We start from the raw sequence: 55692 nt of genomic DNA, 5'->3' as shown, positions 1-55692 counted from the left end.
GTTGCAGACCAGCGCCAGGACGCTCTGCAGGATCGGCGCGCCCATCATCTGGCCGTCGATGCTGACGGAGTCGACGACGTTGGGCCGGTAGTCGGCCTTCTCGTCCTCGCTCAGGTAGTCGTCGATCGGCTCGATGTTGCGCGCGTAGGCCGGCAGCTGGTCCGGGATCAGGTACACGACGTCGGGGGCGCTGTTGCCGGCGATGGCCGTGGTCAGCGCCTGGTCGCGGTCGGCCCAGGGGAAGATCTCGACCGTCACGTCGACGTCCGGATACTCCTGGTTGAACGCCGCGACGGTGTCGTCCCAGAACCCCCGGTGGGTGGCCTCGTCGGCGATGGCGGGGTAGATCCACATCGTCACCTCGCCGGAGACGGCGGCGTTGTCGCCGCCGCCCTCGCCGCCCGTGGTGTCCGTGTCGTCGTCGCCGCCGCCACAGGCGGTGGCCAGCAGGCCGATGCTCAGGGCGAGCACCGCTGCGGTCGGAGCAGTGCGGGTTCGCATCTCCGGTCTCCTTCTCTCTTGCCGATCAGTCGTAGGTGTGGTTCGTCAGAGCACGGCCGCGTCGGTGGCCAGCCGCTCGCGTAGGACCGTCGCGTCGAGATCGCCGACGGCGCCGCCGCCGGACAGTGCCGCGGCGGTGCCGGCCGCCTGGCCCAGCGCCATGCACTGGGCCATCGAGCGCACCGAGGCGTGCGCGTCGTGCGTGGCGGACAGGCACCGGCCGGCGACGGCGACGTTGTCCAGTTCGGCAGGGAGCAGGCAGCGGTACGGGACGCCGTAGGTGCGTCCGGACCGGTGCCCGCCGACGTACTCCCAGATGGTCGACTCGCCGCCGCCGTGGTCCTCGACGGGGGCGCCGCAGCGGGCGACGGCGTCCGGGAAGTCGCGGGCCTCGAGCACGTCGTCGCGGGTGAGCACGTACCGCCCGATCAGCCGGCGGGTCTCGCGCACGCCGATCCGGACCGAGGTGGAGAGCAGGTAGGCGTCCTCGTACCCCGGCACCTCCTCCGTGAGGAAGCGGACGTACTCGGCCACCTGGGCCCGTCCCTCGGCCTCCGCCGCCGAGAGCTGCCACGGGTCGGTCGGGTCCAGCCCGCTCACCCGTGTCAGGTTCGTGTGCACGACGCCGGGCAGCACCGTCCGGTGCACCGAGCCCTCGCGGCGCGGCAGCCGGTAGCGCCCGGACTCGGCCGCCTTGGCCAGCCGTTCGTGCAGGTCCTTCGTGGTGATGACGCCGGTGTCGACGCCGCCGAGCCGGAACGTCGCGGTGAGCGGCTGCAGCTTCTGGTCCGTGGACGGGCGCTCGAGGGCCGCGCCGGCCCGCCACGCGACCTCGGCGTCGCCGCTCGCGTCGACGACGGCGTCCGCGCGGACCGTGCGGGTGCCGGCCTTCGTGGCGACGGTGAGCGCGGTGACCCGCCTGGTCGCCGGGTCGGTCTCGACGCCGACGACGCTCGCGTGCAGCAGGGTGTCGACGGCGGCGGCCCGGGTCAGGCGGTCCCAGGTCAGCTTCAGCGCCTCGGGCTCGTAGGTGACCCCGGTGCCGGCGCCGTAGCTGTTGGGCCGCTCGAACGCCTGGCCGCCGTCGAGAAGGGCCGAGGCGACCTCCCAGCCGATGCCGCCGACGACCCTGCTCTCGGGCGTGTCGTCGCCCCCGGGGGCGTAGAAGCCGTAGAAGGTGTCGAGGACGGCCGTGCCGGTGCCGCCGAGGAAGCCGGCCGGCTCGACCAGCAGCGTCCGGGCGCCCGTGCGGGCCGCGGCGACCGCCGCCGCACAGCCCGCGGACCCGCCGCCGGCCACGACGACGTCGCCCTCCCACAGCAGCGGCGCCGCGGTCATCGCAGGCTCCAGCCGCCGTCGGCGGGCAGGACCGCGCCGGTGACCTGGCTCGAGGCAGGCGAGAGCAGCCACTCGACGGCGGCGGCGACGGTGTCCGGGGCGCTGGCGCCGCCGCGTCCGAGCGGCATGAGCTCGGGCAGCCGGCCGCTGATGACCGGGTCGGTCAGGGCGCGGGCCGCCATGGGGGTGTCGACCAGCCCCGGCGCCACGACGTTGACGCGGACGCCGCCGGGCGCCCCCTCGAAGGCGGCCGCCCGCACCAGCGTCTCGACCGCGCTCTTGCTGGTGAGGTACGCGGCGGTGAGGAAGTCGCGGTCCAGCGTGCGGGCCAGCGCCGAGCCGACCACGACGACCGAGCCGCCGCCGTTGTCGCGCAGCACCGGGAGCGCCGCGCGCAGCAGCCAGAACACCGAGTCGAGGTTGACCCGGTGCACGTCGCGCCAGGCCTCGTCGCTGCAGGTGCTGACCGGACCGTCGCCCAGCCGGCGGCCGGAGCGGCCGATGGCGTGCACGACGCCGTCGAGACGGCCCTCGAACGCCTCGACGGCCCGGTCGATCGCCTTGTCGGCGCCGCCCGGAGCGGTGATGTCGAGGGCTACGGGGCCGGCGCCCGGCCCCGAGGTGACAGCGTCGCGGTCGACGGCGAGGACGTCGTGGCCGGCGGTCGTCAGGGCGGCGACGCACGCCGACCCGATGCCGCCGGACCCGCCGCAGACCAGGATCTTCATGGTGTGCCCCGCAGGACCTCGGCGGCGCGGCGGCCGTGCTCGAGGTAGGCCGCCTCGAACCGGGCGGCGGACTCCTCGGCGCCGATGAGCGCCTTGCTGGTGAGCACGGGCGGCATGGTGCCGTCGGCCGTCAGCAGCTCCGCGACCCGCACCTTGATCTCGTTGACGATCGCGACGGCGGCCAGCGTGCTGCCCGGCCCGACCGGCACGTCGAGTCCGTCGACGCTGCACAGGGCGTCGCCGGGCGGCGTGCAGAGGTCGATGACGACGTCGGCGTGGTCGGCGAGACGCGTGCCCGAGCTGTGCCGGACCGGCGCCGAGCGCGACTCCGCGAGCGCCGTCACCGCGATGACGTTGAGGCCGGACTTGCGGGCCTGCTGGGCGATCTCGATGGGGACGGCGTTGAGGCCGCTCGCGCTGAACACGATCATCGCGTCGGTCCCGCGCAGGGTGAAGTTCGCCAGGATCTGCTCGGCGAGGCCCTCGACCCGCTCGATGAACATCGCCTGCCGCTGCCCGTTGGCGCCCACGACCTGCGTGTGGAACGTCATCGACAGCTCGACGATGGGGTGGAAGCCGGGATACGAGCCGTAGCGCGGGAAGAGCTCCTCCACCGGGATCCGCGAGTGGCCGGTGCCGAAGGTGTGCACCACGCCGCCTCCGCCGATCGACTCCGCGCAGAACCGGCTGGCCTTCTCGATGGCCTCACCCTGCGTCCGCGCGATCGTGTCGAGCACCTCATGCGCTCGCCCGATCCAGCTCACGTCCACCTCCGTACGTCGTCAGCGATCAGCTCGGTTGCCGGGTCAGGCAACGCGAACGAGCGCTCATGTGCCGGCGCGGCGCCGACCCCGACCGCCGGCCGACGGGTCGTGGGGACCTCGGGCCCCCAGTCGCCGGTCGGTGTCGCCTGACCGTCGAGGTCGTTGAGGGCGGCCAGGGCGGCGCCGACGGCTCCCGCGTCGGCCCCCAGCCTGGCCGCGACGACGTCGACCGCGCCGATGAAGTCGCGTCGCTCGGCGAGTGCGTGCTCGATGTGCGGGCGCAGCCGCGGCAGTCCCGCCCCCACGCCGCCGCCGATGACCAGCAGGTCCGCCGGCAGGACGGCGCACAGGCTGGCGATGGTCTCGCCGATGGCCCGGCCGGCCGCCTCGACGGCCGCGTTCGCCTGGAGGTCGTGCAGCGCCAGGAACACGTCCTCGGCGGTGGGCCGGCCGGCGGCGCGGGCGATGGCCGTCGCGCTGGCGTAGGTCTCGAGGCAGCCGCGGTGGCCGCAGCCGCAGGTCGGCCCGGCGCGGTCGTGGACCAGGTGGCCGATCTCGCCCAGCCGGTCGTCCGGGCCGGTCAGCAGCGCGCCGCCGCTGACGACACCGCCGCCGACCCCCGTCCCCAGCGTCAGGAACAGCACGTCGTCGTGGCCGCGGGCCGCGCCGAGCAGCCACTCCGCCAGGCAGAACGCCCGGGCGTCGTTGAGGACGGTGACCGGGCGGCCGGTCGCCGCGCGCAGCGTCGCCGCGAGCGGGAAGCCGAGCCAGTCGCCACGCAGGTTGGGCAGGAACCGGATGACGCCCGTGCTCCGGTCGACGTGGCCCGGGACGCCGACGCCGATGGCCGCGGTGTCGCCCGCGGCGGGGGTCGCGGCGACGGCGGCGAGGTCCGCGGCGACGGTGTGGGGGTCGCCCGCGGTGGGAATGCTGCCGCGCGCCACGACGGTGGCGTCCCGCGTTTCGAGGACGGCCCACTTCACCGTGGTGCCGCCCACATCGATGCCCAGGACCCGCTCGCGCACTCCGGCACCCCCTCCGATCAGCCTGACTGGCTGTCTAGATGGGTAGAGTATCTATACTGCTAGTGAGTTCGTCAACCATCGCGACGTCGGGGGCCAGATGAAGAGCACCACACCGCCCGCGTACGTGATCATCGAGCGTGAGCTGCGCAAGATGATCGCGAAGGCACAGCCCGGCGACCCGTTGCCGTCCGACGCCGAGCTCTGCCGGCGCTTCGGCGTGAGCCGCATGACGGCGCGCCAGGCGGTGCAGCGGCTGGCCTCCGACGGCCTGCTGTACCGCGTGTCGGGCCGCGGCACGTTCGTCGCGCAGACGCCCGTGCACCGGCGCATCAACACGCTGCTGTCGTTCACCGAGGAGATGCGCCGGCGCGGCCTGAAGGCCGGCTCGCGCATGCTGCAGTCCGGGGTGCGTGCCGGCACCGACCAAGAGGTCGTGGCGCTGCAGCTGCCGGTCGGCGGGCTGGTGGTCGCCATCCAGCGGCTCCGCCTCGCCGACGGCGTCCCCATGGCGGTCGAGAACGTGCGGCTGCCCGCCGTCTGCGCCGGCGTGCTCGAGGCGAACCTCGAGGAGACGTCGCTGTTCGTGGCGCTCGAGGCGATCGGGCGCACCCCGACCCAGGCGTACGGCACGCTCACCGCCGCCGCTGCCGACGTCCAGGAGGCGCAGTGGCTGAACGTGCCGACGGGAGCGCCGCTGCTGATCGAGCAGCGCACCATCCACGACCAGGCCGACGTGCCGGTCGAGTTCACCGAGTCCCGCTACGTCGGCGGTCGCTACCTCTTCGACATCGAGCTGCTCCGCCAGCCCGGCTGACCCCGCTTCGGAATGACCACGTTCACCACCCGATTCCCTGCTTCACCAGGCCTGCAGGCCGGGTGATGCGCATGAACGCCTGGTGATGGCTGCGCCTCGTGGCCGGAAAGCGGTTGCCGTGCGCGTCACGAGGCGATTCCCCGCATCGCCAGGCCCGCAGGCCTCGTTCGGCAGGGGATTCCGTGGTGGACGTGGTCATTCAGCAACCATGGACCAGGTGAGGGCGGTCCAGGCGTTCGTGCGCAGGATGGCCGACGTCGCGTCGTCGCCGACCGACGACCGCAGGCGCGGGACGAACGTCTCCCCCAGCACCGCCATGCCCGGCCCGCCTCCGTACGCGCGCAGCTGCGATCGCCGCCCGACGTCGGTGCCGAGCAGCACCTTGTCGCCGTGGCCGGCGGCCACCATGCGCTCGATCAGCTCCAGCAGCACGGAGTCGGGCCGGTACTTGATGCGCCCGACGGTGTCGTACAGCAGGTAGGCGCCGCGCGCGGCCAGCTCGGCGTGCAACCCGGGGTCGGGATTGCGGTCGAGGTGCGCCAGCAGCACCCGGCCGGCCGGCACGCCGTCGGCGGCCAGCAGGTCGAGCAGCTCCGGCGCCATCGTCCCGACCTCGCAGTGGACGGCGACCGGCGCGCCCGTGCGCCGGGCCGCCGACGCCCCCACCGTCAGCCGCAGCCGCTCGGACGCCGACGCCCGCTGGTAGGACGCGCCGAGTTTGATGATCCCCGCACGGTGCGGCGACGGCACGGGCGTCGGTCCCTGCCAGTCACGTTCGTCGATGCCGCTGGTCAGATCCGCCAGCAGCACCTCCTCGAGCACTTCCGCCGGCTCGCGGTACACCCAGTGCCCGGCCGGGTAGTGCGCGTCGCGGTGGTAGCCGGTCGCGGCGACGACGTGCACGCCGGTCCGCCGGCTCACCGACGCCAGCCCGGTGACCGAGCGGCCCAGCCCGACCGGGGTCAGCTCGACGATCGTGTCGATGCCGCCGGCCCGGACGGTCTCGGCCTCCGACGCCATCGCATCGACGGAGCCGAAGTCCTCGCCCGGCAGCGCCGCCGAGTGCAGGAACAGGTGCTCGTGGGCGTCGACGGCGCCCAGCCCGGCGGGATCGACCGGGCCGAGCACCGTCATGACGAGTCCGTTCACGGCACCAGCGTGTGCAGAACGGCGCCCTTGGACAGGTACAACGCGCCGTCGTCGCCCAGGACGACGGCGGACACGCCGTTTGTCACCGGCTCGACGGCCCCGCTCGACACGTCGGCACGCAAGAGCTGCCCGCCGACGACGGCGTACAGGGTGCCGTCGGGCAGCACCACCAGCCGCTGCCCTTCGGACCACACGTGGTCGACGGTGTCCCAGTTCTCGGCGGGCACGGCGATCTCGCGCAGCAGCTCCCCCGTGGCGGCGGAGAGCTCGAACAGCCGGCCCCGCGTCAGGCCCCACAGGGTGCCCGACGGCGACACCGCCAGCTCCGTGACCGCGGGCGTCCCCGGGTACGGCACGACCTCCCAGAGCTTGGTCCGGGTGACGGGGTCGTAGGCGAACACCTTGCCGTCGTCGTCCGGCGGCACGATGCCGAGTCCGGCCCACTTCGACGTGCTCGCGTAGACGACGTCGCCGATCGCCACGGCGGACACGACGCTGCCGGTCCCGGCCACCCCGCGGTCCACCGCGACCGAACCCGTCGCCGGGTCGTAGATGCTGATCGCGCCGGTGAGCTGGCCGTAGTTCGGCACCGTCCCGATGACCACCCGGCCGGCCGCGTACGCCAGCGCGAGCGGCCGGTCCTGGCCCTGACCGGCGAGGTTCGCGACGGGGCCCGGGTTGCTGCCCCAGACGAACGGCTCGGCCGGCCGGTACCGCAGCACCGTTCCCGCGGGATACGTGCCGAGGTAGAGGTCGGCGCCGACGCGGAGCATCTCGTCGGTCTGCCCGACGGTCCCCCGTGGCACCTGCGCCATGTCCCCCGTCGCCGGGTCGTACCACGAGAGCCCGCCGGAGCCGAGCCCGCCGGCCCAGATGCGCCCGTCCGGCCCGACGCCGAGCGACCGGATGTGCACCGGCTCGCCGGTGATCGTCAACTGGTCGACGCGCGACCGCCCGGTGCGCGGGTTGTGCACCCAGAGCCGGCCGATGTAGTCGGTCATCACCAGCGACTCGCCCGGGTAGCCGTCCTCCTGCATGTCGATCCAGGCGAACCCCCGCGAGGTGAACATCGACGGGAACGCGCCGGTCTCGCGGGTCCGGCCGGTCAGCGTGCTGAACGCGCGCAGCCGCCCGTTGGTCCCGACGAAGTAGACCTCCTTGCGCATCGGCGACACCGGCGACACGTCCAGCCCGCCGGCCGGGCCGAGCGGCGAGAGCCACTCCTGCGCGCGCAGGTCGTAGCGCAGCATCGTGCGCGACGAGGTCAGGTGCACGTACGCGACGTCGCTGCGGACGCTGACCTGGTTGACCTCGTGCTCGGCGTCGTACGGTGCCGGCAACGGGATCGGCGTGACGGCGCCCGAGGCGATGTCGACCCGGACCAGCCGAGCCTTCTGCGTCCCCAGCCCGGCGTAGACCGAGTCGCCCCAGACGACGACGCTGCGCAGGTACTGCGAGTCCGGCGACAGGGTGCCGTAGTCGCGGAACGCCCCGGTGTCCGGGTCGTAGCCGAACAGCTGCCCCGTCGGGTAGCCGCCGAAGAACACCGTCCCGTCGGCGTGGATGCCCAGCCCATACAGGTAGCTGACCGCCGTCGACGGCCGGCCCAGGTCGGTCAGCGTGTCGGACGCGTAGTCGTAGGAGTACAGCCGGCCCTGCTGGAACGTGGCGATGTAGAGCGTGCCGTCGGGCGCGACGGCGAGGTCGCGGGACCCGATGGCGCCGGGGAGCCGGACCGACCGGATCGACTCGCGGCTGCGCACGTCGATGACGTGCAGGCTGGTCGTGCCGGAGCCGAGCAGCACCGTGTAGATGACTGGCCGGCCATCGGGCAGCGTGGCGTAGGTGACCTTGTCGATCGCGACGTTGGTGATCGGCGTGCCGACCTCGGTCACCTCGGCGATCGCGGGATCGGCGGCCGGGGCGCTCGCAGCGCCGGCGACCACGAGGGCACCGGCGACGGCGAGCGTCGCGACTCGTGTGGCGAGACGTGGCATGGAAGCGGTTCTCCCGTCGGGGATCAACTGAAGATGAAGTGGCGGCCGTCGAGCGACTCGGTCACCGCGACCTGGCTGACCACGTCGCCGTTGGCGACCGCCTCGGCGGTGGTCTTGAGGATGATCGGCTGCGTGGTGACCTGGATCGTCGTCCCGGTAGCGACCCGGGCCACGGTCGGAGCACCGGCCCCGGCGCTGTCGCATTCCAGCAGCTTGACGGTGTATTTCAGCTCGCCGCCGACGACGGGGACCGCGATGACCACGAGCTGGACCTCCCAGCCGCCGGCCTGGCCGGGCGTCAGCGGCGCGGTCAGCACCAGCGTCGTGCCGACATAGACGCGCAGAGTCTTCGCGTTGGCGTTGTTCGCGGTGGTGCCGGTGAACGTCGAGCGCACCGCGCTGCCGAGCCGGTGCAGGTTGTAGGCCGGAATCGCCTGGATCTGCAGGTTGTCCTCGCCGGTGCCGCCGTTGCCGACGGGGCCCGTGGTGAGCAGCGGGCGCAGCAGCTGGCCCTGGTTCTGGTACACGGCGACGTTGGAGGCGCCGGACCGGACGGAGACGGTGCCGGCGGGCGCACGGTTGTTGGTCGCGATCCCGGTGGCGCCGCCGTTGGTGATGTCGATGAACACGCCGTGGGTGTCGTTGACGACCGTGCCGGGCACCCGGATCAGCGTGTTGTCGTAGACCTCGACGTTGGTGTAGTTGTCGATCCGGCTGCACCGCGTCGCCATCGCCCCCGGCGTGCGGGTCAGCACCTTGTTGCCGCTGACCTCGAGGAAGTCCTTCGCGGTCGAGCTGCCGGCCTGCAGCCAGAAGATCTGCGGGTCGTCGATGGTGTTGCCGACGACGCGGTTGCGGTTGCCCTGCACGACGACGGAGCGCGAGAAGCCCTTGATGACGCTGTCGCGGATCTCGCTGTCGTTGTCCTGCGGGATCGCGAAGAAGCCCATGGTCTGGATCTCGGAGTACGCGTGCGGCGGCTCCGGGTTGTTCCGCTTGGCCAGCCGGCGGCCGCCGACGATGGTGCAGTTCTCGACGATGACCCGGCCGAGCGGGCCGAACGTGTGCGAGACGCCGACGACGTACCCCGTCGCGTCGACGTAGCTGTCCGACAGCCGCAGCGTGCCCTCGACCGAACCGGCCCAGTCGATGCAGTTGAGGTTCTGCTCGCCGATGTCGGTCTCGGCGGACACCGCCTCGAAGTCCGCGGCCGGGTAGCAGTGGACGTCGCGGACGTCCCAGTTGCCGCCCTGGAACTTCATGCAGCGGCGGGTCTGCCCGTTGTAGTAGAGGTGGCAGCTCTCGATGGTGCCGTGCATGGTCGGGACCGGACGCAGGTCGAGCAGGTGGAAGAAGTCGTTGTCCTCGCCCCGGCCTCCGGAGATGGTGACGTTGCGGATCGCGACCCGCTCGCACTCGTACATCATCAGGTGGTTGACCTTGCCGGCCTGGTTCGCGTAGACGTCGTCCTTGCGGCCCCAGAACTCGCTGCCCGCGTAGCCGTCGATGATCACCTCTTCGACGCTCTTGCACAGGATCCCGAGCGTGCCCAGCGACGTGGAGTTGCCGACGAGGTCCTCGAACCCCATGTTCAGCATGGTCGTGTCGTACGCGCGAAACTCGCCGCCGTCGGAGCGCCAGCAGTCCTCGGGGAGATGCTGCCCGTCGGCGGTCAGCCCGTACAGGCGGGTGTCGCAGTTCGTGGCGTGGAACCAGCGACCGGCCGGGCCGACGGCGTGCAGGCTCGCGTCGGGCAGCAGCAGGGTGCCCGGCATGAACCGGACGTTGACGACCTGGTCGGTGAGGATCACCTGGGCGACGGTGTACGTGCCCGGCGCGACGACGACCTGCCGTCCGTCGGCCGCCGCGACGTCGGCCACGAACGCGGCCGCGTTGTCGGCGCCCGAGGCGGCGGGGTCCATCGTGCTCTCGAACTCCCCGGCGGAGAAGAGCCGCCGTGGGCTGGGTCGGGCAGTGCCGATCGGGGTCGCGGCGGCCGCTGGCGCGGTCGCGACGACGCCGGCCGCGGCGCCGGCGGTGGCGGCGGTGACCAGTGCGCGGCGGGTGAAGGTGCTCATCGTGCCTCCCGAAGTCGTCTAGCGGTATAGACAGATAGACACTTGTGGCGGCACCCTAGCGGCATGCCATGAATACGGTCAATGCCGGATTCGCCCGGGGAGCACCCGGGGTGACGGCGTCAGCGTGCGGCGAGGAGCGCCGCGACCGCCCGGACGACGACCGCCCGGCGGCGCTCGCGGCCGACGTCGTCGACGGCGGCGTCGAACTCCGGGGTGTTCGAGCTCCAGAAGCCGGACAGGTGCAGCACCAGACCGAGCAGCTCGACCGGGGTGAAGGCCGACGGCAGCGCGCCCGCGTCCTGCGCGTCGGCGATCACCCTCACCTTCGCCGCGTTGCTCTCGAGCACGATGTCGAGCGGGCGCGCGCCGGCCCGTTCGAGCCGGTACCAGGTGGCCAGCCGCTGCACCCAGGGCCGCTCCTCGTAGGAGTCGAACAGCCGCCCGGCGTACTCCGGCAGGTCGTGCGCGTCCATGGGGACGGCGTCGAGCGTGGCCCGGCACAGGTCGTCGAAGACGGCGTCGAACAGGCCGTCCTTGCTGCCGAAATAGTGGTAGATCTGCGCCTTGTTGCTGGCCGCGGCGGCCGCGATGCGGTCGACCCGGGCCCCGGCGATGCCCACCGCCGCGAACTCGTCGCGCGCGGCGTCGAGCAGCCGGCGGCGGGTCCGCTCGGCGTCTCGGGGCATCGGGGACGTCACGGTGACGGAGCTTACCAACGAGTTAGTTGACAAACCGGGCAGCGCGGTCCACTGTTATCAACTAATCAGTTAGTTAGGAGCTTGCCATGTCCTCGTTCCTCGTCACCGGCGCCTCCCGAGGCCTGGGCCGCGCCGTCGTCGTCGCCGCGCTCGCCGCCGGCCACCAAGTGGTCGCGGGTGTCCGCGACCCGCACGCCCTCGACGACCTGCTCGCCGCCGCTTCCGGGCCCGGCGGCGACCGCCCCCGGCTCGTCGTGGTCCCGCTCGACGTCACCGACCCGGCCGCGGCGGAACGGGCCGTTCACACCGTCGTCGCCGAGTTCGGGCGGCTGGACGTGCTGGTGAACAACGCCGGCTACGCGAACCTCGCCAGCATCGAGGACGCCGACCCGGCGGACTTCCGCGCCCAGGTCGAGACCAACCTGTTCGGCGTCGTCACCATGACCCGGGCGGCGCTCCCGGTGCTGCGCGAGCAGCGCGGCGGGCACGTCGTGCAGGTGTCGTCGGTCGGCGGGCGCATGGCGTCGGCGGGGCTGGGCGCGTACCAGACCGCGAAGTGGGCGGTCGGCGGGTTCTCGTCGGTCCTGGCCGCCGAGGTGGCGCCACTGGGTGTCAAGGTCACCGTCCTCGAGCCCGGCGGCATGCGCACCGACTGGGCCGGCTCGTCGATGCGCGTCGACCCCGTGCGCCCGGAGTACGCCGGCACCGTCGGCGCCAACGCGGAACGGATGGGCGAGAGCGCCCTCACCATGGCGAGCGACCCCGCCAAGGTCGCCGAGTTGCTGCTGCGCATCGTGGCGATGGACGAGCCGCCACTGCGGCTGCTGGTCGGCCCCGACGCCTACCGCTACGGCACCGCCGCCGGCCGCGACCTGCTCGCCTCGGACGAGCGGAACCGCGAGCTCAGCCTGTCGACCGCCGCCGACGACGCGACGCCCGAGCAGCTCGATCCGCTGGGTGCCGGACGGCGGTAGTACCCGGTTATACTCGGGGCATGAAGACCGCGATCTCGCTGCCCGACGAGACGTTCGAGCGGGCCACGCAGCGTGCCGCCGAGCTCGGCATGAGCCGCTCGGAGTTCTTCGCGCGCGCCGCCGAGCAGTACCTGCGCCAGCTCGACGACGCCTCCCTCACGGCCCGCATCGACGAGATCCTCGACCGCACCGGCGACGACGACTCCGCGGCGGCCGCCGCCACCGCCGGCCGCCGCGCCCTCGCCGCCGCCACCTGGGACGAGCCCGACTGGTGATCTCGCGGGGTGACCTCTACTGGGTCGACCTCGGTCCCGCCCGCGGCAGCCGGCCGGCGAAGCGGCGCCCGGTGCTGATCGTCCAGGCCGACCCGTACAACGCCAGCCGCCTCTCCACCGCGCTCGCGGCCGTCGTCACCTCGAACACCGCCCGGGCCGAGCTCCCCGGCAACGTCTTCCTCCCGGCATCGGCGACCGGCCTGCCGCGCGACTCCGTCGTCACCGTCGCCGCCCTGGTCACCGTCGACAAGCGCGACCTGCGCGAGCGCGCGGGCCGGGTCCCCGCCCACGTCATGCTCGCCGTCGACGACGGGCTCCATCGAGTCCTCGGCCTCTGAGCGGGTGTCGCGGCGAACTCCCCGAACGAGTGCGATCCTTCACCGACGCGAGATCGAGGCCGACGGCGTCGGCCGCTCCGCGGCCCGGATCCGGCGATCCTGACCACGCCCGCGCAGGCGACGGGCTTCGCCGGCGAGGAGGTCCTTCCGCGGGTGTGGTCGGGCACCTCCCAGGCCCCGGCCGGACCGCCAGGAGCGAACTAGACTCCCGGCATGACGGCGACGAGGTCCGTCGTGACGACCGCGGCGGCCGTGCTGCTCGCGGCCGGCTGCTCGACGCCGGAGCACGGGCCCGGTCACCCGGCTGCGACCTCGCCCGTGCCGCCGTCCGCCGTGTCGGAGATCCCGGAGCCGGAGTCCGCCGCGACGCTGCTGCCGGGAATCCCCGACTCCGCGGAGCTGTCCGAGCCGGTGGTCGCCCGGGGCCGCGTGGTGCGCGCCGACGGCGCGGTGGTGCCGGATGCGCTCGTCACGCTCACCACCCGTCTGAACCCGGTCGCGGCGGCCCGTTCGGGTCCGGACGGGCAGTACGAGCTGCGGATCGCGGCACACCTGCGCGCGGAGCTGGCGACGAACGAGAACGGGCAGGTGGAGTTCGCGGTGTCCGCCGAGTCCGCCGAGGGCGACGGCCGGCTGCCCGTCTGGACCGCGCCGGCCGAGCCGACCCATCCGTACACCGCCGACATCGAGGTCACCGAATGACCTTGATCATCGGCGATCCACCACGTCATACCGGGGTCGATCGCCGATCATGATGGACGAGCGGCCGGTGTAGGGAACCGCGTCTCCCGTTCGACGAGAGAGCGGGAGAATGACGGCGTTCGCCGTCGACCTGGGAGGAGCCGGCCATGCGGTTCGTGTCGTTCATCCGGTCCGAGGAGCCGAATCCGGCCGGGCTGCCGCCGCCGGAGCTGGTCCAGGCGGTCGCCGACCTCGCGCAGGAGATGAGCGTGTCCGGCACCCTCGTCGACATGGGCGGGCTGCTGCCCAGCTCGGCCGGGGCCGTGGTGTCACTGGTCGACGGACGCATCAGCGCGGTCGACGGGCCGTTCACCGAGGCCAAGGAGCTGATCGGCGGGTTCGCGATCCTCGACGTGCGGTCGCGCGAGGAGGCGGTCGAGCTGGCCCGGCGGATGCTCCGGCTGCACCAGCAGCACTGGCCCGGCTGGGAGGGATCCTGCGAGGTGCGCCAGCTCGCGGACGCCGACCACCCGCACCCCGGCATCCCGCGTCCCCTGGCCTCCGAACCCTGACACGGGTTTGCCCCGCCCGCGGCCGGGTGGTCTCATCGACGTGTGACCGAGGAGACCACCCGCGCCGCCGTCGAGGCCGTCTGGCGGCTGGAGTCGACGCGGCTGATCGCCGGGCTCGTGCGCATCGTGCGCGACGTCGGCCTGGCCGAGGACCTCGCCCAAGACGCGCTGGTCGCCGCCCTCGGCAGCTGGCCGCGGACGGGGATCCCGGACCGGCCCGCGGCCTGGCTCATGACCATCGCCAAGCGCCGCGCCGTCGACCTCTTCCGCCGCAACGAGCGGCGCGACGTCCTCTACACGTCCATCGGGCGCGACCAGGGGTCCGACGTCGTCGAGCCCGACTTCGCGGCCGCCGTCGACCACGTCGAGGACGACGTGCTGCGGCTGATGTTCGTCTGCTGCCATCCGTCGCTGACGGCGGACGCCCGGACGACGCTGACGCTGAAGCTGGTCGGCGGGCTGAGCAGCCGCGAGATCGCCCGCGCCTACCTGACGTCGGAGGCGACGATCACGCAGCGGGTCGGCCGGGCGAAGCGGACGCTCGCCGAGGCGGGCGCGGCGTTGGAGGAGCCGGTCGGCGCCGAGCGCGCGGCCCGGCTCGCGGCGGTCCTCGGCGTGGTGTACCTGCTGTTCAACGAGGGCTACTCGGCCACCGAGGGCAGCGACTGGACCCGGCCCGACCGGTGCGCCGAGGCGGTCCGGCTCGGCCGCATCCTGGTGACGCTGGTGCCGGACGAGCCCGAGGTGCACGGCCTGTCCGCACTGATGGAGCTGCAGTCGTCGCGGCTGCGGGCACGGGTCGGGCCCGACGGCGAGCCGGTGCTGCTGGCCGACCAGGACCGCGGCCGCTGGGACCACGCCCGCATTCGCCGCGGGCTGGCAGCCCTCGAGCGGGCCGGCGCCCTGACACAGAGGCCAGGCCCCTACGCGCTGCAGGCCGCCATCGCCGCCTGCCACGCCCGCGCGGCCCGGCCCGAGGACACCGACTGGGCCGCCGTCGCCGCGCTGTACGAGCGGCTCGGCCGGCTCGGCGGCACCCCCGTCACCGAGCTCAACCGGGCCGTCGCGCTGGGCATGGCCTACGGCCCCGCGACGGGGCTCGCCCTGGTCGACCAGATCGCCGCCGAGCCGGCGCTGCGCGGCTACCACCTGCTGCCCAGCGTCCGAGGCGACCTGCTGGAACGGCTCGGCCGGCACGACGAGGCGCGCACCGAGTTCCAGCGCGCGGCGGAGCTCACCCGCAACGACCGCGAGCGCCGGCTCCTGCTCGCGCGGGCCGCGCGGGCCGGCGCGCCCTGATCAGCTTCCGGCCGGGCGGGCGACGGCGTCGAGCTCGTCGCGCGTGGGCGGGTTGGCCCCGGCGCGCGAGACGGTGACGGCAGCGGCCATGGTGGCGCGGCGGACGACCCGCTCGACGACGTCGGCCGGGACCGCCCGCAGCCGCGAGCGGGCCGCACCACCGAGCAGGTCTTCGTGCCAGAGCCCGTCGAGCAGGCCCGCGGTGAAGGAGTCGCCGGCGCCGACGGTGTCGGCGACGGTGACCGGCGCGGCCGGCACGTGCACCTCTCCCCCACGGCTCACGGCGACGGCGCCCGCTCCGCCCAGCGTGACGACGACGAGCGCCGGCCCCAGCCGCAGCCAGGCGCGGGCGACGTCGAGCGGGTCGCGGCCCGGCGCCAGCCACTGGGTGTCCTGGTCGCTGGCCTTGACGACGTCGCTGCCGGCCACCAGGTGCTCGACCCGCGCGCGCAGGTCGCCGGCGGGGCCCATGAGCGCTGGCCGGATGTTGGGGTCGTAGCTGACGGTGCTGCCGGGGCGCACGGCGCGCACCAGCCGCTCGACCGACGCCGCGCCGGGCGGCACCGTCGTGGCCAGCGAGCCGGTGTGCAGCACCAGCGGGCGCTCGGCGCCCAGCGCCACCGGCCCGAGGCCCCAGGTCAGGTCGAATCGGTAGTCGGCCGACCCGTCGGACCCGAGGCTCGCCACCGCCGTCGACGTCCGCCCCGCACTCCCCTGCGTCCGCACCTCGACGCCCGCGGAGGCCAGGTGCGCCCGGATCGCGTCGCCGTCGGCGTCGGCGCCCAGCTCGGTGACCAGCGCCGTCGGCCGGCCCAGCCGCCCCAGGCCGTAGGCGACGTTGGCCGGGCTGCCGCCCGGATGCCGCGTCTCGCCACCGGAACGGTCGACGATGACGTCGGTGAGCGCCTCGCCGACGACGACGGCGGCGGCCGCGGCCCCGGCGACCCCGCTCACGGGACCGCCGGCGGGATCTCGCCGGAGCCGCGCAGCACCGTCGTCGTCGGCAGCAGGATGCGCTGGGGCCGGCCGCGGTCGCCGTCGAGCCGCTGGAACAGCAGCTCCGCGGCCACCCGGCCCATCTCGGACGGGTTCTGCGCGATGACGCTGACCCGCGGCTTCAGCAGGTCGGCCAGCGGGAAGTCGTCGAAGCCGATGAGCGCAACGGAGTCCTCGAGCCCGAGGTCCTGCAGCGCCGTGATGGCGCCGATGGTGACGAGGTTCTGGCTGGCGAAGATCGCTGTCGGGCCGTTGCCGTCGCCCAGGCCCCGCAGCAGCGCCGTCGTCGCCCGGGCGGCGTCGTCGACGGTGTGCAGGTCGTGGACGACGTGGGCGGGATCGAGCGGCAGCCCGCGCTCCAGCAGCGCCCGCTGGTAGCCGGCGAAGCGTTGCTCCGCCGTGGGGATCAGCGCGAGGTCGCCGAGGTAGGCGATGCGGCGGTGGCCGACGTCGGCGAGCCGGTGCACCGCCTGCCGGGCGCCGGACTCGTTGTCGGACAGCACGCAGTCGGCGAGCAGGCCCTGCGGCTGGCGGTCGACGAACACCAGCGGCGTGCCGGCCTCCATCTCGGCCCGCAGGTAGCCCTGGTCCTCGCCGACCGGCGCGACGATGAGGCCGTCGACCCGGCGTTCGGTGAACGCCCGGACGAGGGCGCGTTCGCGCTGCTGATCCTCGTCGACGCTGCCGGCGAGGATGAGCACCCGCTTCTCGTTGGCGACGTCCTCGACGGCGCGCAGCAGCGCGCTGGAGAACGGGTTGGCGAGGTCCTCGAGGACGGTGCCGATGGCGGCGGTGCGGCCGCTGGACCGGCGCAGCGCGCTGGCCGACAGGTTGGGGCGGTAGTCGAGCCGGCTGATCGCCTGCCGGACCGCGTCGACCTTCTGCGGCGTGACGCCGTTCTCGCCGTTGACCACCCGCGAGACGGTCTTCATGCTGACGCCCGCCATGGCGGCGACGTCGCGCAGCGTCGCCCGCGGCCGGTACGGCATGGTCGCCGGATCGGCGTGTTCGGTCATGGGCCCCTCCCTTCGACACAGTATCCGGCACGGGTGGGACGGACGGGCGAGAAGCACGCCACCGCAGAGCGGCCGCCGTTGACAACATTGTCAAGCTGCGTCCTGGGCCGGAATCATCGCCCCGAAACACCGCAGAAAGCAAGTATTGACACGCACGTCACGAACCTCCAGACTCCCCTGACAAGGTTGTCAGACGTGGCCAACGATCACTGGCAAGGGAGCTGTGACGTATGCGCAGGAGAATGCGGTCCGCTGTGGCGACGCTCGCCGCAGCCGCCGGCATCGCGGGTGTGATGGTGCAGACCGGGTCGGCCGGGACGGTGCAGGACTACCCGGAGTTCCCCTACCCCGTCACCAACTACCAGGAGGACAACCGCGGCCAGTACCACTTCAGTGCGCGCGGCGGCTGGATCAACGACGTCAACGCGCCGCTGTACTACGACGGCGAGTACCACCTGTACTACCAGCACAACCCGCACGGCCTGCAGTGGGACACCATGCACTGGGGGCACGCCACGAGCACCGACCTCGTGCACTGGAAGCAGCAGCCGATCGCGCTGGAGCCCGGCGTCCACCCGGGCGACCTGTTCTCCGGCGGCGGCGTGGTCGACACCGCGAACGTCAGCGGCCTCAAGGACGGCGACGACGACCCGATCATCGTCTACTCCGGCACCAACGGCGTGCAGGTCTTCTACTCCACCGACGGCGGGTTCACGTTCCACACCTATGACGGCGGCCGGAAGGTCGTCGTCCCGCAGGGCACCAGCCGCGACCCGAAGGTCTTCTGGGACGAGGCCGCCGAGACGTGGGGGCTGGTCGTCTGGTCCGACGCGCCGGGCGGCAACGGCGTCGACTTCTACACGTCCGACGACCTGCTGAACTGGACGCACGCCTCGCGCTACAACGCCGGCTGGCTGTTCGAGTGCCCCGACTTCGTGCCGATGCCGCTCGACGGCGACCCCGAGAACGTGAAATGGGTGCTGAGCGACGCGAGTGGCGAGTACGTCGTCGGCGCCTTCGACGGCACCACGTTCACTACCGAGCAGACCACGCCGCAACGCTTCAACCAGGGCAACAACCAGTTCGGCGGCTCCTACTACGCCGGGCTGACCTTCATGAACCTGCCCGACGACCGCATCGTCTCGATGGCCTGGCAGCCAGGCAACTCCGGCACCATCTGGACCGGCAACATCACGTTCCCCGTCGAGATGCGGCTGGAGACGGTGGACGGCGCGCCCATGGTCCTGAGCACGCCGGTCGACGAGATCGACGGCCTGCGCACCGGCACGCAGACCTGGAAGGCGCGCATGCTCGACGATGACCGCGCGGCCGCGCTGCTCGACGGCGTCGAGATGGACACCACCGAGATCGAGGCCGAGTTCGAGGTCATCGGGCGGACGGAGCCGCGGTTCGGCTTCCGCCTGGGCACCGGTGAGGACGGCTGGTACGACCACGAGGTCGTCTACGACGCCAAGACCCAGACGCTCGACGGCGTCCCGCTGCCGCTCGAGGACGGCAAGGTCGAGCTCCGGCTGCTCGTCGACCGCGGCCAGCTGGAGATCTTCGGCAACGACGGCCGGCTGTACCGCAGCTTGAACGTCAACTTCGACAGCATGCCCGGCGACGACGCCATGGAGCTGTTCGTCGACGGCAACGTCCGGCTGACCGGCATGACGGTGCACCAGCTCGGTTCCGTCTGGGGCGGCGAGTCCACCCTGGAGTCCAACGTCGGCGGCGAGTGGTACACCGACTCCGGCGTCTGGTCCGACGCCTCCGGCGGCAAGAAGGGCACCAGCGGCGGCGACGCGTTCTACCTGAACACGACCACCGGCACCGACTTCAGCTACGAGGCCGACGTGCGGCTGGACTCCGGCGTCGCCGCGGCCCTCACGTTCCGCTCCAACCGCGACGCGAGCCGGCACTACACCGCCAACGTCGACGCGCACGCCAACGTGATCAAGCTCTGGCGGCCGGGCCGCGACATCGCCACGTACCCGCTCGACGTCGAGTACGGGCGCACCTATCACCTGAAAGTGGTGGCCGAGGGCTCCCGGATCCGGGTATACCTCGACGGCGGCGCGGAGCCCGTCATCGATGCCGTGGACGACACGATCCCGAGCGGCCAGTTCGGCCTCAACGTCTACAACGGCACCGCGGTCATCCAGAACGTCCAGGTCGGGCCGGTGCCCTGACCAGTGACGCCCTCGACCCCCGACACGTGTCAGTCCACCAGCAGAAGGAACCGACCATGACGCTCCCCCACCCACGACGCCGGCTCGCCGCGACCGCGGCCCTCGCCGCCGCCACCGTCCTCACCGTCACCGCCTGCGGCTCCGACGACGACGGCGGCACCACCGCGGCGGGCGAGGGCGACGCCGTCGCCGTCACCCTCATCACCAAGGACTCCATCAACCCGTTCTTCGTCGCCATGCAGGAGGGCGCGAAGGAGGTCGCCGAGGAGGAGAACGTCGACCTCACCATCGCCGCCGGCGCCGAGGACGGCGACGAGGAGGGCCAGATCCAGGCCATCGAGAACGCCATCGCCGCCGGTGAGCAGGGCATCCTCATCGTGCCCAACGGCCCCGGCGTCAACCCGGCCATCGAGCGGGCCCGCGACGCCGGCCTGTTCGTCATCGCGCTGGACACCCCGCCCGACCCCGCCGACATCGTCGACATCACCTTCGCCACGGACAACTTCGAGGCCGGCGAGCTGATCGGCCGGTGGGCGGCGGCGCAGCTGGGCGGGCAGCCGGCCACCATCGCGCTGCTCGACCTGTTCAACGACAAGATCGTCTCGGTCGACTACAACCGCGACCAGGGGTTCCTGTCCGGCATGGGCATCGAGCTCGGCGACGACAAGCGCAACGGCGACGAGGCGCCGACCGGCAACTACTCCGGCGGCACGTACGAGATCGTCTGCAACGAGCCGACCGGCGGCGCCGAGGACGGCGGCCGCACGGCCATGGAGAACTGCCTGACCCGCAACCCCGACATCAACGTCGTCTACACGATCAACGAGCCGTCGGCCGCGGGTGCGTACGCCGCGCTCGAGGCGGCCGGCGTCGCCGGGAACGTCATCATCGTCTCCGTCGACGGCGGCTGCGACGGCGTGCAGGCGGTCAAGGACGGCCGCATCGGCGCCACGTCGCAGCAGTACCCGCTGCTCATGGCATCCGAGGGCGTCAAGGCGATCGCCGACATCGCGCGCGGGGGCGAGCCGCCGCAGCCCAGCGACGGCCTCGACTTCTTCAACACCGGCGTCGCGCTGGTGACCGACACGCCGGCCGACGGCGTGGAGAGCATCGACACGACCGAGGGCGCCGACAAGTGCTGGGGCTGACCACCGACGAACCGGGCGGTGCGGCGGCGGAGCTGGAGCGCCGCCGCCGCGCCCCCGCGCAACGCGCGCAACACCTGCTGCACTCGCACCCGGCGCTCAGCCCGGCGATCATCCTGCTGCTGACGTGCGTTGCGTTCACACTGCTCAACGACCGGTTCGCCGCGCCCGCCGCGCTGTCGCTGCTGATCCAGCAGACTGCCATCGTGGCGGCGCTGGCGATCGGGCAGACACTGATCATCCTGACCGCCGGCATCGACCTGTCCGTCGGCGCCATCGCGGTGGGCTCGTCCATGCTGGCCGCGATGCTCGCCGCCGAGCAGGGCGTGCCGGCACCGATCGCGCTGGTCATCGGCGTCGCGGCGGGCCTGGCGGCGGGCGGTCTCAACGGGCTGCTGGTCACCCGGGTCGGGCTGCCGCCGTTCATCGTCACGCTCGGCACGCTCAGCGTCTTCACCGCCGTGGTCCTCATCTACACCGGCGGGCAGAGCGTGCCCGGCGCCGACCTGCCGGACCTGCTGAGCTGGACCGGGACGACGTTCCCGATCGGCGACTTCCGGCTGACCTACGGCGTGGTCATCGTCGCCCTGATGTACGTGGTCGTCGGGTGGGCGCTGAGCCGGACCGCCTGGGGACGGCACGTGTACGCCGTCGGCGACGACTCCGACGCGGCGCGGCTGGCCGGCATCCGGGTCAACCGGGTGCTGTTCAGCGTGTACGCCGTCGCCGGCCTCATCTACGGGCTGGCCGCGTGGGTGCTGATCGGGCGGGCGGGGGCGGCCAGCCCCAACGCGATCGCCGATGCCAACCTCGAGTCGATCACGGCGGTCGTCATCGGCGGGACGAGCCTGTTCGGGGGCCGCGGCGGCATTCTCGGGACGCTGCTCGGCGCGCTCATCGTGCAGTCGTTCGCGGTCGGGCTGTCGCTGGCCGGCGTCGACGACCAGTACCGCCTGCTCGCCGTCGGCGTCCTCGTCATCGCCGCGGTGTCGGTCGACCAGTGGATCAGGAGGGTGCGGGCATGACGACGACGCGGATCCCGGTGCTCGCCGCGCGCGGGCTGGTGAAGACGTTCGGCCGGGTCGTCGGCCTCGACGGCGTCGACGTCGACGTGTACGCGGGCGAAGTGCTCGCCGTCATCGGAGACAACGGCGCCGGCAAGTCGACGCTGATCAAGTGCCTCACGGGCGCGCTGGTGCCGGACGCGGGGACCATCACCGCCGACGGCGCCGAGGTCGCCTTCCGCCGCCCGCAGGACGCGCGCGACGCCGGCATCGAGACGGTGTACCAGACGCTGGCCGTGGCACCGGCGCTGGACGTCGCCAGCAATCTCTACCTCGGCCGCGAGGAACGCCGTCCGGGCATCCTCGGCTCGGTGTTCCGCATGCTCGACACGCCGGGCATGCGGTCGCGCGCCGAGAAGGCGGTGCGCGACCTCGGCATCGACACGATCCAGAACATCACCCAGCCGGTCGAGTCGCTGTCCGGCGGGCAGCGGCAGGCGGTCGCGGTCGCCCGCGCGGCGGCGTTCGGCAGCCGCATCGTCGTGCTCGACGAGCCCACGGCCGCCCTGGGCGTGAAGGAGTCCAACCAGGTGCTCGCGCTGATCGAGCGGCTGCGCGAGAACGGTCTGGGCGTGATCCTGGTCAGCCACAACATGCCGCACGTGTGGCAGGTGGCGAACCGGATCCACATCCAGCGGCTGGGCCGGTCGGCGGGGGTCATCACGCCGTCATCGCACACCATGGCCGAGGGCGTGGCGATCATGACCGGCGCGGCCGCCGCCTGAGCGCGCGGCCCGCCGGACGAGCGGCGGGCGTCGCGCCCGGTCGGGCCCTACACTCTGGTCCCGTGATGGCGGACTCGGGGGGTCGGCTGCGGCGCCTGGCCCAGGGAACCTCGCGTCAGCACCTGACGCTGGCCGGCAGTGCGGCGGGCGCCGCGGTGCTCGCCGTGCTCGTCGCCGGCGGATTCGACCCGTCCGAGACGACGGCCGCCGAGGAGCTCGCGCCGCTGGCCGCGGGCGACACCGTCGACGTCGGCCCCTTCGTCGTCACCATCGACCGCATGCGGGTGGTCGACGAGCTGCCCGGCGTCTCCGAGGGCGACGACGAGACCCGGGTGCTGGCCGTCGTGGCGACGGTCGAGGCGACCGGCACCAAGACGCAGCACGGCTACCTGCTGAACGAGAGCCTCGCGCTGGCCGGGGTGCCGGGCGTGCCGTCGTACGAGAGCCCCGGCCGCACGCGCGACCCCGACGAGCCGGTGCCGGCCGAGGGCGCCTACGTCATGGCCGACGGCACCGTGCTCGACGCCGTCCAGCCCGGCCTCGAGTACGAGGTCGCGCTCGTGTGGGAGCAGGACGCCCGCGCCGACGTGCCGGCCGCGGCGCGGCTCGTGCTGGTCGGGCACACGCTGCGGCAGAGCTCCATCGACCACACCGACGAGTGGCTCGACCCGCTGCCCGTGGCCGCCGGCGACCTCGAGGTCACCGCGCCCGAGCCGGACGAGCCGGCGGAGTCGCCGTCCGGGGGTGGGTCCTGATGGGCGGCCGGCGCGTCTCGCGGCCCCCGGTGACGCCGTTCAGCCGGCTGTCGCGGCAGGCCGCATTCGCCGTGCTGCTGGTCGCGGCGCTGGCGACCGGCCGCGCCGTCGAAGGCCTGATGCCGGCCGAGACGGAGGCGTCCGCACCGTTCGAGCGGGCCGGCTCCCTCGGCGAGCCGGTCGAGACCCGCTGGGGCACCGTCGAGGTCACCGCGGTCCAGGGGTCCACCCGCATTGTCGACTCGCTGGGCACGGGCCGCATCAGCGCCGGCGTGTACGTCGTCGTCGACTGGACCTACACCGCGGCGGGCGAGCCGCAGATCCCGTCGTACGTGGCGATTCGCGACGGCGACGGGCGGGTGTTCCGCACCAGCTCCGAGCGCAACCCGTACGACTCCGGCGGCGAGGCGCAGCCGGGCATCCCGCGCCGGCTGGCCGTCGCGGTCGAGCTGCCGGCCGACGCCGTCGCCGGGGCGCACCTGGTCGTCGCGCTGCCGGACAACGACGAGGACCACCGGCGCGACGACATCGCCGTCGTCGACCTCGGGCTCACCCAGGACGACGCCGGCGCCTGGGCGGCCTCCGAGGAGCCGGTCGAGGTGGCCGGGCCCGCCGACGGCCCGGACGCGGAGGCGCCGTGACGAGGGCCGGCTGGTGGCGGCGCAACCGCTGGGGCCTGGTCGCGCTGCCCGTGGCGGCGGCCGCGGCACTGGCGGCGGCCTCGTACCGGGTCGAGGCGCAGTGGTGGCTGGAGAAGCCGCGCGACCTGCAGCACGCGACACAGGGTGAGTGGGTGACGTTCTCGTCGAGCCAGTACGACCGCACCGGCGACGTGCCGTTCAGCGTGCGGGTGCGCCTCGACGGCGTCCGCCCGGCCGAGGAGCTGTTCGGCCCCGTCAGCGACGACTACGAGCTCGACCCGCCCGAGGGTGTGCAGGCGATTGCCGTCGACCTCGAGCTGGCGGCGCCGCCCGACGTGCCGCTGACCAGCTGCGATCTCGTCGTCCGCGACACCGACGGCGTGGAGTACGACTATCAGATCGCGTCGCCGTCGATCGAGAACCAGGCGACGTCGCCGTGCGTGCCGCCCGACGCGCGCGGGCCGGAGCTCGACCTCATCGAGGGCCTCGATCCCGACACCGGGCCGCGGCGTCCGGACGAGTGGCGGGTCAGCCCCGTGGTGCTGCTGCCCGAGGGCGTCGAGGTGGCCGAGGTGGTGCTCAGCTGGGGCCCGCCGGACGGGCTGCTGATCACCGTATCCTGACGGTCTGCCGGTCGGTGTGGCCGCCGCGGTCGAGCACGCGGTCGATGGCGGCGCCGAGCAGGCACACCACGGCCACGGTGCCGACGACGTGCGACACCATGCCGGTGTGCGGCACGAACGCGAGGTAGGCGTCCAGGGGCATCGGCCCGAGCACCTCGCGCCACAGCAGCTCGACGGCGTACTCCAGCCGCTGGGCGACGACGAACGCGAGCGCGAACAGCAGCATCGGCGCGAGGCCGGCGACGGCGAGCCGGCGCAGCCCGCGGGCCAGCGCGCCGAAGCGGTCGCCGAGGCCGCCGGTGAGCTCGTTGCCGACCTGCCGTGCCGGGGCGTGCATACGGCGGACCAGTCCGCTCCGCGGCCGCCGGTGCGACGTGGCGCGGCGTCGCTCGGGCTCGCGCAGCTGCTGCCCGTAGACGACGGCGCCCACCGTCAGCCAGGCGACCGGGACGACCAGCAGCGCGTCGGCGTCGCTGAGCAGCTCGAACAGCCACCTGCTGCCGGCGTCGACGGCGTTGCCGACCGGCCCGAAGAACGCCAGCACCGATTGCCAGCCGTCGGCGACGGCCTGCGCGACCGAGCGCTCCTGGATCCAGGTGATGGCGGCCTGCTGGTGGACGGCGAGCATGCGGGCCAGCGTGACCAGCCACAGCACCTCGACGTAGGCCGCCGCCCACGGGATCCAGCGCATCGGCTTCTGCCGGGCGAGGACGCCCAGCCCGTACCGCAGCACGATCGCGACGGCGACGAGCGCCATGGCCAGCCAGCCGGTGGCGAGCGCCGTCCGGTCCTCGTCGAAGTCCGCCGTGCCCAGCAGCAGGTCCGGGTTGTTGAACAGCTCGTCGGTGACGGCGGTGTTCACGAACCGGAACACGTCCTCGGAGAGGTACCCGTACGAGGCGTAGATGGCGAGGAACGGCACCATGACGCTGCCGAGGACGGTGACGATGCTCGGGTGCTGCTTCGGCGCCGCGGTGTTCTCGTCGCCCGTCGCCGCCGCCTCGTCGGCCGACGCCTGCAGCGACGGCAGCGAGTGGCGCAGCGCATAGAGCGCGGCTATCAGTGCGCACACCGCGGCGAGCGGGCCCAGCACCAGCACGAGGACGCCCAGCGTGCCGCTGAACGTGCTCAGCTCGACCGCCGCCCAGAGTGCGGCGTACCGGCCGGCCTCGCCGGCGAACAGGATGGCCAGCAGCACCGGCCAGTGCCGCACGAGCAGCTTCCCCGCCCGCAGCAGCACCGCGAACACGTCGACGCCCGCCGAGCGCAGCGTCGCCATGACGCGTGAGCGGCTGGGAGTCTCGGTCACGGCCATCGCACTGAGAATAGGGCTTGGCCCCGTCAGACGGGAGTTCTCCCTGCCCTGGCGAGGCCGACTCGCTGCTCACACATCGACCGTCGCCAGGAGCGGGAGGTGGTCGGAGCCGAGCCGGTCGAGGACCGCGGCGGACACCGTCAGCGCCGGAGCGGCGACCACGTAGTCGATCGCCTCGGCGGGTGCGCTCGCCGGGTAGGAGGGCTCCGGCACCGAGGGCCGGACGACCACGGAGCCGTCGGCCGGCACCCACGACGCCGCCGGAGTGTTGAAGTCGCCGCAGATCAGCCAGGGTGCGTCGAGCCCGCGGGCGAGGTCGAGCAGGCGGCCCACCCCGGCCGCCCGGGCGGCGGCCGACCGGCGGGGCAGGTGGGCGCTGCCGGCCCAGAGCCCGTCCGGGCCGATGTCGATCTTCACCAGCACCACGGTGCGCGGCTCCGAGGACTCCGAGCCGTCGTAGAGGCCGAGCGGCCAGCGCAGCTGCCACTGGTGCACGGCCAGGATCGGGGCCTTGACCAGCAGCGCGTTGCCGTACCCGCCGCGCGGGCCGTCGTCGTCGCCGTAGTGGACGGTGGGCGGGAAGACCCACGCGAACCCCAGCCGCCCCGCCACCGAGGCGAGCGTCGACGGGCCGCCCCAGGGCTCGTCGACCTCGGTGAGCGAGACGATCCGCGGGTCGGTCTCGGCGATGACGGCGGCGACGGCGTCGGCGTTCGGTCCGCCGGGCCGATCGCCGTCCTCGTCGCGCCAGGAGTGGATGTTCCAGTGCAGGACCCGGGTCGCCGGCATGGCCCGTCACGCTAGCCGACCCGCCGTAGATTGGCGGCGTGACGCACGACGGGCGGGTGATCGAGCCGGGTTCGCTCCGGCAGTGGTCCGGCGGCGGGTCCGGCGGCGGGTCCGGCGGCGGGTCCGGCGGCGGGTCCGGCGGCGGGTCCGGCGGACGGCGGCTGGTCGCGTTCGTCGGCGTCGACACCGGCGGGTCGCGCATCCACCGGGAGTTCCCGGCGTGGGCCGTCCGCCTCGGCCGGCCGGAGTGGATGGTGCGCGGCGTCGACCTCCCGCCGTCGGCGCCGCCCGAGGCCTACCGCGACCTCGTCGACGCCGTCGCCGCGAACCCGGACGTCGCGGGCGCCGTCGTCACCGGTCACAAGCTGCGGCTGTACCGGGCGGCGGCCGGCCGGTTGCGGCGCACCGACGCCCTCGTGGACCGCACGCTCGAGGTCAACGCGCTCGCCCGGACCTCTGGCGGCGGGGTCGACGGGTTCGCGCGCGACCCGCTCGCGCTGGCCGCCGTCCTGCCCGGGTTCGACGTCGCCGGGCGGGACGTCGTCGTCTACGGCGCGGGCGGGGCGGGGACGGCGCTCCTGCTCGCCCTGACGCTGGACGTCGGGGCCGGCCCGCCGCGTCGGCCGGGCTCGATCATCGTCGTCGACACCGACGAGGCCGCCCTGGCCGCGCTGCGGGCGACGGCGGACCGGTGCGGCCTCGCGGACCAGGTCGACCTGCGCTCCCCCGCGACGGCACCCGCTCGCGTCCCCGACGGCGCGCTCGTCGTCAACGCCACGGGGCTGGGCAAGGACCGGCCCGGCTCGCCGCTGCCGCCCGGCACCGTCCTCCCGCCCACCGCGACGGCGTGGGACTTCAACTACCGCGGCGATCTCGCGTTCCTCGCCGACGCCCGCGCGCAGGGCGCCACCGCCGTCGACGGCTGGGACTACTTCGTCGCGGGGTGGGGTGCGGCGCTCACGGCGATCGCCGGCGTCCCGTTCACCGACGCCGTGGTCGCCGACCTCACCCGCCTGAGCGGCACTCCACGCGCCTGAGGGCCGGATGACGAGCGGTGGCCGCCGCCATGCGGTCCCGCGGCGGGTGAGACGCTCCCTGGCACAAGTGACGTCGCGGCCGGTCAGCCCCGCGAGAGCTCTGCCGTCGGAACCGACCGCACACCGCCAACGCGCGCGCGAGAGCTCTGCGGTCGGAACCGACCGCACACCGCCAACGCGCGCGCGAGACCTCTGCGGTCGGAACCGACCGCACACCGCCAACGCGCGCGCGAGACCTCTGCGGTCGGAACCGACCGCACACCGCCAACGCGCGCGCGAGACCTCTGCGGTCGGAACCGACCGCACACCTCTAGCGGCACGCACAGGCATCTGGCCGGCGAACCCGGCCACCATGGGCGGGGACCGCAACCGCTCAAGGCAGGAAGGCGAGCAGCCCGAGCGGCGGCGAGCACGCGCGGCGCGTACCGAGCGGGCGGGGCGCCGGACAGCGGCGCCCGGCGGAAGGCGCCGATGACGAGGTCGACGCCTGCCTCCGTACGGTCACGCCCGCGGCGGCGTGCTGAGCGTCCGGGGGCCGGCCCCGGCTCTGACGTGGGGCATGGGGTGGAGGTATCCGGGAACTGCGACATCCCATCCCCGAGGTGCCAGCCACGCCGGCTCGATCATCTCGACGAAGGACTGTCATGTCCGTGTTCCGCCGCAACGGCAACGGCCCGGAGCCGTCGGTCGACTTCGAGGTTGCAGACCCGGCGCCCCCGCCGCCGGCCGCACCCGCTCGCGTCAGTGCCGCCTGGGCGGGCAGCTGCGTCGCCGCCCTCATCCTCGTGATCCTGATCGCGTTCATGCTGCAGAACACGAGCCGGGTCGACGTCGCCTTCCTCTGGCTCGAGGGCAGCGTTCCCCTGGCACTGGCGCTGCTCATCGCCGGAGTCGGCGCGGGCCTCGTGGTCGCGGTCGTCGGCGCCGCCCGGATCACGCAGCTGCGGCGGCGCCCGTCGAGCGGCCCCGGCTGACCGGGCCGGCCCTCAGACCCGGAACTGCGTGGTCAGCGGGCACCGGTACGGATCGCGGCCGCGCAACCCCACCTGGTTGAGGTAGCGGACGATCACGCGGTAGGCGCCGAAGAGGCTGGTCTCGGTGTAGCCGACCAGGTGCCGGGCGCAGTACTCCCGCACGATGGGCTGCGCCCGTCGAAGGCTCGGCCGCGGCATGCTCGGGAACAGGTGGTGCTCGACCTGGTAGTTCAGCCCGCCCATGGCGAAGTCGGTCAGGATGCCACCGCGGATGTTGCGCGACATCAGCACCTGACGCCGTAGGAAGTCGACCTTCTCGTCGGGCGCGACGATGGGCATGCCGATGTGGTTCGGAGCGAAGGACGCGCCGAGAAGCAGGCCGAACAGCGCCATCTGCACGCCGAAGAACGCCGCGGCCTTCCCCGGCGGCAGGACCAGCAGCAGCACGGTGATGTACCCGCCGAGCCGAACGGCGACGAACGCCGCCTCCCACCAGCGGTGCTTCAGCGGCTGCCGCCGCATGATCGTCTGGATGCTCGCGACGTGCAGCGAGAGCCCTTCCAGCAGCAGCAGCGGGAAGAAGAAGTAGCCCTGACGGGGCGTCAGGCGGGCGGCCAGGCCGTGCCGGGCCTGCGCGACCGCGGGGGTGAACGCCAGGACGCCTGGCCCCACGTCGGGGTCGGCGCCCTCCTTGTTCGGGTTGGCGTGGTGGCGGCTGTGCTTGGACTGCCACCAGCCATAGCTGAGTCCCGTGAACAGCCCGGAGAAGACCCGCGAGGTCCAGTCGTTCCACCGGTGCGAGGCGAAGATCTGCCGGTGGGCGCTGTCGTGCCCGAGGAAGCCGAACTGGACCAGCACGACGGCGAGCGCGGCGGCGAGGAACAGCTGGAACCAGGAGTCGCCGAGGAACGCGAACCCCACCCAGATCCCCGCGAACGCCGTGAGGGCCGCGATGATCCTGGACCAGTAGTAGGCGTAGCGACGTCGCAGCAGCCCGGCCTCACGGACCTGCCGGGCCAGTTCGGTGTACGCGCTGACGTGCCGGACGCGTACGGGGGCGCTTGCCTCTGCCGTGCCGGAGAGTCGTTCAGTGGTCATGTCGGCTCCCGGAGCCTCGAGTCGTCCGCCGCGGCGGCCAGGGTCGCGCTGGCGCCGTCGCGATCGTGGCCGTCGAGCACGAGCGCGAACGCGCGGCCGGCGAGTGCCTTGTCGTCGTCGGGCGGCACGACCAGCAGGTCGAGCCGGTCGCGGCCGTCCAGGCTCGTGACGCTCACCGAGTGCGGATCGATGGTCCGGAACCAGCCCAGGGCGATGACCCGCCCGGCGACCCGGGTCTTCCGGCCGGCGGGCTCCCAGGAGTCCGGGCCGTAGGCGACCCGCGCCACGACGACGTCTCGCTCCTGCAACGCCGTCAGCAGGGCGGGCAGTTCGGCGGCGAGCTCACGCGACCGTGGCCACCAGGCACCGTCGAGGACGCTGTCGCGGTCGACCGGCAAGGGCTTGAATGCGGTACGCGCAGTCTGCGGCGTGGATGTCTGAGATGATGCGGGCGATGCCATGATCGCGGCCCGTCTTCGGCCTTTGCGACCGAGATCTGTCGTGCCGGCGCCGCCGGAGCCTCGACTGAGCTCCGTACCGTGCGCCGATGGGTCCATTCTACCCGGTCCGCACCGGGCGACACGTCTCTCAGCCGCGGCCGGCGGAGAACCAGCCGGCGAGGAGCTCGGCCAGTGCGGCGTCGTCCACACCGTGCCAGTCGCCGGGGAGTTCGCGGTGCTCCCCCGCCGGGATCCGCGCGGCGACGTCGCGGGCGGCGCCGCGCAGGTAGTCGTCACTGCCGTCGCTGTTCAGCACGAGCGCGGGCTGCCGCACCGCCGCGAGCAGGTCCGATGTCATCGACGCCGTCACCGCGACGTCGTAGAGGAACGTGTGTGCCATGGCCTCGAGGCCGGGCCAGGCCGGGTGCTCGCGCAACTGGGCGACGAACTCGTCGGGGACGCCGATGCCGCGGTTGAAGAACTCGACGGCGGCGCCCCGCTCGCCGCGCTCGATCAGGCCGCGCAGCTCGTCGACGAAGGCGGTGTCGGCGGGCTCGTCCACGACGAACGGCGGCTCGAGCAGTGCGAGCCGCGGGATCGGCAGCCCCGCCGCCGCCGCGCGCAGCGCCACCGCACAGCCGGAGCTGAACCCGTAGACGTACGCCTCGCCCCCGGCCAGCTCGACGACCGCCGCCAAATCCTCGACCTCGCGCTCCGGCGCGTCGCCCGGCGCGGGGTCCGGCGCGTCGCCGCTGTCGCCGCGGCCGCGCCGGTCGTAGGTGTGGACGGTGAACCGCTGCGCCAGCGCCGACACCGCGCCGGCCATGGGCCGCAGCCCGTGGAACGCGCCCGCGGGGTCGACCATGACCAGGGCCGGGCCGTCGCCGGTGCGGCTGACGGCGATCGGCGTGCCGTCGGCGGATCGTGCCTGCATGTCGACCACTCCTCTGGATACTGAACTGTTCAGTACACTGTTGAAGTACTGTACAGTTCAGTTCATGGAACCGACAAGGGGTCGCGGGGCACCGAAGGAGCCACTCATCCTCGACGCCGCCCGCGACGTGTTCCTGCGCCGCGGATTCGGCCCGGCGGCCGTCGACGAGATCGCCGCCATCGCCGCCATCTCGAAGGTCACGCTCTACAAGTACTTCCCCAGCAAGGAGCTGCTGTTCGCCGCCGTCATCCGGCGCGACATCGAAGCGGCCGAGCGTCGCTCCGACGACCACCTCGACGCGCTCGCGGCGACGACGGACCTGCCCGGCGACCTGCGGGCGTTCGCGCGTGAGTTCGTCACCACGGTCACCGGCCCCGACCTGCTGCGGATGCGCCGGCTGGTCGCCAGCGAGGCGGAGCGCTTCCCCGACCTCGCCCGCACCTGGGACGAGCACGGCCGCCTGCGCGGGCTGCGGACGTTGCGGCGGCTCTTCGGCGCGCTGGCCGAGCGCGGCCTGCTGGCCGGCGACATGGACGTCGCGGCCGAGCAGTTCCTCTGGCTGCTGCTCGGCGCGCCGTTCAACGAGTCCCTCTTCACGCCCGCGGCGGAGCCGGCCGCACGAGACCTGGCGGCACACGCCGACGCCGCCGTCGCGACCTTCCTGGCGGCGTTCGGCGCCGACGGCGTTCGCCCGGTGTGAGCGCTTTCCGCCAATGTGCCGGAATCGGTGGCGTGGGGACGAACCCGTCACATACGGTCGAATCGACGCACTCCGTTTGACGATGGGACGACGATGTCCGACCGCCACGCGCTGGCGCCGTTGCGCCGCTGGCTCCTCCAGTCCGGCACCCCGGCCAAGCTCGCCGTCCTGCTGGTCGCGGCCGTCCTCATGATCGCCACCTCGGTCATGCTGCTCAGCAACGCCGGCGACGGCAGCCGTTCGGACCTCATCGAGATCGACGGCCCGGCCGCCACCACCCGCTGAGCCGATTGCCGCGCCTCCTCCTGGGTACTCGGTGGAGGACGACGACGTGCGTCGGGTAGGAGGCACCACCATGACCGGGCGAAGCGACCACCAGGGCGGCGGCTACGAGGATCCCGCCCAGCGGCCCCGCGACCAGGCGCCCGACGACCGGCCCAGCGCCTTCGACCAGACCGAGGGCCGTCAGGGCCGCTGGCCGGGCAGCACCGTGCTCCTCGCGGTCATCGTGGTGCTGTTCGCCGGGCTGATCGTGCTGGGCCTCATCGGCTGGCTGGCGTCGTAGGAGCGAATCGGCCGCCGTCACGCTCCGCCGGGCGCCGCTGATGAGGATCGATGCTCGTGCCGGCCGGCGACGAGCTCCACGCCGACACCGCCGGGCAGCTCCAGGACGCCGGTGGTGCCGAGCGGCAGCTCCGTCTCGACGACCACCTCGTTCCCCGAGCGCCGCCACTCGATCGAGACCTCGCCGTACGGCGAGCGGTGCCGGGCCCGGGCCCACGTCAGCCCGCCGCCCGGCCGCGGCCGGAACCGCACCCGCCGGTATCCGGGCGCGGCCGGCGCCAGCCCGGCCACCACCCGGTGGAGCCAGTCGGCCACGGCGCCGAGCGCGTAGTGGTTGAACGACGTCATCGTGCCCGGGTTCACCGAGCCGTCGGGCAGCAGGCTGTCCCAGCGCTCCCAGACCGTCGTCGCGCCCTGCGTCACCGGGTACAGCCACGACGGGCACTCGCGCTCGAGCAGCAGGTCGTAGGCGGTGTCCAGCTCGCCGGCGTCCGTCAGCGCGTCGCTGACCAGCGGCGTCCCGACGAACCCGGTGGCGATGCGGTTGCCGTCGGCGCGGACCAGCTCGCCGAGGCGCCGCCCGGCCGCCGCGCGCAGCTCTGACGGGATCAGGTCGAACCGCAGCCCCAGCGCATACGCCGTCTGCGCATCGCTGGTCATCCGGCCGTCCGGCAGCACGTACGCCGCGGCGAACGCGGACCGGACGGCGTCGGCCAGGGCGGCGTAGTGCGCGCGCTCATCCTCGCGGCCGAGCACCTCCGCGAGCCGGGCCACCCGGCGGGCCGACGCCGCGAAGTACGCCGTCGCGACCAGGTAGCGGTCGGTGCGCGCATCGGCCGGGTCCTGCGGCGGCGCGGCCGGGTCGAGCCAGTCGCCGAGCTGGAACCCGTCGTCCCACAGGTGATCGGGACCGGCCAGCCGCTCGATCAGGTCGACCCAGCGGCGGGCGCTCTCGAACTGGTCGGCGACGACGCCGGCGTCGCCGTAGCGCTCGTACAGCGTCCACGGCAGGAACGTGGCGACGTCGCCCCACGCCGCACCCGGCCGGATCGGCGTCCACCGATGTGTGGCCGGAATGACCGGCACGTACCACGGCACCGTCCCGTCGGGCAGCTGCTCGCGCTCGACGTCGCGGAGCCAGCCGGCCAGCATGCCGGACACGTCGTAGAGGAAGCTCGCCGTCGGCCCGAAGACCTGGATGTCGCCGGTCCAGCCGACCCGCTCGTCGCGCTGCGGGCAGTCGGTCGGGATGTCGACGACGTTGCCGCGCATGCTCCACACGATGTTCTCGTGCAGCCGGTTCACCAGCGGGTCGGAGCACTCGAACCAGCCGGTCCGCTCGAGGTCGGTGTGGTAGACGCGGGCCACGACGTCACCGGCGGCGACCGCGGCGTCGAGGTCGCCGGGCCAGCCGGTGACCTCGGCGTACCGGAAGCCGTGGAACGTGAACCGCGGCTCCCACTCCTCACCGCCGGGGCGGCCGGCCAGCGTGTACCCGTCCGTGGACCGCGCGTCGCGGAGCGGGCGGGTGTACAGCTCGCCGTCCTGCAGGACCTCGGCGGTGCGCAGCGTGACGGTGCTGCCGGCGGGGCCGGTGACCCGGACGCGGACGCGGCCGACGAGGTTCTGCCCGAAGTCGAGGACCCGTTTCCCGCTGGGCGTCGTCGGGACCGCGGCCGGGCGGAGCTCCTGGGTGCAGCGCACCGGCGGGCCGGTGGGCGCGCGCAGCGTCGCGGGGTCCCGCACCCCGACGGTGACCGGGGTCCAGGCGCCGTCGTCGAATCCCGGCGACGACCAGCCCGGCTGTTCCGCTCGGGCGTCGTAGTCCTCGCCGTCGTAGTTGCCGGTGCGGATGATCGGGCTGGGCGCCGCCCGCCACGCTTCGTCGGTCGCGACCGTCTCGACCCGGCCGTCGGCGAAGGTCAGCTCCAACTGCGCGAGGAAGGACAGGTCGCTGCCGTAGAGGTTGCGGAAGCCGCCGTTCCAGCCGAGCCGGCCACGGTACCAGCCGTCGCCGAGCCAGGCGCCGACGGTGTTCGCACCCGGCCGCACCAGGTCGGTGACGTCGTAGGTGTAGTAGCGCAGGTGCTGCGGGTACACCGTCCAGCCGGGCGACAGGGTGTCGTCGCCGACCCGGCGCCCGTTCAGCTCCGCCTCGTACAGCCCGTGCGCGGTCGCGTACAGCCGCGCCGCGACGACGGTGCCGTCGACGGTGAACTCGCGCCGCACCAGCGACGGCCGCCGGTCGTCGGACTCCGGGTCCTCGTCCCACGCGCCGCCCACCGGGACCGCCGACCAGTCGCCGGGCTCCAGCAGCCCGGCCTCCAGCCGGGTCGGCGCGCTCCACGCCGTCGTCGTGCCGTCGTCACCGTGCAGCCGGACCCGGACGCCCAGCCGCTCCCGGGACGTCAGCGGTTCGCCCGGCCACGGCACCAGCACCTGCTCCACCGACGCGACGGTGTGCACCTGCGGCGCGGAGCCGGGCCGGGTCAGCTCGACGTCGTAGCCGGTCTGGCGCCACGGCCCGTCGCCGGCCACTGTCCACGACAGCCGTGGCCTGGACTCGCCGATGCCCAGCGGATGGCGATGATGTTCCACCTGCGGAGCGGACGGCGTGACGGTCATCGGCACTCCCGGTTCCGGACGAGGGATGAGACGGTTCAGGACGCCCGGGCACCGACGATAGCCATGTCATTGACACGATTCAATGGTCCGGCCACGATGAGGCGATGCGCATCGCGGTCACCGGCAGCTCGGGCACCCTCGGGACGGCCACCGTCGCCCGGCTGCGGGACGGCGGACACGACGTCGTGGGGTTCGACCTCGCCGGGCCGGCCGGGCCGGGGTTCACCCGGGTCGACCTCGCCGACTACGGGCAGACGCTCGACGCCCTGCTCGGCGTGACGGCGCGGCACGACGGCGTGGACGCGCTGGTGCACCTGGCGGCGATCCCGGTCAACGGCCTGGTCCCCGACGTCACCACGTTCCACGCCAACCTGACCGCGTCGTTCAACACGCTCTTCGCCGCGCTGCGGGCCGGAGTGCGCACCGTCGTCCACGCGTCGAGCATCACCGCGATGGGCTTCCCGTTCGCCCAGCCGCCGCCGTACCTGCCGCTCGACGAGGACGTCACCGCGGCGAGCAACACCTACGGCCTGGTCAAGGTCCTGGAGGAGACGATGGCCGGCCAGTTCGCCCGCTGGGACGACGCGCTGTCGATCACCGCGCTGCGCTTCACCAACCTCGTCGCGCCCGGCGGCTACGACACGTTCGCCCGGGCCGGCGATCCGGCCTACCGGCGCGACCTGCTCGGCTCGTACGTCGACGTGCGCGACGCGGCCATGGCGGTCGCGTTGGCACTCGACGCGGCCCGGCCCGGCGCCGCCGTCTACAACGTGGCTGCGGCCGACACCGGCCTGAGCATCCCGTCGGCCGAGCTGGCCCGCCGCTGGTTCCCCGGCGTCACGGTCCGGAAGCCACTGGCCGGGTTCGAGTCGCTGGTCGCGATCGACCGCGCCCGCGAGCACCTCGGCTACGCGCCGGCGCACGACTGGCGCACGGAGTACGCCGCCGCTCAGGCGGTGCGCTGATGCGTCGCCGACCGGGTCGTGGTGCGAATCCGGTACAGGCTGGTGCTCGCGGTGACGAACAGGTCCGTGCCGTCGGCGCCGCCGAAGCAGACGTTCGAGACCAACTCCTGCACCGGCACGCGGGCGACCCGGACGCCGTCGGGCGTGAAGACCTGCACGGAGTCGCCGCTCGAGGACCACACCCGGCCCTCCTCGTCGACCCGGAGCCCGTCGGAGGCGCCCGGTCGCACCGTCGCGAACACCCGCCCGTTCTCGCACCGGCCGCCGACGACGTCGTAGGCACGGATCGAGCGATCCCCGGGGTCGCCCGGTCGCGCGCCGGTGTCGGCGACGTACAGCACCGACTCGTCCGGCGAGAAGGCCAGGCCGTTGGGGTGCACCATGTCGGTGACGACGGCGGTCAGCTCGCCGGTGGACTCGTCGTAGCGGAAGACGTAGCAGCCGCCGTACTCCTGCTCCCCCGGGTGACCCTCGCGGCCGCTCTCGTGGATGCCGTACGGCGGGTCGGTGAACCAGATCGAGCCGTCGGCGGCCACCACGACGTCGTTGGGCGAGTTGAACCGCCGCCCCTCGAAGGAGTCGACGATCGGGGTGACGACGCCGTCCACGTCGCGCTCGACCCGGCGCCGCCCGTGCGAGCACTGGACGACGTGGCCGTCGAGGTCGAGGGTTCGGCCGTTGGTGTATTCGACGGCGGTGCCGTAGACGGTGGTCTCGCCGGTGTCGGCGGACCACTCGAGGATGCGGTCGTTCGGGATGTCGCTCCAGCGCACCCGGCCCGTGCGGGGCAGCCAGACGGGGCCCTCGGCCCACACGGCTCCGGTGTACAGCTGCTCCAGGGCGGCGCCATCGGCGAGAGGGCTGGTCACGCGTACAGAATGCCAGGGCCATGACGGCGCCCCGGCGGAAGGTCGGCATCCGCGAGGTCGCCGCCCTGGCCGAGGTGGCCAGCGGCACCGTGTCGCACTACCTCAACCGCCCGGACCGCGTGTCGGCGGAGAAGGCGCAGCGGATCCGGCGCGCCATCGACACGCTCGGCTTCGTGCCGAACCATGCCGGCCGGCAGCTCCGGCTGGGCCGCAGCGACGCCGTCGCCTACCTCGCCCCGGACGTCAGCAACCCGTTCTTCGCCGCCGTCGCCGAGGGGGTCGAGCGGCGCGCCGCCGCGGCGGGCCTGTCGGTGTTCATCGCCAACACGCACGCCACCCGCGACCGCGAGGACGCCTACCTGCGGCAGTTCGAGCAGCACCGGGTGCGCGGCCTGCTGGTCGCGTCGCACGAGCCCATGGAGGAGCGGCTCGCCCACCTGCGCGAGCGCGGGACGCCGTCGGTGCTGCTCGGCCGGGCCGCCGCGGGGTCGGCGCAGCCCTCCGTGGCCGTCGACGAGGTCATGGGCGGCCGGCTCGCCGCCCGCCACCTGCTCGAGCTGGGCCGCCGCCGGCTCGCGTTCGTGGGCGGGCCGCTGCGCATCCGCCAGGCCGGCGACCGGCTTCAGGGCGCGGGCGACGCGGTCCGCGAGAGCGGAGCCGGCTCGCTCGAGGTGCTGACGACCACGGTACGGACGATCGCCGCGGGACGAGCGGTCGCGGCCGAGCTGCTGGCCCGGCCCGCGACCCGGCGCCCGGACGCCGTCGTCGCCGTCAACGACCTGGTGGCGCTCGGCCTGCTGCAGGCGCTCGTCGCCGCGGGCGTGCGGGTGCCGGAGGACGTCGCGGTGATCGGCTACGACGACATCGAGTTCGCCGCCGCGTCGCTGATCCCGCTCAGCTCGATCCGCGCACCGCAGGTGGACTTCGGCGCGGCCGCCGTCGACCTGCTGCTCGGCCTCCTCGACGGCACGGCCGACGACACGCAGCGCACCTACCCGCCGGAGCTCGTCGTCCGGGCGAGCACTCGACCCCAGGAGCAACCATGACCGAGAACCTCACCATCGCCGTCATCGGCGCCGGCGGCAAGATGGGCATGCGGGTGTCGGACAACCTGCAACGCACGCCGCACACCGTCTTCTACGCCGAGACGTCGCCGGCCGGCGTGGAGCGGGTGACGGCGGCCGGCCGGACGGTGACGCCCGCGGACGACGCCGTGCCCGGCGCCGACGTGGTGATCCTGGCCGTCCCCGACCTCGCGCTCGCCGCCGTCTCCGGCGCCGTCGTGCCGCGGCTGAAGGCGGGCGCGATCGTGTTGACGCTGGACCCGGCGGCGGCCTACGCCGGCCTGCTCGCCCGCCGCGACGACGTCGTCCAGGCGGTCGCGCATCCCTGCCACCCCTCGGTGTTCCTCGAGCGGCACACGCCCGAGGAGTACGCCGACACCTTCGGCGGCATCGCGGCGCCCCAGGACGTGGTGGCGGCCGTCGAGGCTCCGGACGGCGACGACGGGCTCGCGCGGACGCGGGCCGAGGCGGTGATCCGGGCCATGTACGCGCCGGTGCTCGACGTGCACTGGGTGACGGTGAAGCAGCTGGCCCAGCTGGAGCCGACGCTCGTCGAGACGGTCGCCTGCATGATCGGCGCACTGCTGAAGGAGGCGCTCGAGGAGGCGGTGTCGACCATGGGCGTGCCGGAGCCGGCCGCCCGGGCGATGCTGCTCGGTCACACCCAGGTCGCGCTGGCCAACACGCTGCGCGGGTCGAACCCGTTCTCCGACGCCTGCCTCATCGCGATGGACTACGGCCGCGAGTCGATCGTCCGCGACGACTGGAAGAAGATCTTCCGCGACGACGAGCTCGACCGCGTGCTGGCGCGCATGCTGCACCTGGAGCGGATCGAGCGTCAGTAGGCGCGGATCCGGGTGGGCGTGACCCGGATGACAGCGGAGTAGTCCGCCAGGACCTCGTCCGCGGTGACGCCGACCAGGTCCATCGTCGCGCGGGTACGTGGCGGCCGGCCGCCCCGGCGCCGGCGAGCGAACCGGCTCGACGGCCGCCGCACCGTCGTCAGCCGGATCTCCTCCTCCTCGCCCGGGCGGCGCTGCCCTGCGTCCGTCGTCGCCTCAACGTCGATCAGCAGCGCCGGCGCGGGCGGCCCTGTTCCGGGCCGATCCGGGGACGACGGCGAACGGGCGGCCGCCGCCGCTCGCGGCCAGCTCGAACCGTTCCAGCGCAGCGGGGCCGAGCGGCACCTCGTCGCCGAGGGTGCGGTGGAACGGGGTCGACGCGACGGTGCGGACGGCCCGGTCCCACGCCGGCGCCGAATAGGAGCGCACGCCGAGGATCCGCTGCTCGGCCATGATCAGCGGCATCAGCTCGGCGTCGACCCGGCCGGGCAGGTTCCCGATCAGCACCACCGGGCCGCGCTGCACCAGCGTGCCGGCCTGCTCGAGCACCGCCGCGCCCGCGCCGGCGGCATCGAACAGCGCTTCGGCCGACCGCGGCGCCAGCACGGACTCCGGGGCGGTCTCGCGCGGGTCGTACGCCGGGACGCCCAGCGCCCGCGCCTCGGCCACGCGCTCCGGGTTGAGGTCGAAGGCGGCGACGGCGGCCGCTCCGCACAGCGCCGCCGCCATGACGACGCCGAGCCCGACCGGACCGAGGCCCCAGACGGCGAAGGTCGCGCCGGGGGTCAGGCCCGCCTTGTCGACGGCGTGCGTGGCGATGGCGAACGGCTGCAGCGCGGCGGCCAGATGCAGGTCGAACCCGTCGTCGAGCACCGTGCAGTTGGCCGCCGGGACGACCGCGTACTCCGCGTAACCGCCGTCGGTGTGCACGCCGATGGTGCGCCGTCGCGTGCACGTGCTCGCGTAGCCGACGACGCAGGACCGGCACCGGCCGCAGCCCAGGATGTTGCGGATCGCGACGCGGGTGCCGGCCGGCAGGTCCGGCGGCGCGTCCGGCCCGACGTCGGCGATCGTCCCGGAGAACTCGTGGCCGAGGATCCGCGGCAGGTCGCGGGTCATGTCCTTGGCGGCGCCTGCCTCGTAGTTGCGGCTCCAGCGGTACCGCGCGACGTCGGACCCGCACACGGCGGCGACGGCGACCCGGACCAGCACCTCGCCGGGGCCGGGCCGCGGCACCGGGACGTCGGAGAGCTCCAGGCCGGGCCCGGGATGGGTCTTCACCAACGCCTGCATCACCGCAGCACCTCCCTGGCGTGAGCGCCCGCGAACCACTAATGTGTCCGTTGTATACGAAGCACACACTGAGTGTAGGGCAGGGTCCATGGGAACGGTGCGGGACGGTCACCTGGCAGCGGACGTCGTGGTCGTCGGCACGGGCAACGCGGCGTTGAACGCGGCCCTGTCGGCGGCGAAGGAGGGCCGGCGGACCGTCGTGCTCGAGAAGGCGCCGCGCGATCGCATGGGCGGCAACTCCTTCTACACCGCGGGCGCCTACCGCATCGCCGTCGACGACGTCGAGACGCTGGCCGGCATCCTCGGCGAGGACGGCATGCGCGAGCGGGTCCGCCCGGCCACCGACCTGCCGACGTACTCCGCGAAGGAGTTCGAGCGCGACCTCGACCGCATCACCGGCGGCCGCACCGACCCCGTCCTCGCGCAGCAGATCATCGACGGGTCGGCCGAGACCGCCCGCTGGCTGCGCGACCAGGGCGTGCCGTGGACGCTCATGTACGACCGCCAGTCGCACCACGTCGACGGGCGCTGGCAGTTCTGGGGCGGGCTGTTCCTCGGCGTCGAGGGCCAGGGCCCGGTGCTGGTCGACCGGCTGTACCAGGCCTGCCTCCGGGCCGGGGTGACGTTTCACTTCGAGACCCCCGTCGTCGACCTCGGCTTCGACGACCGGCTGCGCCACGTCGAGCACGTCGTCGCCTACGACCTGCGCGAGCAGCGTCCCGTGCGGATCGACGCGCACGCCGTCGTCCTCGGGTCCGGCGGGTTCGAGGCCAACCCGCGGCTGCGCGCCGCCTACCTCGGCCCCGGCTGGGACCTCGCGCACGTGCGCGGGACCCCGTTCAACACCGGCGAGCTGCTCGAGACCGCCGTCGGGTCGTGGGCCGGGTCGGCCGGCGAGTGGAGCGGCGCGCACGCCACCGCCTGGGACGCTTCGACCAACCCGCACGCCGGCGACCCCGAGCTGAGCAACCGGGCCACCAAGCAGGGCTACTGGCTGGGCATCGTCGTCAACCTGCACGGCGAGCGGTTCCTCGACGAGGGCGCCGACTTCCGCAACTTCACCTACGCCAAGTACGGCCGCGAGATCCTCGCCCAGCCGTCGCGCCGCGCGTTCCAGATCTTCGACAGCCAGACCATCGCGCTGGTCGACCCGGCCGAGTACGACCCCGACGTCGCGCCGCGCGTCATGGCCGACACCATCGAGGGACTCGCCGAGGGCGCCGGCATCGACGCACCGAGCCTGCGCCGCACGGTCGACCGTTTCAACGCCGCCGCGTCGGACGCCCCGTTCGACCCGACCTCGCGCGACGGCAAGGCCGCGGCCGACCTCTGGCCGCCGAAGAGCAACTGGGCCGTCCCGATCGAGCAGCCGCCGTTCTACGCGTTCGAGGTCACCTGCGGCATCACGTTCACGTTCGGCGGCCTGCGGGTCGACGGCGACGCGGGGGTCATCGGACGGACGGGGCAGCGGATCGCCGGACTGTACGCCGCCGGCGAGACGGTCGGCGGCATCTTCTACGGCAACTACCCGGGCGGCTCCGGACTCTCGGCGGGCGCCGTCCTCGGCCGTCGCGCCGGCCTGGCCGCCGCCGCCGAGTAGCGCTCAGGCGAGCAGCGCGTCGTCGTAGGGGTGCACCGTCAGGACCTCCGCGCCGGACGAGGTGACGGCGACGACGTCCTCCAAGCGCACGCCGGCGCCGCCGGGCACGCCCTCGACCAGCACCGTCGGCACGATCGCCAGCATCATGCCCTCTTCCAGCACCAGCTTCGGGGTGGGCCGGCCGGGCGGCGCGATGTACGGGGACTCCGCGTAGCCGACGCCGATGCCGTGCGCGATGATCATCTTCTGCAGGTTCCCGCCGAACCGGTGCCCGTCGAGCACCCCCGCGGCCACCGACTGCAGGTCCTCCCCCGTCGCCCCGGGCCGCACCGCGTCGATCAGAGCGGAATGCAGCGCGTGCACCAGCCGGTACACCTCGCGCTGCGTCTCATGAGGGGTGCCGACGACGACGGTGCGGGTCTCTTCGGAGAACATCCCGTTGAAGCAGGCGCCGATGTCCATGAACACGAGGTCGCCGTAGCGCACCAGCTGGTCGCCGGCGAAACGCTGCATCGGCGCGGTGTTGTCGCCCGTGCACACGATGAGGTTGCACTGCGGCACCTCGGCGTTGTGCGTGTAGAACTCGTGCATCACCTCGGCCAGCACGTCGCACTCGCGCACGCCTGGGGCCAGCATCGCCACCGCCCGCCGCATCGCCGAGTCCACGATGGCCGACGCATGCCGCATGAGCACCACCTCGCCGGGCGACTTCACCATGCGGGCCTGGTTGAGCAGCGCGTTGGCATCGACCAGCGTCGATCCGCCGAGCAGCGCGGCCAGGTTGCCCAGACTGGCCGGCGTCCCGATGTCGGTCCCGACCCGTCCGGACGTGAACCCGAGCTGCCGCAGCGCGTCGCCGAGGGGCGCCAGCGCCGACGCACCGCCGCCCTCCAGCACGACGCCGGTCGGGAACTCGCGGATATCGGCGGGGTCCAGCCAGTGCATGGTCTTGCGGCGGTGAGGGGTGTCGTCCTGGTGCACGAACACGACGGCGCCGGGGTCGTCCGCCGTCACGACGACGGCCTGCCTGACCTGGAAGTTCGGCGCATACAGCGGCCGCAGCCCGGCGGCGAACCGGACGTTCGCGTTCTCGAACAGGACCAGCGCGTCGACCCCGGCCCGCGCCATGGCGTCGGACAGCCGCGCCCGCCGCAGCCGGCGGATCTCGTCGTAGTCGACGTCGCGGCGCCAGTCGGCCACCAGGGGCATCGGTCCTCCTCGATCCGGTCAGTCGTCCAGGGTCGCGATGCGCACGTCGCGGGAGCGATTCATGTGCGCCCGGGCCAGCCGCGCGCTCGCCTCGGCGTCGCGCGAGCGCAGCGCCGTGAGCAGGGCGTCGTGCTCCTCGACGGCCTCGCGCCAGCGGTCGCCGTGCGCGAACGTCGTGCCCGGGAAGCGGCGGACGCGGTCGTGGACGGCGATGAGCATCTGCAGCAGGAAGGCGTTGCCCGACGCCGTCGCCAGCTGCTCGTGGAACTCGAGGTTGAGCCGGGCCATGGTGACGAAGTCGCCCTGCTCGCCGGCCTCGCGCATCTGCTGGTTGGTCCACTCGAGGCCGCTGAGCGCCGGCGGCTCGATGCGCGTGGCGGCCAGCTCGGCCGAGAGGCCGTCGATGGCGCCGCGGACCTCGTAGATCTCGACGATCTCGCGCGGGCTGATCTCGGTGACGTACGCCGTGCGGCCGGAACTGCGTTCGGCCAGCCCTTCGGCCTCGAGCCGGAGGATCGCCTCACGGACGGGGGTGCGGCTGATGCCGAAGCCGCCGGCGAGGTCCTCTTCGGCCAGCCTGGTCCCCGGGCCGAGGATCTGCTGGAGGATCGCCTCGCGCAGTGTCTTGTGGACGCTCTCGGACGTCGCCAGGGACCGGCCCTGCCGCCGCCACAGATCGGTGAGGGCGCGAGAGGCGAACGGCGACGCCGTCTCCGCCTGGCCGGTTCCGTCCTGCATGGTCATGTCCGCCACTCCGTCCCTGCCGGCGGCCCGGGCCGGCCGATCGACTCGAAGCATGCATCACACCACGCCCTCCGGACCAGAACCTCATCCATCGCCCGGGCCCCCCGCGTCGCCCGCCAGCGCGCACGCCGGCTGCTCCAGCACCGCGGGGTCGGCCAGGTGCCGCGGCGCCCGCCCGGCCAGCCCGTCGAGAACGGCGCGGACCACCTCGTCGCGCAGCTGCCGCCCGGACCGCCGGCCCTTCGCGGCGGTGTGCCCGGTGAGGACGATGCCCGGCTCCTTCAGCAGCGGGTCGCCCGCGGGCAGCGGCTCGCGCGCGGTGACATCCAGGGCGGCGACGGCGACCTGCCCGGTCCGCACCGCCTCGACCAGCGCGGCCTCGTCGACCAGCTCGCCACGGGCGGTGTTGACGACCACGGCGCCCGGCCGCAGCAGCGCAAGGCGTTCCGCGGAGACGAGCCCGCGGGTGGCGTCGATCAGCGGGGCGTGCAGCGTGACGGCGTGGCTGACGGCGAACAGCTCGTCCAGCTCGACCAAGTCGACGCCCAGGGCAGCGGCGGCCGACGGCGATCCGTACGGGTCGGCCGCGACCACCCGGGCCACCAACGGGGCCAGCTTGCGCGCCGTCGCCTGCCCGATGCGGCCGAACCCGACGACGCCGACGACGAGGTCGGCGAAGCGGCGGGCGGCCCCGACGGCGACACCCGCGGCCGGGGTGTCGCCGTCGCGGACGGCGTCGGCGGCGGCCACCAGCCGGCGCTCGGCCGCGAGCAGCAACGCGACCGCGTGGTCGGACACCTCCTCGACGCTGGCATCGGGCACGTAGGCGACCGGGAGTCCGCGCCGGGTGGCCGCCGCCACGTCGACGTTGTCGACCCCGATGCCGCGCCGGACCAGCAGCGTCGTGCGCGTCAGCCCGTCGATGACCCGGGCCGTCACCGGCTCCACCGCACCCAGGACCAGCACGTCGGCCCGGCCGCCGGCGTCGATCAGCTGCTCCTCGGTCCACAGCGGCTCGACGGCGAGCTCCGCCCCGGTCTCGGCGGCGATCCGCCGCTCCGGCTCGCCGAGAGCGCCGAGCCGCTCGCTGAACACGACGACGGCGTTCATGCGCGGGCACCCGCCGCGACGGCCTGGCGCACGGGCAGGCGCAACGGCGGCAGCCCGCTGACGCTGACCGCCACCTCGTCGCCGTCGCGCAACGGCCCCACCCCGGCGGGCGTGCCGGTGAGGATGACGTCGCCCGGGCGCAGGTCGACGACGGCGGAGGCCATCGCGATCAGCTCGGGGACGTCGCAGATCAACTGGGCCAGCGTGCCGTGCTGGCGCGGCTCGCCGTTGAGGGTCAGCCCGACCGCCACGTCCGGCAGCGACACGACCTGCGACAACGGCAGCAGCGCCGGCCCCAGCGGGGTGAACGTGCGATACGACTTGCGCAGCGACCGCTCCTCCTTCTTGCCGGCCTCCAGCCGCAGCGTGATGTCGAGCGCGGCGGTCAGCCCGGCGACGTGGTCCAGCGCCCGCTCCGCCGGGATCGACCCGCCTCCGCGGCTGATGACGACGGCGACCTCGCCCTCGTAGTGGCTCTCGCGGCCGGGCAGCGCGGGCAGCTCGATGGCGTCGTCGGGCCCGCAGACGCTGCCGACGGCCTTGACGAACAGTCCGAGTTCACGCGTGGTGGCGTCGCCCGACGGGCTACGCGCGCCGAGCTCGCCCTGATGCGCGTGGTAGTTGACCGGGGCGCCGAACACCTGCACGGGGGTGGGCGACGGCGCCAGCCTGCGGCCGAGCTCGACCGGCGGCAGCGACCCCGCGCCGATCAGCGCCCGCAGTTCCTCGGCCTGCGCCGCGGCCGCGACCACCCGGGCGGTGAGGTCGCCGTCGCCGCCGGGGTCGAACCAGCCCAGCTGCTCGTTGCCGACGGCGACCCGGTCGCCGTCGTGCGCGACGACCAGCAGCGGCGACGGCACGACCGCCGTCATCGGAAGCGCCCCATCACGTCCTCGCCGAGCCGCCGCAGCGTTGCCCGGGTCAGCTCGAGGTCGTCGATGGGCACGACGGCCAGGCTGATGTGCTCGAGGCCCTGCTTCGCGTACTCCTGGATGGCGTCGGCGACGGTGCCGGCGCTGCCGGCCAGCGCGATGGCGCGGTCGCGGAAGTCGTCGACGGTGTAGTCGGCCCAGTCGGCGCGGCGGCGCAGGATGCTCAGCGCGGCCTCGACCCGAGCGGGGTCGTCGTCGACGACGGTGTAGAACAGCGCGCCACCGGTGACGTGGCGGCCGTCGGTGACCCGCGACCGGATGCCGCGCAGCGCGTCGCCGAACACCGCCGGCGTGATGCCCTTGCCCTGCGGTGCCGCCGGGCTCCAGCCGTCGGCCAGCTCGGCGACCAGGTCGAGGATGCGCGCCGACGCGCCGCCCAGCCAGATGGGCGGACGCGGCTGCACGGGCTTCGGATAGAACGGCACCTCGTCGAGCAGGTAATGCTCGCCGCGGTAGCTGGCCGGGCCGTCGGTCTCCCAGAGCGCGCGGATGACCTCGATGCCCTCGCGCAGCCGGGTGATGCGGTCGTCCAGCGTGGGGAACTCGAACCCGTAGGACGCGTACTCGATGCGCTGGTGGCCGGCGCCGAGCTGGAGCAGCAGCCGGCCGCCCGACACCTGGTCGAGCGTCGCGGCCGCGCGCGCGACCAGCGCCGGGTGCCGCAGCCCGATGGGCGTCACCTGCGGGCCGACCTTCACCCGGTGCGTCGCCTGCGCGATGGCCGCCAGCGCGACCCAGGCGTCGAGGAAGTAGGGCTGGTCGGCCGGGGCGTTGGTGTAGCCGGACAGCCGCGAGCCGGGCAGCAGCAGGTGGTCGATGACGTAGACGCCGTCGAACCCGACCTCTTCGGCGAACACCGCGAGGTCGACCAGATCGCGGAAGTCCGTCCCCGGATGCTGCCCGTGAATGCTGAGCTTGAACGCGAACTCCACCTGGTCTCCTCGGCTCCGCCGACGGGTGTGCACCTTGTATGCAGCGTATTCCCCGGTGCCTTCGCGGGTCAACGGAATGGCCGTCCTGGACGGATACCTGCTGGATACAGCCTGGTTACGAGTCCTTGACGCCCTCTGGGCTCGGGTCTATCGTGCACGTTGTATGCAGAGAATACGACTGCAAAGGCGCAGGTCTCATGCCCGTATTCACCGGACAGAGGCCGGGGAGGAAACTGGCATGCGACTCGCGAGCTGTGTGAGAGCCACCGCCCTGGCCGGCGCGGTGGCGCTGGCCCTGGCGGCCTGTGTGAGTGAGGGCGGCGGTGACGACGACACGGCCGCAGCGGGCGGCGACGCGTCCGAGGACGCCGACTGGGAACCCGAGTACGTCGACGGCGTCCTGCAGCCGCTGCCCAGCGGCTTCCCGGACGGCGATCTGACCATCCTGAACGCCGACGAGCCGGGCTCGGACGACGGGCTCTACGCCCGCACCATGCAGAGCCTGCTCGACGACATCTCGCCGGTGCCCGTACAGGTGCTGGACCGGCCGAGCCCAACGCACGGCACCTGGGAGGCCATCCAGTTCGTAGAGGGCCAGGCCGGGGGCGACGAGGGCCGCACCCTCGTCGTCGGCGCCATGACCGGCAGCGCGCTCGACCTGCTGACGGTGCCGATCACCGACGAGCTGGGCATGACGATCGACGACTGGAACCCGGTCATCGTCACCGAGACCTCGCCGTTCGTCCTGGCCACCCGGAAGGATGCGCCCTGGCAGGACTACGAGGGCTTCGTCGAGTGGGCGAAGGCCAACCCGGGCCAGGCGCGGTTCGCCTCGCGCGTCGGCAGCCAGCTGGAGATCGCCATGATGCGGCTCATCCAGGAGGGCGGCTACGAGGTCGAGGTGCTGCCGGTCGAGGACCTCGAGGTCGCGGCCACCACCGTCGGCGCCGGCGAGGCCGACATCACCATGCTGCTGCCCGGGACAGCGCAGAGCCACTTCCAGGCCGGGCGCATCGACGTCATGCTCACCATCGGCAACGAGCCGGCCGACGCGTTCCCGGAGGCCCAGACCACCGCCGACATCGGCCTCGCCGACGAGCCCTGGGGCTCCGTACGCGGGCTGCTGGTCCCGGCGTCGGTCCCCGACGAGCACCGCGACTGGCTGTACGAGCTGTTCAAGGCCGCGGCCGAGACCGACGGGTACGCCCAGCGGATCTCCGACCTGCCCGGCGCCATCGGCGTCACCTACACGCACGACGAGGTGATGGAGATCGTGACCAACACCCTCGAGTTCGCCGAACCGGTGGTGCGGGAGCTCGGGCTCCACTACGACCAGCAGTGACGATCTCCTCGGGAGAGTGACGATGGCAGAGCGGCCGACCGGCATCGACGTCCACGCCCACCTGTTCCCGCAGTCGGCGGTGAACGCCGCGGAAACCGGGCGGGACTGGTTCGGGGTCCCGATGTCCCTGAACGCGCAGGGCCGGCCGGTCGCCGAGCTGAACGGCAAGGCCATGGCGTTCGGGTCGCCCGTGCATCTCGAGCCGCCCGGGCGCCGGGTCGAGCGGATGACCGCGATGGGCGTGGCCCGCCAGCTCGTCTCGGTGCTGCCGCCGCTCTACCAGTACGGGCGCGACGGTGCGCAGCGGGTCGCCGCGCTGCGCACCGTCAACGACGAGATCGCCGAGATGATGACGGCGTTCCCGGACCGGTTCGGCGGGCTGGCCGCGCTGCCGCTGCCCGACGTCGACGCCTCGCTGGCGGAGCTGAAACGCACCCACGACCTCGGGTTCGCCGGCATCGCCATCGGCACGCACGTCAACGGGGTGAACTGGGACGCGGAGTCGCTGTTCCCGGTGCTCGAGGCGGCCGAGGCGCACCGCTCGCTGGTGCTGGTCCACCCGGTCTTCCCGCGCTGCGGCGACGCGACCAAGCGGCACTACTTGGGGAACCTCATCGGCAACCCGTACGAGACGACGGTGGCGGTGGCGTCGCTGGTGCTCGGCGGGGTGCTGGACCGGCTGCCCGGGCTGCGCCTGGTGCTGGCGCACGGCGGCGGCTACACGGCGTTCGGCATCGGCCGCATCGACCACGGCCGCGCGGTGCGCGACGAGATCACGGCACCGGCGGGCGTGCCGAGCGACTACCTGAAGTCGCTGCACTTCGACACGCTGACGCACTCGCCGGCCGCGCTGCGGTACCTGATCGACGAGGTCGGCGCCGGCCAGGTGGTGCTCGGGACCGACTACCCCTCCGACATGGGTGACGACGACCCCGTCCGGCGGCTGGAGTCGTACTCGTGGCTGTCCGACGAGGACCGCGCGCTCATCCTGGCCGGCAACGTCCAGCGCCTCCTGGGGGATGCATGAGCCCGGACGCGAGCCAGGCGGGAAGTGAGCTGACACCGTCGTCGATGGAGTCGCCTGAGGAGCCGCCGGAGCCGGAGCTGCCGCCGACGGTGGAGGATCCGGACCCGACGGTCGACCGGCGCATCGACATGGCGGTCGCGGCCGCCGGCAGCGCGATCGGCGTGCTGCTCATCGTGTCGTCGCGCGACATCCGCCAGGGCAGCGTCAGCGACCCGATCGGGTCGGACGGACTGGCGATCGTGCTCGGCGCGTGGCTGATCGTGGGCGGGCTGCTGCTGATCGGGCGGCGGCTGCTGGCGTGGCGGCGGTCCGGCAACCAGGTGCCGTCGGACGGCGCGGGCGACGAGTTCGGGCTGCCGGCGTCGCCGCTGCGCTCGTTCGTCATGTGGGCGGCCGGGTTCGGCTGGGTGTTCCTGCTCCCCCGCGTCGGCTTCATGGTGTCGTCGCTGCTGCTGTCGGTGTTCGGGCTGGTCGCCATGGGCGTGCGCTCGTGGGTGAAGCTCGGCGTCGTCCCGGTCGTGTTCACGATCGTGCTGTGGGTGCTGTTCAACCGGGTGTTCGGCGTCCAGTACCCGGCCGGCCCCGTCGACCTCTTCTTCGCCGACCTCATCCCGCGGATGAGCCTGTGACGGACCGGGAGCAGGCATGGATCTCGCACTGAACTCGCTCGGGCACGCGGTCGAGCTGCTCACGCACCCGGCCGTGATCTTCGCCATCGCGGTCGCCGTGGTGTGGGGCGCCTGCTGCGGCGTGCTGCCCGGCGTCGGGTCGGGCCTGGGCATCGGCGTCGTCGTGCCGCTGACCTTCAGCATGGACGCCGTCACGGCGGTCGCGTTCCTGGTGACGATCAGCGTCGCCGTCTCGTTCTCGAACAGCCTGCCGGCCGTGCTGCTGGGCGTGCCCGCGTCGCCGGCGGCGTTCCTCACCGCGATCGACGGCTACGCGCTGCACAAACAGGGCAAGAGTGGGCTGGCGCTGGGCAGCACGCTGTTCGGCGCCGTGCTGGGGCAGCTGGTGAGCATCCCGTTCTTCGTGCTGCTCGTGGTGCCGCTGTCGACGCTGACGTACACGTTCCTCTCCCCCGAGCTGTTCGCCCTGTACTGTCTCGGGCTGGTCGCCGTCGTGTCGCTGACCGGGAAGAACGTCATCAAGGGCTTGATGGCGGCGGCGCTGGGCGTGGCGATCTCGCTGGTCGGCCCGGACCCGGTCAACGCCGTCGCCCGGTTCAGCTTCGACGTCCCGGAGCTGCGCGGCGGCTTCCAGACGATTCCCGCCGTCCTGGGCCTGGTCACCATCAGCGAGATCATCCGCAGCATGCGGCAGAACTACAACTGGGAGGACATCCTCCCGACCTCGAAGTCGATGGCGCGGTTCCCCGGCTTCCGCAAGCTCAAGCCGATCTACCGGCCGGTCGCGATGGGAGCGCTCATCGGGACGCTGATCGGCGCCATCCCCGGCATGAGCGGCACGGCGTCCGCCGTCATGTCGTACCAGCAGGCGAAACTGACCTCGAAGACGCCGGAGCAGTTCGGCAAGGGCAGCATCGAGGGCGTCGCCGCCAACGAGTCCGCCGCCAACGCCTCGCAGGCCGGCGAGATGGTGCCGACGCTCGGTCTGGGCATCCCCGGCAGCGACTCGATGGTCCTGGTCCTGGGCGCGCTGATGCTGCAGGGCTTCGTGCCCGGCCCGATGCTCATGCAGGAGTCGCCGGAGCTGCTGCACGCGACGGTGGCCGGCCTGCTGGGCGGGTCGCTGCTGCTGCTCGCGTTCGGCTGGCCGCTGGCCCGGCTGCTGCTGCGGGTGATCCATCTGGACCGGCGGGTGATCATGCCGCTGGTCTTCGTGGTGACGCACGTAGGCATCTACTCGCTGCGGCAGTCGCTGTTCGACGTGATCGTGCTGCTGGGCTTCGGGATCATCGGCTACTTCATGATCCGGTACGGGTACTCGACGGCCGCGGCGGCGATCGGGCTGTTGCTGGGCGCCGGGTTCGAGTCGAACCTGCGACAGGGCATGCTGCTCGCCGACTCGTCGTTCTGGCAGTTCGTCACCCGTCCCTGGACGGCGTCGATCCTGCTCGCCGCGCTGGCGCTGCTGGCGTACGGCATCTACGGGACCGTGAAGACGACGCGGCGCGAGCGCGCCCTGCTCGCGGCTGCGCACCAGCCGCCGTCCGGCCACACTCCATGATGATCATGGCGATCCAGTGGCTGCACACGCGGCGACGACCAGCAAGCTCACCACGCCGAGCCTGTTCGAGAGTCGATCACCGCCGTTCCCTCTCGCCCGGCTACGAGCCACGTGGTCTCGCGGTGGGTCTCACATTGTGATCCTGATGCGTTCACGATGTGAGATCACACGCCACTTTGTTTGGAGACCACTGGTCCAATCGGGAAGATGGACGCATGTCTCGCGCTTCGTCCGACACCGCCCGCCTCATGACCACGGCCACCACCGGCCGCGGCATGCGCATGCGCCCGTGTCCGATGCGAATGCGCCGCTGCCACTGACGCCGTCCGCGCGTCACTGAGTCAGCACCCTGCACCACCCTCTTCACCCCGCACCCCCACCGGGACCGGCCGGCGACCCCCGTCGCGCCGTCCTGGGACCTTCCGCGCCCATCCCGCGCACCCGTCACCCTCACCAAGGAGCAGCACGCCATGAACCGCCGCATCACCCTGACCCTCGTCGCCGCCGGAGCCGCCGCCGTTCTGGCCGCGTGCGGCGGGGGCGACACCGAGACCGCGTCCGGCGAGTCCGGCGATCCGATCCGCATCGGCGTGGTCGGCGCCAGCGAGGACTACTGGCAGGTCTTCACCGAGCTCGCCGACGACGAGGGCATCGACGTGGAGCTGGTCAACTTCACCGACTACACACAGCCCAACCCGGCATTGTCGCAGGGCCAGCTCGACCTCAACCAGTTCCAGCACCTGCAGTACCTGGCCGCGTACAACGTGTCGAACGACGACGACCTGGCGCCCATCGGCGCGACGGCGATCTACCCGCTCGGCCTGTACTCGCAGCGGCACCAGTCGCTCGATGACATCCCCGACGGCGGCGAGGTCGCCATCCCGAACGACGAGACCAACCAGGCCCGCGCGCTGCTCGTCCTGCAGGACGCCGGCCTGATCACGCTCGAGGGCGGCGGCAGCTCGACGTCGCTGCCGTCGGACGTCGTCGAGTCCGAGTCGAAGGTGACGGTCACCCCCGTCGCCGCCGAGCAGACGGCGACGGCGCTCAACAGCGTCGACGCGTCGGTGATCAACAACGACTTCGTCGCCGACGCGGGCCTGGAGCCCACGGACGCCCTCTATCAGGACCAGGCCGACAGCCCCGGTGCCCGCCCGTACATCAACGTGTGGGTCGCCCGGTCCGACGAGGCCGACAACGAGACGTTCCAGCGGCTGGTCGAGCTGTACCACTCGCCCGAGGTCGAGGCGGCGTCGTCGCAGGCGTCCGGCGGCACGGCCGTCTTCATCGACAATCCGGCCGACGAGCTCAGTGAGATCCTCGACGGCATCCAGACGGACCTCGCCGCGCACTGATGGCACCCGTGATCAGCTTCCAGGACGTCAGCAAGGTCTTCGGTTCGGGTGCCGGCGCCGTCCGCGCGGTCGACGGCGTCACGCTCGACATCGAGGCCGGCGAGATCTTCGGCGTCATCGGCTACTCCGGCGCCGGCAAGAGCACGCTGGTCCGGCTGGTCAACGCGCTCGAGACGGTGACGTCCGGCCGGCTGCTCGTCGACGGCCAGGACGTCACCGCTCTCGGCGAAGGGCGGCTGCGGCGGGTGCGCGCGGGCATCGGGATGGTGTTCCAGCAGTTCAACCTGCTGAACTCGCGCACCGTCGCCGGCAATGTCGCGTACCCGCTGAAGGTGGCCGGCTGGCCGCGCGAGCGGCGGGCCGCGCGGGTCGCCGAGCTGCTCGACTACGTGGGCATCGCCGACAAGGCGAAGGCCTACCCGCGGCAGCTGTCCGGCGGGCAGAAGCAGCGGGTCGGCATCGCCCGCGCACTGGCGACATCGCCGCGGATCCTGCTCGCCGACGAGGCCACCAGCGCCCTCGACCCGGACACCACGCAGGACGTGCTGGCGCTGCTGCGCCGGGTCAACCGCGAGCTCGGCGTCACCGTCGTCGTCATCACCCACGAGATGGACGTCATCCGCTCGATCGCCCACCGGGTCGCCGTCATGGAGGCCGGGAAGGTCGTCGAGCACGGCCCCGTGTACGACGTGTTCGCCGCGCCACGCGAGCGGGCTACCCGCCGGTTCGTCGCGACGACGCTGAAGGACCGGCCGACGCCCGAGGCGCTGGACCGGCTGCGCCACCGTCATCCCGGCCGGATCGTCACCGTCGCGATCAGGGAGAACGGCGCCGGCTCCGGCGTCGACGTGACGGCGGCGCTGCGAGCCCACGGCGTCGACGGGACGATCGTGTTCGGCGGCATCACCGAGCTCGACGAGCGGCCGTTCGGCTCGCTGACGCTGGAGCTGACCGGCTCGGACGCGGCGATCTCGGCGCTGATCGCGGACCTGCGCGGCCGGACCGACGTGGACGACCTCGGGACGGCGGCGGTCGCGGGGGTGCGCGCATGAACCGCGACTGGTCCGAGCTCTCGCCGATCCTGTGGGAGTCGGTGCGCGAGACGCTGTACATCGTCGGCGTGACGGTGGGGTCCGGCGGCCTGCTGGGGCTGGTGCTGGGCGTGCTGCTGTACGCGACCCGGCGCGGCAACCTGCTCGAGAACGTCGTCGTCTTCTCGATCCTCAACGTCGCCGTCAACGTGGTGCGGCCGATCCCGTTCATCATCTTCATCACCGCGGTCGGGCCGGTGACGCTCGCCGTCGTCGGCACCACGATCGGCAACGACGCCGTCATCTTCGCCATGTCGATCATGGCGACGTTCGTGACGGCGCGCATCGTCGAGCAGAACCTCGTCGCCACCGATCCCGGCGTCATCGAGGCGGCCCGGGCGATGGGCGCGTCGCGGCTGCGGATCCTGGTGACGGTGCTCGTGCCGGAGGCGCTCGCGCCGCTCATCCTCGGGTACACGTTCCTGCTCATCGGCATCGTCGACATGTCCGCGCTGGCCGGCTACGTGGGCGGCGGCGGGCTGGGCAACTTCGCCATCGTGTACGGCTACCAGCGGTTCAACTGGGAGGTCACGCTGGTCACGGTCCTGGTGATCATCGGGATGGTCCAGCTGGCGCAACTGCTCGGGAACTGGCTGGCGCGGAAGGCGCTGCACCGCTGATCCGTGCCTGCGGGCGCTTCGAGCACAGGTCTGCCCAGAGCCCGCTCCGCGCCCGCCGGCCTGGCGGCAGCCAGACCGGCGGCCAGACCGGCGGACGGGGCGAGGTCACGCAGGGGCGCCGAGGGGCGGGTGCTCGAGCACGCGGGGCTTGTACTCGACCAGCTGGATGCGGCCGTCGAAGGTGCGGTGGTCGATCATCTCGAGGGCGACGTCCGGATAGTCGTCGTAGATGCGTTCGTCGCCCGTGGCCCCGGTGATCACGGGGAACATCACGACCCGGAAGCGGTCGACGAGCCCGGCTCGTAGCAGGGATCGGCACAGGCTGAGGCTGCCGATCGTGCTGAGGAGTCCCGAGCCACTCGACTTCATGGCGCGGACCGCCTCGACGGCGTCGTCGCGGACCAGCGTGGAGTTGGCCCACGTCAGTGGCTCCTCGAGTGAGGAGGAGAACACCACCTTGGTGGCTTGCGTGAGCTCGTCGACGGACGCCTCTTCTTCGGGCCTGAACTCGTCTTGGCCACTCGGGACCTCGCCGGCGGCGAAGCCCGACATCAGGCGGTAGGTGTTGGCTCCCATCAGGTAGGTGGCCTCGGGCTGCTCACCGAGCCACGCGAGATACTCCGGGCCCTCGAGGCCCCAGAATCCGGGCCAGCCCTCTCCCGATGCGTAGCCGTCGAGGGAGGTGATGAAGTCGACGAGAAGCTCCGACATGGCGGTGTCCTTTCCTAGGATGTCACGAGCTCGTGACCGGCCGGGAGCCGCGAACTCATCGGCGGGCTGACGAGAATCCATCGCCTCGCCAGTACACACCACGAAACCGCGTCGCGGAGCACGCGACGTGCACCCCACCATGCCTTCGCGCCCGCGCCTTGCGAGGCTTCCCACGGATGCGACGCTCGCAACCCGCGCGATCTCCTAGGGTGGGGCGATGCCGCTGCGGAACGGTCCGGCCGGGTACGGCCTCGTCACCAAGACGCTGCACTGGCTGACGGTGGCCGCCCTGGCCGTCCAGTTCGCGGTGGGCTATGCGATCGACACGGTGTCCGCCTGGGTCGCCGGCACCGACGACAGCGACTCCGACGAGGCGGCCGTGTTCGTGCACGGCTGGCTCGGCGGCGCCATCGTGGTGCTGACGCTGCTGCGGCTGGCCTGGCGGACGGGGACGCCCCTGCCGCCGTGGTCCTCACGGCTGACCGACGCCGACCGGCGGGTCGAGGCGTGGGTCGAGCGAGTGATGTACGCGGCGCTGTTCGTGGTCCCGGCGTCCGGGTTCGCGCTGCTGTACCTCTCGGGCGAGGAACGCGACGTCGCCGAGGACCACGAGTGGCAGGCTCCGTACGAGGTCGTGCCGGACGACGTGGCCTTGGCCGTCCACATCGGTGGTCATCTGGTCCTGTATGCCGCACTGGCTCTCCACGTCGGCCTGGCCCTGCGCCGCCGCACGCTCACCCGCATGCTCTGACGGCTCCGACAGCGGTCTCGCCGGCCTTGGAATGACGCTTCTATGTCAAGCGGTTGGCTGGTGGCAGGTCAGCGGTGGGATGTCGCGGCGGAGCGTGCGGTGGATGACGTCGGTGAGGTGGCGTTTGAGCACGCGCATGGCGCCGCGTTTGCCTTTGTTGTCGAGGTGTTTGGCGATCAGG

At 73.1% G+C, this 55692-nt stretch carries 56 protein-coding genes (1 of these 56 only partly in view); 31 read left to right on the top strand and 25 right to left on the bottom strand.

Translation table 11 applies throughout. The annotated features are described in order from the left end of the window. The 5 genes in view from E1212_RS13540 to E1212_RS13520 are tightly spaced (at most 45 nt apart) and all read right to left on the bottom strand, a layout consistent with a single transcriptional unit that may run on beyond the window. Positions 1 to 501: the 5' portion of an ABC transporter substrate-binding protein gene (locus E1212_RS13540; RefSeq protein ID WP_131983259.1), read on the bottom strand. Its footprint begins 777 nt before the window's first position; 501 of the gene's 1278 nt are visible here — the first part of the coding sequence; it begins with the start codon at positions 499 to 501; the stop codon falls past the left edge of the window. A 45-nt stretch (positions 502 to 546) separates the two neighbouring features. Beyond that, positions 547 to 1839, bottom strand: coding sequence for an FAD-dependent oxidoreductase (locus E1212_RS13535; protein WP_131983257.1), 1293 nt, complete (start codon positions 1837 to 1839; stop codon positions 547 to 549). Continuing rightward, positions 1836 to 2567, bottom strand: a complete 732-nt coding sequence (locus E1212_RS13530; protein ID WP_131983255.1) for an SDR family NAD(P)-dependent oxidoreductase — start codon at positions 2565 to 2567, stop codon at positions 1836 to 1838. Before E1212_RS13530 ends, E1212_RS13535 begins: the two co-directional genes overlap by 4 nt. Next, positions 2564 to 3331, bottom strand: a complete 768-nt coding sequence (locus E1212_RS13525) for a sugar isomerase domain-containing protein (RefSeq protein ID WP_203416826.1) — start codon at positions 3329 to 3331, stop codon at positions 2564 to 2566. The genes E1212_RS13530 and E1212_RS13525 overlap by 4 nt, the downstream gene beginning before the upstream one ends. Then, complete coding sequence (locus E1212_RS13520; protein WP_162605458.1) at positions 3328 to 4356, bottom strand: ROK family protein; 1029 nt, start codon at positions 4354 to 4356, stop codon at positions 3328 to 3330. Before E1212_RS13520 ends, E1212_RS13525 begins: the two co-directional genes overlap by 4 nt. A 97-nt stretch (positions 4357 to 4453) precedes the next feature. On the opposite strand from E1212_RS13520, the gene E1212_RS13515 reads away from it, so the two are divergent. Continuing rightward, on the top strand, positions 4454 to 5170 hold the full coding sequence (locus E1212_RS13515; RefSeq protein WP_131983250.1) for a GntR family transcriptional regulator: 717 nt from the start codon (positions 4454 to 4456) through the stop codon (positions 5168 to 5170). 195 nt (positions 5171 to 5365) lie between these two features. Here the strand turns inward: E1212_RS13515 and E1212_RS13510 are convergent, their stop codons facing one another. The 4 genes from E1212_RS13510 to E1212_RS13495 form a co-directional block, all read right to left on the bottom strand. Then, a complete protein-coding gene (locus E1212_RS13510; RefSeq protein ID WP_131983248.1) occupies positions 5366 to 6319 on the bottom strand; it encodes a phosphotriesterase family protein in 954 nt (317 codons plus the stop codon). After that, entirely contained in the window at positions 6316 to 8316 is a 2001-nt protein-coding gene (locus E1212_RS13505) for an outer membrane protein assembly factor BamB family protein (RefSeq protein ID WP_131983246.1), read from the bottom strand. The genes E1212_RS13510 and E1212_RS13505 overlap by 4 nt, the downstream gene beginning before the upstream one ends. Before the next feature lie 23 nt (positions 8317 to 8339). Next, positions 8340 to 10394, bottom strand: coding sequence for a hypothetical protein (locus tag E1212_RS13500; RefSeq protein ID WP_131983244.1), 2055 nt, complete (start codon positions 10392 to 10394; stop codon positions 8340 to 8342). Between the two features lie 119 nt (positions 10395 to 10513). Next, entirely contained in the window at positions 10514 to 11080 is a 567-nt protein-coding gene (locus tag E1212_RS13495; protein ID WP_131983242.1) for a TetR/AcrR family transcriptional regulator, read from the bottom strand. 98 nt (positions 11081 to 11178) lie between these two features. Here E1212_RS13495 and E1212_RS13490 point away from each other — a divergent pair, with 98 nt between their 5' ends. From E1212_RS13490 to E1212_RS13465, 6 genes are all read left to right on the top strand, one after another. Further along, positions 11179 to 12066: an SDR family NAD(P)-dependent oxidoreductase gene (locus E1212_RS13490; RefSeq protein ID WP_131983240.1), complete on the top strand. Its 888-nt coding sequence runs from the start codon at positions 11179 to 11181 to the stop codon at positions 12064 to 12066. 20 nt (positions 12067 to 12086) lie between these two features. After that, entirely contained in the window at positions 12087 to 12341 is a 255-nt protein-coding gene (locus E1212_RS13485) for a ribbon-helix-helix domain-containing protein (RefSeq protein WP_131983238.1), read from the top strand. After that, positions 12335 to 12679, top strand: a complete 345-nt coding sequence (locus E1212_RS13480) for a type II toxin-antitoxin system PemK/MazF family toxin (protein ID WP_131983313.1) — start codon at positions 12335 to 12337, stop codon at positions 12677 to 12679. The genes E1212_RS13485 and E1212_RS13480 overlap by 7 nt, the downstream gene beginning before the upstream one ends. 213 nt (positions 12680 to 12892) lie before the next feature. Beyond that, positions 12893 to 13381 (top strand): carboxypeptidase-like regulatory domain-containing protein, encoded by a 489-nt coding sequence (locus E1212_RS13475; protein ID WP_131983236.1) that lies wholly within the window; start codon positions 12893 to 12895, stop codon positions 13379 to 13381. Positions 13382 to 13527: 146 nt separating this feature from the next. Beyond that, on the top strand, positions 13528 to 13932 hold the full coding sequence (locus tag E1212_RS13470) for a YciI family protein (protein WP_131983234.1): 405 nt from the start codon (positions 13528 to 13530) through the stop codon (positions 13930 to 13932). Positions 13933 to 13974: 42 nt separating this feature from the next. Next, positions 13975 to 15231: an RNA polymerase sigma factor gene (locus E1212_RS13465; RefSeq protein ID WP_131983232.1), complete on the top strand. Its 1257-nt coding sequence runs from the start codon at positions 13975 to 13977 to the stop codon at positions 15229 to 15231. Here the strand turns inward: E1212_RS13465 and E1212_RS13460 are convergent, their stop codons facing one another. Together E1212_RS13460 and E1212_RS13455 are read right to left on the bottom strand one after the other, a co-directional pair. Further along, complete coding sequence (locus E1212_RS13460) at positions 15232 to 16185, bottom strand: carbohydrate kinase family protein (RefSeq protein ID WP_131983230.1); 954 nt, start codon at positions 16183 to 16185, stop codon at positions 15232 to 15234. Further along, a complete protein-coding gene (locus tag E1212_RS13455; RefSeq protein ID WP_131983228.1) occupies positions 16182 to 17243 on the bottom strand; it encodes a LacI family DNA-binding transcriptional regulator in 1062 nt (353 codons plus the stop codon). The genes E1212_RS13460 and E1212_RS13455 overlap by 4 nt, the downstream gene beginning before the upstream one ends. Before the next feature lie 254 nt (positions 17244 to 17497). Here E1212_RS13455 and E1212_RS13450 point away from each other — a divergent pair, with 254 nt between their 5' ends. From E1212_RS13450 to E1212_RS13420, 7 genes are all read left to right on the top strand, one after another. Beyond that, the gene (locus tag E1212_RS13450; protein WP_162605457.1) at positions 17498 to 19435 is read left to right on the top strand and encodes a glycoside hydrolase family 32 protein; all 1938 of its coding nucleotides are present in this window, start codon (positions 17498 to 17500) and stop codon (positions 19433 to 19435) included. 56 nt (positions 19436 to 19491) lie between these two features. Continuing rightward, a complete protein-coding gene (locus E1212_RS13445) occupies positions 19492 to 20583 on the top strand; it encodes a substrate-binding domain-containing protein (RefSeq protein WP_131983224.1) in 1092 nt (363 codons plus the stop codon). Continuing rightward, positions 20571 to 21605 (top strand): ABC transporter permease, encoded by a 1035-nt coding sequence (locus tag E1212_RS13440; RefSeq protein ID WP_131983222.1) that lies wholly within the window; start codon positions 20571 to 20573, stop codon positions 21603 to 21605. The genes E1212_RS13445 and E1212_RS13440 overlap by 13 nt, the downstream gene beginning before the upstream one ends. Beyond that, positions 21602 to 22369, top strand: coding sequence for an ATP-binding cassette domain-containing protein (locus E1212_RS13435; RefSeq protein ID WP_131983221.1), 768 nt, complete (start codon positions 21602 to 21604; stop codon positions 22367 to 22369). The genes E1212_RS13440 and E1212_RS13435 overlap by 4 nt, the downstream gene beginning before the upstream one ends. A 62-nt stretch (positions 22370 to 22431) precedes the next feature. Beyond that, positions 22432 to 23124 carry a hypothetical protein gene (locus tag E1212_RS13430; RefSeq protein ID WP_131983220.1) on the top strand — a complete coding sequence of 231 codons (693 nt, stop codon included), beginning with the start codon at positions 22432 to 22434 and terminating at the stop codon, positions 23122 to 23124. After that, positions 23124 to 23765, top strand: coding sequence for a hypothetical protein (locus E1212_RS13425; protein WP_131983218.1), 642 nt, complete (start codon positions 23124 to 23126; stop codon positions 23763 to 23765). Before E1212_RS13430 ends, E1212_RS13425 begins: the two co-directional genes overlap by 1 nt. Next, positions 23762 to 24388 (top strand): hypothetical protein, encoded by a 627-nt coding sequence (locus E1212_RS13420; protein WP_131983216.1) that lies wholly within the window; start codon positions 23762 to 23764, stop codon positions 24386 to 24388. The genes E1212_RS13425 and E1212_RS13420 overlap by 4 nt, the downstream gene beginning before the upstream one ends. Here the strand turns inward: E1212_RS13420 and E1212_RS13415 are convergent. Further along, complete coding sequence (locus E1212_RS13415) at positions 24375 to 25703, bottom strand: hypothetical protein (RefSeq protein ID WP_131983214.1); 1329 nt, start codon at positions 25701 to 25703, stop codon at positions 24375 to 24377. The two genes, E1212_RS13420 and E1212_RS13415, sit on opposite strands and share 14 nt — an antisense overlap. A 69-nt stretch (positions 25704 to 25772) precedes the next feature. Continuing rightward, positions 25773 to 26492 (bottom strand): endonuclease/exonuclease/phosphatase family protein, encoded by a 720-nt coding sequence (locus E1212_RS13410; RefSeq protein WP_131983212.1) that lies wholly within the window; start codon positions 26490 to 26492, stop codon positions 25773 to 25775. 38 nt (positions 26493 to 26530) lie between these two features. Between E1212_RS13410 and E1212_RS29445 the strand changes: the two genes are divergently transcribed. Both E1212_RS29445 and E1212_RS13400 read left to right on the top strand, forming a co-directional pair. Beyond that, positions 26531 to 27529, top strand: coding sequence for a hypothetical protein (locus tag E1212_RS29445; protein WP_162605456.1), 999 nt, complete (start codon positions 26531 to 26533; stop codon positions 27527 to 27529). Positions 27530 to 28173: 644 nt separating this feature from the next. Next, positions 28174 to 28503 carry a LapA family protein gene (locus tag E1212_RS13400; RefSeq protein WP_131983210.1) on the top strand — a complete coding sequence of 110 codons (330 nt, stop codon included), beginning with the start codon at positions 28174 to 28176 and terminating at the stop codon, positions 28501 to 28503. Positions 28504 to 28515: 12 nt separating this feature from the next. Here E1212_RS13400 and E1212_RS13395 read toward each other — a convergent pair whose 3' ends face one another. The 3 genes from E1212_RS13395 to E1212_RS13385 all read right to left on the bottom strand — a co-directional run bounded on the left by E1212_RS13395 (position 28516) and on the right by E1212_RS13385 (position 30975). Further along, positions 28516 to 29601, bottom strand: coding sequence for a fatty acid desaturase family protein (locus tag E1212_RS13395; RefSeq protein WP_131983208.1), 1086 nt, complete (start codon positions 29599 to 29601; stop codon positions 28516 to 28518). Continuing rightward, positions 29598 to 29999, bottom strand: coding sequence for a DUF5994 family protein (locus E1212_RS13390; RefSeq protein ID WP_131983206.1), 402 nt, complete (start codon positions 29997 to 29999; stop codon positions 29598 to 29600). The genes E1212_RS13395 and E1212_RS13390 overlap by 4 nt, the downstream gene beginning before the upstream one ends. A gap of 190 nt (positions 30000 to 30189) precedes the next feature. Further along, positions 30190 to 30975 carry an alpha/beta fold hydrolase gene (locus E1212_RS13385; protein ID WP_131983204.1) on the bottom strand — a complete coding sequence of 262 codons (786 nt, stop codon included), beginning with the start codon at positions 30973 to 30975 and terminating at the stop codon, positions 30190 to 30192. A gap of 64 nt (positions 30976 to 31039) precedes the next feature. Between E1212_RS13385 and E1212_RS13380 the strand changes: the two genes are divergently transcribed. The 3 genes from E1212_RS13380 (at position 31040) to E1212_RS13370 (ending at position 32240) form a co-directional block, all read left to right on the top strand. Further along, positions 31040 to 31675: a TetR/AcrR family transcriptional regulator gene (locus tag E1212_RS13380; protein WP_162605455.1), complete on the top strand. Its 636-nt coding sequence runs from the start codon at positions 31040 to 31042 to the stop codon at positions 31673 to 31675. Between the two features lie 93 nt (positions 31676 to 31768). After that, the gene (locus E1212_RS13375) at positions 31769 to 31960 is read left to right on the top strand and encodes a hypothetical protein (RefSeq protein WP_131983200.1); all 192 of its coding nucleotides are present in this window, start codon (positions 31769 to 31771) and stop codon (positions 31958 to 31960) included. Between the two features lie 70 nt (positions 31961 to 32030). After that, positions 32031 to 32240, top strand: a complete 210-nt coding sequence (locus E1212_RS13370; RefSeq protein ID WP_131983198.1) for a hypothetical protein — start codon at positions 32031 to 32033, stop codon at positions 32238 to 32240. Positions 32241 to 32257: 17 nt separating this feature from the next. On the opposite strand, the gene E1212_RS13365 is transcribed toward E1212_RS13370, so the two are convergent. After that, the gene (locus tag E1212_RS13365; protein ID WP_131983196.1) at positions 32258 to 34864 is read right to left on the bottom strand and encodes a glycoside hydrolase family 78 protein; all 2607 of its coding nucleotides are present in this window, start codon (positions 34862 to 34864) and stop codon (positions 32258 to 32260) included. A gap of 104 nt (positions 34865 to 34968) precedes the next feature. On the opposite strand from E1212_RS13365, the gene E1212_RS13360 reads away from it, so the two are divergent. After that, the gene (locus E1212_RS13360; RefSeq protein ID WP_131983194.1) at positions 34969 to 35829 is read left to right on the top strand and encodes an NAD-dependent epimerase/dehydratase family protein; all 861 of its coding nucleotides are present in this window, start codon (positions 34969 to 34971) and stop codon (positions 35827 to 35829) included. Here E1212_RS13360 and E1212_RS13355 read toward each other — a convergent pair. After that, positions 35814 to 36698 carry an SMP-30/gluconolactonase/LRE family protein gene (locus E1212_RS13355; RefSeq protein ID WP_203416824.1) on the bottom strand — a complete coding sequence of 295 codons (885 nt, stop codon included), beginning with the start codon at positions 36696 to 36698 and terminating at the stop codon, positions 35814 to 35816. The two genes, E1212_RS13360 and E1212_RS13355, sit on opposite strands and share 16 nt — an antisense overlap. A gap of 20 nt (positions 36699 to 36718) precedes the next feature. Here E1212_RS13355 and E1212_RS13350 point away from each other — a divergent pair, with 20 nt between their 5' ends. Beyond that, positions 36719 to 37744, top strand: a complete 1026-nt coding sequence (locus E1212_RS13350) for a LacI family DNA-binding transcriptional regulator (protein WP_131983192.1) — start codon at positions 36719 to 36721, stop codon at positions 37742 to 37744. Further along, positions 37741 to 38607 (top strand): phosphogluconate dehydrogenase C-terminal domain-containing protein, encoded by an 867-nt coding sequence (locus E1212_RS13345; RefSeq protein ID WP_131983190.1) that lies wholly within the window; start codon positions 37741 to 37743, stop codon positions 38605 to 38607. Before E1212_RS13350 ends, E1212_RS13345 begins: the two co-directional genes overlap by 4 nt. 213 nt (positions 38608 to 38820) lie before the next feature. On the opposite strand, the gene E1212_RS13340 is transcribed toward E1212_RS13345, so the two are convergent. Further along, entirely contained in the window at positions 38821 to 39897 is a 1077-nt protein-coding gene (locus tag E1212_RS13340) for a zinc-dependent alcohol dehydrogenase (RefSeq protein WP_162605454.1), read from the bottom strand. Positions 39898 to 39985: 88 nt separating this feature from the next. Here E1212_RS13340 and tcuA point away from each other — a divergent pair, with 88 nt between their 5' ends. Continuing rightward, positions 39986 to 41497: an FAD-dependent tricarballylate dehydrogenase TcuA gene (gene tcuA / locus E1212_RS13335; RefSeq protein ID WP_131983186.1), complete on the top strand. Its 1512-nt coding sequence runs from the start codon at positions 39986 to 39988 to the stop codon at positions 41495 to 41497. A 3-nt stretch (positions 41498 to 41500) separates the two neighbouring features. On the opposite strand, the gene E1212_RS13330 is transcribed toward tcuA, so the two are convergent. From E1212_RS13330 to E1212_RS13310, 5 genes are all read right to left on the bottom strand, one after another. Beyond that, entirely contained in the window at positions 41501 to 42706 is a 1206-nt protein-coding gene (locus E1212_RS13330) for a M24 family metallopeptidase (RefSeq protein WP_131983184.1), read from the bottom strand. Positions 42707 to 42724: 18 nt separating this feature from the next. After that, a complete protein-coding gene (locus tag E1212_RS13325) occupies positions 42725 to 43450 on the bottom strand; it encodes a GntR family transcriptional regulator (protein WP_162605453.1) in 726 nt (241 codons plus the stop codon). An 84-nt stretch (positions 43451 to 43534) separates the two neighbouring features. After that, positions 43535 to 44560 carry an NAD(P)-dependent oxidoreductase gene (locus E1212_RS13320; protein WP_131983180.1) on the bottom strand — a complete coding sequence of 342 codons (1026 nt, stop codon included), beginning with the start codon at positions 44558 to 44560 and terminating at the stop codon, positions 43535 to 43537. Then, a complete protein-coding gene (locus tag E1212_RS13315) occupies positions 44557 to 45432 on the bottom strand; it encodes a fumarylacetoacetate hydrolase family protein (protein WP_131983178.1) in 876 nt (291 codons plus the stop codon). Before E1212_RS13315 ends, E1212_RS13320 begins: the two co-directional genes overlap by 4 nt. Then, positions 45429 to 46424, bottom strand: coding sequence for an LLM class flavin-dependent oxidoreductase (locus E1212_RS13310; RefSeq protein WP_162605452.1), 996 nt, complete (start codon positions 46422 to 46424; stop codon positions 45429 to 45431). The genes E1212_RS13315 and E1212_RS13310 overlap by 4 nt, the downstream gene beginning before the upstream one ends. Positions 46425 to 46662: 238 nt before the next feature. Between E1212_RS13310 and E1212_RS13305 the strand changes: the two genes are divergently transcribed. From E1212_RS13305 to E1212_RS13275, 7 genes are all read left to right on the top strand, one after another. Further along, positions 46663 to 47766, top strand: coding sequence for a Bug family tripartite tricarboxylate transporter substrate binding protein (locus tag E1212_RS13305; RefSeq protein ID WP_131983174.1), 1104 nt, complete (start codon positions 46663 to 46665; stop codon positions 47764 to 47766). Positions 47767 to 47788: 22 nt separating this feature from the next. After that, positions 47789 to 48793, top strand: a complete 1005-nt coding sequence (locus tag E1212_RS13300) for an amidohydrolase family protein (RefSeq protein ID WP_131983172.1) — start codon at positions 47789 to 47791, stop codon at positions 48791 to 48793. Beyond that, positions 48790 to 49422, top strand: a complete 633-nt coding sequence (locus tag E1212_RS13295) for a tripartite tricarboxylate transporter TctB family protein (RefSeq protein ID WP_131983170.1) — start codon at positions 48790 to 48792, stop codon at positions 49420 to 49422. The genes E1212_RS13300 and E1212_RS13295 overlap by 4 nt, the downstream gene beginning before the upstream one ends. 16 nt (positions 49423 to 49438) lie before the next feature. After that, positions 49439 to 50983 carry a tripartite tricarboxylate transporter permease gene (locus tag E1212_RS13290; RefSeq protein ID WP_131983168.1) on the top strand — a complete coding sequence of 515 codons (1545 nt, stop codon included), beginning with the start codon at positions 49439 to 49441 and terminating at the stop codon, positions 50981 to 50983. A gap of 470 nt (positions 50984 to 51453) precedes the next feature. Then, entirely contained in the window at positions 51454 to 52338 is an 885-nt protein-coding gene (locus E1212_RS13285) for a MetQ/NlpA family ABC transporter substrate-binding protein (protein ID WP_131983166.1), read from the top strand. Next, entirely contained in the window at positions 52338 to 53390 is a 1053-nt protein-coding gene (locus E1212_RS13280; protein ID WP_131983164.1) for a methionine ABC transporter ATP-binding protein, read from the top strand. Before E1212_RS13285 ends, E1212_RS13280 begins: the two co-directional genes overlap by 1 nt. After that, positions 53387 to 54049: a methionine ABC transporter permease gene (locus E1212_RS13275; protein WP_131983162.1), complete on the top strand. Its 663-nt coding sequence runs from the start codon at positions 53387 to 53389 to the stop codon at positions 54047 to 54049. Before E1212_RS13280 ends, E1212_RS13275 begins: the two co-directional genes overlap by 4 nt. 105 nt (positions 54050 to 54154) lie before the next feature. Here the strand turns inward: E1212_RS13275 and E1212_RS13270 are convergent, their stop codons facing one another. Next, a complete protein-coding gene (locus tag E1212_RS13270; RefSeq protein WP_131983160.1) occupies positions 54155 to 54760 on the bottom strand; it encodes a dihydrofolate reductase family protein in 606 nt (201 codons plus the stop codon). A gap of 217 nt (positions 54761 to 54977) precedes the next feature. Here E1212_RS13270 and E1212_RS13265 point away from each other — a divergent pair, with 217 nt between their 5' ends. Next, positions 54978 to 55511, top strand: coding sequence for a cytochrome b (locus E1212_RS13265; protein ID WP_131983158.1), 534 nt, complete (start codon positions 54978 to 54980; stop codon positions 55509 to 55511). The last annotated feature ends 181 nt before the right edge of the window (positions 55512 to 55692 follow it).

The sequence above is a fragment of the Jiangella ureilytica genome, from assembly GCF_004348545.1.
Lineage (GTDB): Bacteria > Actinomycetota > Actinomycetes > Jiangellales > Jiangellaceae > Jiangella > Jiangella ureilytica.
This window is presented reverse-complemented; position numbering and strand designations above follow the sequence as displayed.

Coding starts and splice junctions, on each gene's coding strand:
- tcuA (WP_131983186.1), top strand. CDS start 39,986: ATGGGAACGGTGCGGGACGGTCACCTGGCAGCGGACGTCGTGGTCGTC.
- E1212_RS13330 (WP_131983184.1), bottom strand. CDS start 42,706: ATGCCCCTGGTGGCCGACTGGCGCCGCGACGTCGACTACGACGAGATC.
- E1212_RS13530 (WP_131983255.1), bottom strand. CDS start 2,567: ATGAAGATCCTGGTCTGCGGCGGGTCCGGCGGCATCGGGTCGGCGTGC.
- E1212_RS13425 (WP_131983218.1), top strand. CDS start 23,124: ATGGGCGGCCGGCGCGTCTCGCGGCCCCCGGTGACGCCGTTCAGCCGG.
- E1212_RS13395 (WP_131983208.1), bottom strand. CDS start 29,601: ATGACCACTGAACGACTCTCCGGCACGGCAGAGGCAAGCGCCCCCGTA.
- E1212_RS13290 (WP_131983168.1), top strand. CDS start 49,439: ATGGATCTCGCACTGAACTCGCTCGGGCACGCGGTCGAGCTGCTCACG.
- E1212_RS13410 (WP_131983212.1), bottom strand. CDS start 26,492: ATGCCGGCGACCCGGGTCCTGCACTGGAACATCCACTCCTGGCGCGAC.
- E1212_RS13350 (WP_131983192.1), top strand. CDS start 36,719: ATGACGGCGCCCCGGCGGAAGGTCGGCATCCGCGAGGTCGCCGCCCTG.
- E1212_RS13370 (WP_131983198.1), top strand. CDS start 32,031: ATGACCGGGCGAAGCGACCACCAGGGCGGCGGCTACGAGGATCCCGCC.
- E1212_RS13345 (WP_131983190.1), top strand. CDS start 37,741: ATGACCGAGAACCTCACCATCGCCGTCATCGGCGCCGGCGGCAAGATG.
- E1212_RS13305 (WP_131983174.1), top strand. CDS start 46,663: ATGCGACTCGCGAGCTGTGTGAGAGCCACCGCCCTGGCCGGCGCGGTG.
- E1212_RS13505 (WP_131983246.1), bottom strand. CDS start 8,316: ATGCCACGTCTCGCCACACGAGTCGCGACGCTCGCCGTCGCCGGTGCC.
- E1212_RS13415 (WP_131983214.1), bottom strand. CDS start 25,703: ATGGCCGTGACCGAGACTCCCAGCCGCTCACGCGTCATGGCGACGCTG.
- E1212_RS13475 (WP_131983236.1), top strand. CDS start 12,893: ATGACGGCGACGAGGTCCGTCGTGACGACCGCGGCGGCCGTGCTGCTC.
- E1212_RS13380 (WP_162605455.1), top strand. CDS start 31,040: ATGGAACCGACAAGGGGTCGCGGGGCACCGAAGGAGCCACTCATCCTC.
- E1212_RS13280 (WP_131983164.1), top strand. CDS start 52,338: ATGGCACCCGTGATCAGCTTCCAGGACGTCAGCAAGGTCTTCGGTTCG.
- E1212_RS13400 (WP_131983210.1), top strand. CDS start 28,174: ATGTCCGTGTTCCGCCGCAACGGCAACGGCCCGGAGCCGTCGGTCGAC.
- E1212_RS13285 (WP_131983166.1), top strand. CDS start 51,454: ATGAACCGCCGCATCACCCTGACCCTCGTCGCCGCCGGAGCCGCCGCC.
- E1212_RS13295 (WP_131983170.1), top strand. CDS start 48,790: ATGAGCCCGGACGCGAGCCAGGCGGGAAGTGAGCTGACACCGTCGTCG.
- E1212_RS13320 (WP_131983180.1), bottom strand. CDS start 44,560: ATGAACGCCGTCGTCGTGTTCAGCGAGCGGCTCGGCGCTCTCGGCGAG.
- E1212_RS13470 (WP_131983234.1), top strand. CDS start 13,528: ATGCGGTTCGTGTCGTTCATCCGGTCCGAGGAGCCGAATCCGGCCGGG.
- E1212_RS13455 (WP_131983228.1), bottom strand. CDS start 17,243: ATGACCGAACACGCCGATCCGGCGACCATGCCGTACCGGCCGCGGGCG.
- E1212_RS13265 (WP_131983158.1), top strand. CDS start 54,978: ATGCCGCTGCGGAACGGTCCGGCCGGGTACGGCCTCGTCACCAAGACG.
- E1212_RS13340 (WP_162605454.1), bottom strand. CDS start 39,897: ATGCAGGCGTTGGTGAAGACCCATCCCGGGCCCGGCCTGGAGCTCTCC.
- E1212_RS13495 (WP_131983242.1), bottom strand. CDS start 11,080: ATGCCCCGAGACGCCGAGCGGACCCGCCGCCGGCTGCTCGACGCCGCG.
- E1212_RS13325 (WP_162605453.1), bottom strand. CDS start 43,450: ATGACCATGCAGGACGGAACCGGCCAGGCGGAGACGGCGTCGCCGTTC.
- E1212_RS13360 (WP_131983194.1), top strand. CDS start 34,969: ATGCGCATCGCGGTCACCGGCAGCTCGGGCACCCTCGGGACGGCCACC.
- E1212_RS13515 (WP_131983250.1), top strand. CDS start 4,454: ATGAAGAGCACCACACCGCCCGCGTACGTGATCATCGAGCGTGAGCTG.
- E1212_RS13375 (WP_131983200.1), top strand. CDS start 31,769: ATGTCCGACCGCCACGCGCTGGCGCCGTTGCGCCGCTGGCTCCTCCAG.
- E1212_RS13500 (WP_131983244.1), bottom strand. CDS start 10,394: ATGAGCACCTTCACCCGCCGCGCACTGGTCACCGCCGCCACCGCCGGC.
- E1212_RS13300 (WP_131983172.1), top strand. CDS start 47,789: ATGGCAGAGCGGCCGACCGGCATCGACGTCCACGCCCACCTGTTCCCG.
- E1212_RS13445 (WP_131983224.1), top strand. CDS start 19,492: ATGACGCTCCCCCACCCACGACGCCGGCTCGCCGCGACCGCGGCCCTC.
- E1212_RS13365 (WP_131983196.1), bottom strand. CDS start 34,864: ATGACCGTCACGCCGTCCGCTCCGCAGGTGGAACATCATCGCCATCCG.
- E1212_RS13485 (WP_131983238.1), top strand. CDS start 12,087: ATGAAGACCGCGATCTCGCTGCCCGACGAGACGTTCGAGCGGGCCACG.
- E1212_RS13535 (WP_131983257.1), bottom strand. CDS start 1,839: ATGACCGCGGCGCCGCTGCTGTGGGAGGGCGACGTCGTCGTGGCCGGC.
- E1212_RS13315 (WP_131983178.1), bottom strand. CDS start 45,432: ATGACGGCGGTCGTGCCGTCGCCGCTGCTGGTCGTCGCGCACGACGGC.
- E1212_RS13490 (WP_131983240.1), top strand. CDS start 11,179: ATGTCCTCGTTCCTCGTCACCGGCGCCTCCCGAGGCCTGGGCCGCGCC.
- E1212_RS13385 (WP_131983204.1), bottom strand. CDS start 30,975: ATGCAGGCACGATCCGCCGACGGCACGCCGATCGCCGTCAGCCGCACC.
- E1212_RS13435 (WP_131983221.1), top strand. CDS start 21,602: ATGACGACGACGCGGATCCCGGTGCTCGCCGCGCGCGGGCTGGTGAAG.
- E1212_RS13275 (WP_131983162.1), top strand. CDS start 53,387: ATGAACCGCGACTGGTCCGAGCTCTCGCCGATCCTGTGGGAGTCGGTG.
- E1212_RS13270 (WP_131983160.1), bottom strand. CDS start 54,760: ATGTCGGAGCTTCTCGTCGACTTCATCACCTCCCTCGACGGCTACGCA.